Consider the following 57,671-nt stretch of genomic DNA (forward strand, 5'->3'; position numbering starts at 1 on the left):
GTATTTCTTCCTTGCCCAGGGATGTTTACATATATTTATCAGATCCTCATTTTAATAATAAAATTGAATATTGTGCCTTATAATACAAAAAAGTCTAGTTCCTCTAAGAACTAGACTTTTTTGTATTATAGAATATTAGCTGCTCCCCATAAGAATGTAACAATATCAGCGACTCTTCCTGCAGGGATAAATCCAACTAGAAATTCACCTAGGTCTAAAATCACACCGCCTAAATCCGCCCAAGAGAAATCTCCTCCAAATGAGTTGTATATAGCTCTAAATTTCCATAGCAAGCTATTATAGAGTGATGTAACGTCCCCAACAACATTAAATTTTCTGAATGCTAACTGAGCAATTGACCATGCTGCATCTGCTAAACTTGATGATCCTGTAAAAGCGTTATATAACATTTTATTTCCTCCTTGAATAGTTGATAGGTTTATATTAAATGATATTTTTACAAAAATAACCAAAACTATTTAAAACAAGGAGTTTATTTGTTGTTTAATAGGTATATTTTATTTAAATAGATTATCCTTCAATTTCATTTATTAAACTCTTTAACAGGGATGCTGGTAAATCATAACTTAGACGCCCATTAATAGTATTATGTAATTCAATGGTTAACTCATTAGGATCTTTTTTATTTTTTCTAATTCTTAGGACCATCCTCGGATCAATATAAACTTCTACAGCATCTTTCTTATGTTTAATAGTATGTTGTCCAAATTTCTTATCCATTTAAAAATCCTCCTAATAAAAATAAATAAGCCTAGTTCTTAATTTAGAACTAGGCTTGTTTGTACTAATAAATTATAAAATATTAGCCGCTCCCCATAAGAACGTAACAATATCAGCAACTCTTCCAGCAGGGATAAATCCAACTAGGAATTCACCTAAGTCGAGAATTACACCGCCCAAATCAGCCCAAGAGAAGTCTCCACCAAATGAGTTGTATATAGCTCTAAATTTCCATAGTAAGCTGTTGTAAAGTGAAGTAACATCCCCAACAATATTAAATTTTCTGAATGCTAATTGAGCAATAGACCATGCTGCATCTGCTAAACTCGAAGATCCTGTAAAAGCGTTATATAACATATAATTGCCTCCTTAAAATATTGATAGGTTAATAGTAGCTGAATAAATACCTTTAATAACCAAATATGTTTAAAACAAGGAGTTTATATGTTATTAACTGATAATATATTATTTAAGTTTCTTTGTAAATTAATAGATACAAGAATCAAAGCATTTTCATAAAAAAAGAACACAAGTCCAATCCTAATATAAGTTATGACACTGATGATATACTATTACAATAAAAAAAGAATTGAATTAAATACACCACATGTTAACAACAGAGCAAGTAAGAAGAATATTGCCACTTTAGTGGATGAAAAAAAGACCGCTGCTGCGATCTCTTCTTTCACGTCTTGGCCAAGTTACCTTTATTACATTCAATTTTCATATTTATTATCTATTGTTGGGAAATCGTAATCCTCTGGATGATTAAAAATATCCTCATATGTTAAAGACCCAACAACTTCAAATTTTTCATTATCTTGGTTATAATCAAAAATCACTAATTGCTCCCAACCACTACCATTACCAGTATCTATAACGCCTATTCTATTTGGTGCAATTTGAACAACTCTCCCACCTTGATTATCAATATCAACATTAGATGGTGGAATTGAAATTTGCTCATTATTATTCAATTTGAAAGCAATCACTATCAAACATACTAATATTCCGCTTAAAATAACTTTAAGAAAGATACCATTTTGCAATCCTAAACCTCCCTTTTTTAAATGAATTTTACCCGGGCATTAATCCTCATAACTTAAGTATTTCACTTTTCTTTTATTAAAGGAATGAATCATAACTGTAAGAGGATACGTTTAACCCCAGCCGACTTTGCAAGTATTACTATAATCTTTCCCTCTGTATTCTTAGCCTCCTATAATTTTCACGAACCCAATAGGCGCCTCTTATAGTAAACTATCTGAAAAACGCATTTGCATAGTTGGTAATCCAAACTTAATAAATATAATGAAGCTCAATCCTAAAGCAATAAATAAGAAAATGTTACCTATCCATCTCTTTAGTGTTACTCCGGAAAGCTTTAGTATGATTAGTACAATTAATACGATAAAAAGTGGTAAGAAAGAAAATAAAAGTGCGGCTAAAATAGATATTACCATTGAATTCATCATAGATGTTGTATCATTTACTACATTTTCAGGTACAGACAAACGAATCACCCCCTACTATTTCACCATTCATTTTACTATAAAATAGGTAAATATTCCTTCCTTATCCAATAATTAAAAGTATTCCTATAAAAAAACCAAAGAAAAACGTAATCTTTAGTCAAGATTGTTTTCCCTTGGAGTTTTCTCATCACTTTTAAATTATGTATCTATAATACATTACGTGCTATTTTATAAGTTTGTCTAACTCTTTTACCGTTTGCTCTTTTTGCTCAAATAGGCTTTGAAGTTGAATATTTTTTGCTTTTTCCATAGTGGATATGACACTGTTTAATCTATTCTTCTCTGTTTTTTCTTTTAACTCTAAATTGCTAATTTTGTTTTTAAGCACTGTTTTTGAAATCGATCCCCTTTTATACTGGGAATTCCATTTGTCCTTTTCTAAACTAGTTGTTAAACCTAGAATTTTTATTTCTATTTCCTTCCCTTTTATATCATTATCAAAATTTAACTGAATGGCTTGTTTTTTAAATTTAACAGCTTTATTGATTAAATTAATATTATTCATAATCTCATCTGTTCCAGCATTCATTTCTATTCTTTTAGATTCTTCTTTTTGCATGGAAGAGATATTATATTCCATCGATTTCCCTATAGATGCTACTTGTTTCGATTGAGAATCATTTAATTGTGCGATCTTCTTTTCAAAATTCTTCTCTATGTTAGTTTGTTCCGTATCTATATTACTCAATTTTTTATTATACGTTTGCTTTGCCTTTGTAGCATTCTTCTTTTTTTCCTCTTTATACACTTGTAACGCTTCATATCTTTGTTCTGTTATTTTAAATAGATGACTTTTCTTTGTGACTTCCTCTACTAGAATAAGGCTCTCTATTTCTGTCTTTACTGTTTGTTTTTCCTCTTGATAGTAATCCAACATGGAATTACTCAAGTATCTTAAAATCTCCTTTTCCTGCTTGGGTATACTTCCACTTGTATCTGCATTAGAAGCTGCTTCTATACGTGTGTTTTCCAAAGTAATTGGATTAACCAATCCTCCAATAGTCAGTATTCCTGTAATTGTTAATCCCATCATAAATTTCTTTTTTCTATCCATCTATTCATCACTCCTAAACTTTAATAGAGTAATTATATAGGGTTAAAAATAGTGTAATTGTTACTTATGACAGTATACTCCAAAAAAGTTCTTAGACATTTTTCGACACATAAAAACATTTGGTTGGTATTAACTTTCAAAAAACTTGTTGTAAATGAAGCTAGAACAGCGTATTATTTTCGTTAAGTTAATGTGATAAACCTATAGAGAGAAGGATATTTATGCTTAAATTAGGGCTAAGAATATTAGATCGGTTAGGTACAAAAGAAAACATTACCTTTGGTTTTGGTTCCGTTTATATTGCTTTAGGCTGCATTTATAAATTAGAAGAACAAATTCTATATGTACGTAAATTCGCTGAAATAGATCCGGATTATGTTATAACTTTAAGAAAGTATGTGGAGAGAGAATCTAGGAGAACAGGATATGGAGATTGCTAAGGGCTGGTTTAAAGCCATCAAAATTGTGGCTTCTGAGAGTGAGGACAATTAAAAGTCAAACCTTTAAAGACACAGGTTTTAATGGCTTATGGTTGGGACACTCTTGGAATTACCAGTAAACAAGAGTGCCCCAACCACTTGCATATGTGGAGATAGCAAGCAAATGGATTTAAACTTGCTACTCTTATAAGATCCCCAAACCTATAATATTTATGTATAGTTATATTGCATCTGAAGACATAACGTAAAAAGGCTTCAAATAACAAAAAGAAGAGGAAGAATATTCTTCCCCTTCCTTTTATTGAAGTTTCGCTAATAACTTTTGGGTAGAAGTGACGAGCTTCTACCCTCTTATTATACCATGAATGGGAACGGATTTATGAATCGTTAACTATTAGTAACTCGCTGAACTCGATGATTAAATTTTTCTTTCCAATAGCCTGAGGTCATATCCTCTATCGCTACCCCATTAGAACTTTGAGCACCAATGAATTTACCATCACCTATATAAATGCCAACATGGCCATCTTTTTATACGTATCAAAAAGTCTAGATCACCTGACTTCATATTCTTTTCTTCAATAGCTGTACCCATAGCTCGTAAAGTTAGATCTTAATTCTAGCTTTTTGGGGTGCAGCACTCACTGATGTTGTTAATAGATCATAATTAGTATTTAACTTATATATTCAGTAATTATTACTTTTTCTATTTATTGTCTGTAATAAGAAACTTACACTTTCATAAAATGTTTTCTATTTTCTATCTCGTTTATACACAACAAACCCTAAAGAAACGTTTAGTAAAAATCGTCTTTCCCTTAGGTTTTCATATTAACTTTTCAATTATTGAACTAATATAAAAATATTCCTATTAAACTATTTATATAATTTCGAAATAGATAATATTTTTAGTCATTATTTTCTTTCAGTGACATTTAGAAGTTATTAACTACTAAAGAAGCAGCACCAATAACCCCAGCATCATTACCCAATTCCGCTAATTTAATTTTAGTACTTTCTTTTATTTGTGGAAATGCGTATTTTTTGAAGTACCTAGTAACTCCATGAATTAGCATTTCTCCAGCCGCAGATACACCACCACCAATGACTATTGTATCAGGGTGTAACACATTGGCGATATTACTGCATGCTAGACCTAAATAGAAATAAAACTTTTCCACTACTATTTCAGCTAATGGATCCTCAAATCTTGCTTGATCAAAGATTACTTTCGCAGTAACTTCTTGGCCATCATCAATCATTACTTTTAAAATGGAATCCCCTGCATATTTTTCTGAAATATCCCTGGCTAGTTGAACTACACCTTTCGCACTTGCAACAGTCTCTAAACAACCAACGTTACCGCACGTACATTCGTAACCTGTGGGATCCACGTTAATATGACCTATTTCCCCAGCTGCTCCAAGACCATGAATTAAATTCCCCTCAGCAACTATTCCTCCTCCAACACCTGTGCCCAGGGTCACAAATACAACGTTATTACTTCCTTCCCCAGCACCTTTCCACTGTTCACCTAAGGCTGCAACATTGGCGTCATTATCCATAAAAAAAGGAACTCTTGTACCTTCTTCTATTTGCTCCTTTACATGCTGTAATTCATGCCAATTTAAATTATATGCCCCAATTACAGTACCTTTAATAACATCTACATTACCAGGAGAACCCATTCCTATTCCTAAAAAGTCATCAGAAGACAGCCCGTACAATTCAAGACGGTGATTAATAGATTTAATTATGTTTGGAATAATATATTTTCCATCGTTTTGTATATCAGTTTCAATACTCCATTTTTGTTGAACTTCCCCTTCTTCTGTTAAAATAGCAAATTTCACTGTTGTACCACCTAAATCAATACCAATTAACTTTTTCATATTTTCCTCCGGATTTTTTAAACTAAAAGTATACTTTAAAGTTCCCTCTTATCTAATAAGCAAATTAACATGATAAATCCCCCTTAAAAGACTAAAATATAAAGGGGATTGATTTTATCATGTTTTATATTTTTACTGCGGATTTGCTTTCAAACAAAACTGGTGCTTGCAGTTTCGCTGCTCGATAAAAATGATCAACTATATTCATCATGTACACTCCATCTTCTGCAGGAGCATATAGAATATCATCATTTATTATACAATTCACAAAATGCTCAAACTCATTTTTTGATTTAATATTAGAGTTTAATTGAGGAATGATATCAATACACGTATCTAAGTGTTCTGAGAAAAATTTTAATTCTCCATTTCTATAAATTGCTCCACCTTTAGTTCCTAGAATCTCTACAAACGTTTCTTCACTCTCAATATTGGAGGCCCAACTAAAATCAAAATGTAAAGTAGCCCCACTTTTGAGTCCAATCCATCCAACTGCAGTATCTTCAACGTTAAAGATACCTGCTAAGTTACCTTTATATCCATTACGGTTTCTTGTAGTCGAATTGGCAAAATTTTGATAGGTAGAGCCAGCAATATAAGATGGTTCGGGTAATCCAAGTAAAAATAGGGTCAAGTCAAGAAAATGTACACCTAAATCAATCATCACACCACCACCAGAAAAGTCTTTGTTGGTGAACCAAGTGCCTCTTCCAGGTATACCACTTCTTCGTCTCCAACCAGTTTTTGCATGATAAATCTCTCCGAAGAAACCTTCATCTATATATTGTTTAATTTTAACCGCTTCATTTGTGAATCTGTTATTAAGCCCAACCATGACCTTTTTACCTGAATCATTTTTAGCATCTACAATTCGTTGAGCCTCTGCTGCATTAATTGCTAATGGTTTTTCACAATGGACATTTACTCCTTGTTGTAAAGCGTATACAGCAATATCAGCATGCAGATGATTTGGTGTACAAATACTTACAATGTCCAGTTTTTCGCATTTTAACATCTCACGAAAATCACTATATACATTCTGAACATTGTATGCACTAGCAACTTTGGATGCATTTTCAATATTAATGTCACATACGGAGACAAATTCAATATTACTTAGTGACGTATAGTTACTTACATGCTTTTTCACAGCATTATTACCGGCACCAATCAATCCGTACCTTAACTTTTGGTTAGTCACCGCTATTCCCCCAATTCCTATTATTTATTTAAAAACAGCAAGCTTTTCATGTAATCTATGGTGTAATTAATACCATCTTCCCCTAACTCACCAGTCCATACAGGAGAATGTGGTTCTATGCTTAATCCACCTTCATATCCTTTAAATCTTAATAGTGAGATAAATGTTTTCCAATCCGTTTGGTCAAGTCCAGCTGGAGGATCGTCTACTCTTTCCCCACCAATAATTAACGAACCTTTGAGATGCACATGGTTAAAACGTTGTCCCCAATCCATTGTCTCTTGTAAATAATCCCCACCAAAATAACGACTATGGGAAGGATCAAATTTTATCCCTAGCTCTTTTATGTGGCCATGTATTAATTTCCAAGCAACCGGATTATGAACGAAGTTCACTTTACGACAATTATACGAAGAAATGGTTACTCCTTTAGGTTTTGCATACTCAATTAATTTCGAAAAGAAATCAATTGCTGCGGAACAATTATCAAAGTAAGAAAGTTCTTCCACATAATTACAACCGCTTACAAAATTAGTGCATTCTAACTCACTTGCTACATCGATTAATTGAAAACACCTCTGTAGTTCTTCATCAATCACTTTTCCTTTACTATCTATACGTAACGACTTCCATCTCCCAATGGATTGTACATGGATGTCATATTTATCAATAAGTTGCGATAACTCATTTCGATCCTTATAAAATGCCTCCACATCATTACCTTCGTTTATACATAATTCTAAAAAATTTAGACCTTTATCTTTAGCATACTTAAAACTTTTTTCTTGAGGAGTAGCTATTATTCCTAATTGCATCATCTCTGACCTCTCTTTCTAGTTGCTTAAATTAATATCAAGGTTCTTTGTTTATACTTATATTTTAAAAAATTACTCTAATTAGTTCATCTTAATATTTATTGGATTTAATGATAAAATTTATAATAATTCGCATTAAATTTATTGATAAATAAAAAAAGGACAAAAATAAGTATATTAATTTTATCCTTTTAATTCATTGGTACATTTCGGATTTAATGATACGGTCCTGGTATCTGAATAACACCATCCCATAAATTTCCATTTCTGTTCCTTGTTATATCAATGAACAGAAACTCTCAACATATACAAACCATAAAATCCGAGTATTTCCACAACCAGTATTTCTTTTCTGCAACCCTGTATAAATGTCAAAAAGAGAGCGAAATATACCGCTCTCAGCTCTTATTTATATAACGAAATTTCGCAAATAGCGTGTACTTAGACTAATTGAACGTTTTACATCATCGTAATCCTTTTCAAATGCCTTATCTTCAACTTCAATACAAGTAAATCCATTATAGCCAATATCAGTTAAAGCAGAAACATATTTACCCCAATCAACATCACCTAAGCCTGGAAGTTTAGGGCTCATATAATTCAAAGGCGTAGCCATTACCCCGTATTTTTGTAACTTTTCTGGAAATAACTTAATGTCTTTATAATGAACATGAAAGATTTTTTCCTTAAAGTCATAAAGCGGTTTAATATAGTCCATTTGCTGCCAAATAAAATGAGAGGGATCGTAATTAAGACCTATATAATCACTATCTAGGATGTCAAAAACTTGACGCCAAATTTCAGGAGTAGTCATAATATTTTGTCCTCCTGGCCACTCATCCTCCGTAAATAACATAGGACAATTTTCAATTCCAATACGAACCTTCTGTTTTTCTGCATATTGAATAATTGGCTTCCATACGGTTTCAACTTCTTTCAAGTTATCAGAAATCGACTTATGTTGCATGCGTCCAATAAATGTTGTAATCATATTTACATTAAGTAATTTAGAAGCATCGATAAGACTGTAGATATGGTCAATCGCTACTTGACGTTTTTCAAGATCTTCATCTAAGGGATTTGGGTAATATGCTAAAGAGGAAATCTCAACGTTTTTATTTTTACAATACGCAAGTATTTCGTTTGCTTTTTCCTCTGTCAAATTAACTGTATCTATATGAGAAACACCAGCATATCGTCTTACTGCTTTGCCTTGTGGCCAACAGGCTACTTCTACACAATCTAGCCCATTTTCTGCTATAATATCTATCATTTCCTCAAAATTACTCTGATCTAATATTGCACTAACAATTCCAAGTTTCATAATAATCCTTCCTTCTATAGTAAATTTATAAAGTAACAATATAATTCTAAGATTATACTAATGGCTTTCCATAACTTAATAATATATCCATCGACCAAAACATTCTTCGTAAGTTATGTTCAATATGTACTAGTTATTTGATATAAATGAAGCAGTTACTTTTATTAATTAAAAATAAGACAAAATATAATATATAAATATTGCTGTCTAATACACAACCTTTTTAAAATCAAAATAAAAAACCCTGCCGTATAGCAGAGTTCTTTTATTAGGTTCTATATTACCTTTAGATTTTTTAATGCTTGATATATCCCATCTTCATCGTTTGATTCAGTAACTATATCAGCTGCTGCTTTTACTAGTTCACTAGCATTCCCCATCGCTATACCGATGCCAGAAAACTTCAACATCTCTAAATCATTATTTCCATCTCCAAAAGTAATTATATCCTCTCTTGATATATTCAGCGTTCTTGCAAGCTGAACTATAGTAGCAGCTTTAGAACCCATTTTAGGAATAACATCTACACAATAATCATGCCATCGAACAAATCTAAACTCAGGAAAATCAACTTCAAATGTATTATCATATTCTTCACCATAGAAAGCCAAACCTTGATAAATTACATTCTCATCAGCATATTTGGAATTGTATTCTGGTAGCGAGCCACCAAGAGAAAGCATAGCTTCAGACATCTTTTCCACATTAATAGAAGAAGTTCTACTTATTCCATCTAAGCTTGTTAACGCTATATCTATTTTCTTCTCATTTAAACAACTAATTAGTTTCTGTAATGATTTTGTTTCAAGTGTATTCTCATAGACTTGCTGATGATTTAAAAAAGCTGCTGAACCATTACAGACTATATAATTTTCCAGCTCTAGCTCATTCAGAATATCTTGAATAAGAAAACGACTTCTACCAGTTGCAACCATTACTATATGACCATTATCTCTTAAACTATTGAGAGAAGTAATAGTACTATCCAGTATTTTTTTTTGACTATTCAATAGTGTTCCATCAATATCAAAGGCAAATAATTTTCTACTCACTTTTATATTCTCCTTGAAAAATATCGAAAAACCACTCAGATTACTGCATTATAGTGAACTATTCTAATAGTACATAGAGTTTCGATATAATTATATATTTATATTTTATTATAGAAATAAATTTCATTTAGAATGAATTGTAAAATTTACTTATCATACACGGAATCATCAAAGCTAAGCAGCAAAGCGGCTAAAAATGTTACAACTATTGTAATTCCTATACTACATAAGGCTAAAATAAAGTTAGTATTTGTACCATCTGGGTTCATGAAAATTGGCAAAGTAAAAAAAGAAGGCGGTGCAAAAGCAAATACTTTTACATTTGCAAACGCACAAAAGATACCGTTCGCAATACACCCAATGAATGTTGCATATAAAGGCCTCTTCATTCTTATAGTTATCCCGTATAGTGTCGGTTCCGTAATACCACTAAAGAAAGCAGTGAATGCACTATTAGCCGCTAATTGTCGAAGGCCTTTTTTCTTCGTCTTTATAAATACAGCTAAAGCTACTGCGAATTGTGAAAAGTTCATACCTAAGAATGCTACTAATAATAAATTATCGTATCCTAGATTTTCCATATTAGACAATATCAATATAGGGGTTAAAGCTACATGCATTCCTGTCATTACAAGCAATGGAGCTAAGGCACATACTATAAATATTGCTAACCAACTAGCATTGCTATATATTACCGATAAAACACTTCCTAATCCTTTTCCAAAAAGAAATCCTGCAGGTCCTGTAATACATAAAGCAATGGGCAACATAATGATAATAATAATAAATGGTTTGAATATATATTTAATAGCATCAGGTACGTATTTATCTGCAAATTTTTCTACATAAGATAAGACCCAAATGCTAAGAATAATCGGAATTAGACTTGAAGAATAGTCAACTAACGTTACAGGTATTTTAAAAATATCAACACTTTCTCCACTTTCAACCAACCCTAAAATATTGGGATGAAGCATTAATCCTCCAATGAATAATGAATAAATCGTATTACACTTAAACCTAATCGATGACGTATAAGCTAACATTATAGGTAGGAAATAGAAAACTACATTTGCTGCTGTACTCAGAATAGTGTATGTTCCACTGTTTTGGTCCATTCCAATTCTTGAAAGAACAACTAATATCGCTAAGATAAATCCACTTGCCATAATTAATGGTACAGTAGGACTCAGTATATCGGATAATACATTTAAAACTCTATTAATCTTAGATCCCTTAACATTATCTTTTATATTATCATCAGCACCTATTTTATAAGAAGTAAGTATATTTTGATAAACTTGATTTACTGTGTTACCAATAACAATTTGTAATCCGCCCATGGAATCCACCACACCTAGAACTCCATTGATATTCCTTAGTTGCTCTCTATCCGCTAATTCATCATTATGAAGAGTTACTCTTAATCTTGTTGCACAATGTCCCATCGATCGGATATTCCCTTCATCTCCTAACGCTGAGATAATAGAATGTTCCAACTTATTAAGTTTAGAATTATCCTCATTTAAATTTTCCGACTGGATTTTTTCTTCTATTTTATCCAGGCTAATTAAAACATTTTCTTTAGAAGCAAAATTATAACTAGTGTATTCAATCCCTTTATAAGAAGGACTATTAAGTATAACTATAGGTATTACTGAGTCAAAGTTATTTTGTTTAATTTCATCTAAATCAAACTTCATTATGAGATCCCCTGATCGGACAGAATCATTATCACTTACCAGAGGTTCAAAAAAAGCACCATTCAGTTTTACAGTGTCAATTCCAACATGAATTAGTAATTCACATCCATTTTTACTTTTTAATGTTATAGCATGTTTAGAAGGAAATACACTGACTACTGTTCCATCAAAGGGAGCATAAATTTCCCCAATATCTGGTTTAATCGCTATGCCTTTTCCCATCATTTCATCAGCAAATATTGGATCATTCACTTTTTTAAGTGGAACAACTTCACCCTTAGATATTCCAAAGATATGTTCGACTATTCTTTCTCCCATTGATTAAAACCCTTTCTTAATTTATTTATAAAAAAATAAATTACTTGCATATTTTAAAATTAATACAATTCATAAAATAAAAAGTAGCAACTAAGCGGCGAAGGCCGCCTAACTGCCACCTTATATCTAAAGAGTACTTACCATTACGCTGTAAGTTTAGTTTTGTTCTATAGGTTTTGCATTCTCTTCCGGTAACGGTACATTTTCCTTTTTAATATTTTTCGTTTTGAGATTAATGATGAAAATTGAAATCGCTGCCAAAATTCCTGGGATTGCAAATGAAAGGAACCAGACAGTTATTGATACATTAGCTGTTAAAAGCATACCACCAATGATTGGACCAAGCATACCACCAATTCTTCCAGTGGAGTTGGCAAATCCTAAACCTGTAGTTCTAATTTCTGTAGGATAATATTGCGAAACAAAAGTGTTCATTAATGAGTGAGCTGAAAAAGCAAAAATTCCAATTAAAGCAACAAATAAGTATAAAATAATTAAGTTAGCTTTAATACCCATTCCAAACAAACTAATTGCTCCCATAACATAGATTACTGGCATTAAAATTTTGAAACCAATTTTATCAGCCGTTATTGCCCAGAGGATTGTTCCGATCAAAGTACCTAAGTTCAAAATTATAGAGAATGTTAAACTTGAGCCAAGTGCATAGCCATTTTGATTCATAACTTGTGGTAACCAAACATTCACACCATTTATCGTTAATAAACCACAGATATAAATTAAGGTTATTAAGACTGTTCCTAGAGCAAATCTTTTTGTAAAAAGCTCCAAATATGATACCTTTTGAACTTTTTCCTCTTGAACTTTACTCGTTACAATTAATTGTGCTGTATTTTCTAAGTTCTCTTTATAGTTTTTATCAATTTTGTAAAGCAAACTCTTTAATTTTTCTTCTTGGTTGTTTTGTACTAAAAATTGCGGTGATTCAGGAATTATTTTTATAAAAATCGGGATTAAAAGTAATGGTAAAAAAGATAACCATAACACAGGTTCCCAACCAAATCTTGGCATGACATTCATTGCTACAAAAGATGCGAGAATACCTCCGACCTGATTTCCACAGATAGCAAATGCAACCATTTTCGCCTTACTTTTTTTAGGGGCATATTCTGTTATTAGAGAAATCACAATTGGCGTTGCTCCACCACTTCCTACACCAGCCATAAAACGGCAAATACCAAACATTAACCCACTATCAGTAAAAGTTGCGAGGACAATGAAAAAGTTAAAAATAACTATAGAAATAATCAATAATTTTTTCAATCCAAATTTATCAGCCAAAAAACTTAATAATATAGCTCCCAACATCATACCAAACATTGCTGAGCTTCCGATAAATCCAACCTGTGTTGAACTAATATTCCATTCCTTTATAACAACTGGAACAATTGCACCAAAAACTGAAAGTTCGTAACCTGAAAAAGTGATGATAAAAAAACAAATGAATAACAACAGTTTGTGAAAATTGGTTAACTTACTATTATTGAGAAAAGAACTAAGCACTATTTTATTCATCAAAGAACTCCTTTTCCAAATATATTTAACAAAATTTACTTATCCAGGCCTATTAATCTTTAATATAATCCTTCCTTGATAATGGTTTATCCTCCTTTAATTTATTTACTTCCTATATTTTATGGTTTTTTGTAAGCGTTACCTATGGATTTCTTACTCTCAAAAACGGTAAAATAATTCCTCTTCCCTACTTTTAAAAGAATTTATTAATTGAAATGACTAAATTTGTATATTAAATTTGGTTGTCTTACTCCTTTTTCCATTATTTACTTGCGATTTTATTACCTTTAACACTAAAATTAGTCAATTTGTAGTCTGGCATAAAACAGAAGGTAAATCTGTTAACACAACATAAAAAATTAATTAGTCGTATGTGAAAAAATTGAGATTGAAAAAAAATAACCTTAGCCCTGAAGATTGCAGGATTGCTAAGGTTTCTTTTAAATAGAATATTTTCTTCATCGGCTTACATTATCAATTACTTGGATAATGTAAATTTTATTACTTAGGGTTAATATTAAGATAGCGAAACTCGTTTGGTTTAAGTTGAACATTAATTTCTAGAACTTTACTTTCTACAGTAATAGAAGTACTAGAGATTCTCGGAGTACTTATACGCTTAAGATAATCTTGCTCACTCAAACTTAATTCTCCTTCTGAATTCAGCCTAGTCAACTCATCCTGTACACTCCCATATTCATTGTTTACTAAACTTGTTTTAATAATATACACACCATTCTCCACGTTGTTTATTCTAATCTTAATGTTTAGTGGCTCATTATCCTCAAATAAATGCGCTAAACTTCTAACATCGATATTACTTTCATCCATTAAGTAATAATTGAAATTAAGTTTCTTAAAATTATGACATAATATTTTGAAAGATCCTCTGCTGTTTCCCGTAATTACATAATTAGGTTCACTTTTATATATTTTTTTATCAAGTTGTTTGAGGAATGATAAAGCATAAAAACTTGGCTTAGGCACACCAGTTTTTGTTAATAAACCACATCCACCAAAAAGAAAACTTTGTGAATCATGTAAATCAGCATAAATGTCAGTCCCTAACCAATGTCCAAAGATATCAGCAGATCCTATAGTTGAAATTGCATTCTGAATAAGAAACGCACCTTTTGCACAGTGATCATTTATTGGATTCCTATTAGATAATGTTAAATTGTACTCTGAAACATGAATAGGTACTTTAGGAAAAGAACTTAATTGCATAGCATCTCTTAAAGTGTCCAGGTTATTTTGAATAAAGAACATATCAGTAGATTTTTTTTCATAATAGACATTTGACTCCCATTCCAATTGGTAAGGATAACATGTAAGTGACAGGAAGTCTGGATATTCTTTATATTTCTTCCACATTTCCAGTAGTTCAGTAAAATCTTTTTTACCATAATGCTGAATAGGGAATCCTCCACCCCCAAGTTTAACTTCAGGTAGAATTTTTCTAAAGGTACTAGCAATATTATCAAACCTATGAAAGTACTCTCTATGTACACTTTCCGTTTGAGGAGAATAATTATACTTCAAATCCGAAAAATCAATATCCTCATTTTTCCAATATTCGAAATACCACTGTTGAACTTCTTCAGTACCGTACCGCTTTATAAAATGCTTTAATAGTGCAGCAAAAAATGCATGCATCTCATTATCGGAGTTAAATTTGTGATTTCGTGGTACTTCAATTAAAGCTATTTGTGTATTCTTTAGGAGTCTAATTGGTTTAAATCCTAACTCAATATAAGGCTTTAATTGATTATCGACTAAAAAGTCCGTAATACTATCAAGTCGACTAAAATTTAATTTATCACTGGGAGCATGAATATCCAAAAATAACTCAGGGGCATAGATATCCCAAAACCTTACATACTCTGCACCTAGATGCGATTTCAAATATTTTATTTGTTTTTGAAAATCTGATTTGGTTAAATCTAATGCTGTTCCAGCATTAATTAATCTAGTGTAGTTGTTCTTCCACTCTCCCCCATTTATTTCATCTAAATCTAGTAAAATATTAGTATCTTTACTCTCACCTTCCTCAAGAAGTTGAATTGGATTCTCACTTAAATATTCTTCAAGTCGTTTCTTAACAGTGCTATTTTCGTCATTTATTTTATTATTTTCTTTTTGTTTTGTAGTGTTCTTACTTTTTTTGAATTGTGAAGGCGTCATATTGTATGCTTCTTTGAAAGCTTTATTATAAGCTGCAACACTTGCAAAACCATTATTTATTGCTATTTTCATAATTGGCAAATCAGTATAAAGTAAATCAACCATAGCATGGGATAAACGAATAGAAGTAATTAATTCAGTAAAATTAATATTAAACTTGTTTTTTATATATTTTGATAAATAAGCTGTAGATAAATAAAACTGATCAGCCAAATCTTGCAATGAAATACTATTTTGATAATTCGCCCTTACAAATTGGAGAATCTCCTGCATTCTATCATCAGAATTTTCATTTTCCTTTTCGTATCTTTTATCATCAGAAGTTAATAAAAAGTTTTTTGTAATAACATGGAGAAGTTGATAATGTAAACTTATTTTATATATGCTGTTTTTCTTTGGATCTATAACATGTTGATTTAAAATTTGATCTATTATACGTCTAAGTTGATCGTAAGATTCATTCTTTTCAAGAGTAGAATTACACCAAAATATCATCATATCTTTTGACAATAGTTCTCTCACTTTACTATAGGAAATAACAAATCTAGCTACAAACAAATCATCGCTTCCTGTATAATTATGTTTCCGGTTATAATTTACAATAATCAGGTCTCTTTGTGTTAGTGAATAGTTTTCTCCTTCAACATTAATGGACAATTCACCATTTAAAACATATAACAACTCAAAATTTTCATGGTAATGAAGCTTAGTCTCAGAGTTGGTTATGAATTCTAAGTACATCACAGAGTCCGAAGAGATGTAGTCTTTTTCCATCATTAAACACCCCATTTTTTCTATTACATATGTATATAAATAGTATATAGATATGTACAAATTTTTCCTATATAAATTAAGCCACCACTCGTTTAATAATAATTATATAAGCAATATGATATTTAGAAAAAGAAAAAAATTGATTGCAAATAAAGGTACATTTTTGTTATTGAAATCAAACAAAATTAATAAAATAAAAATAGCTAGCTGCAGTTAGTAATAAGGAATTTACTAACTACAGCTAGCACAGCAATCTTACTATTTTTTCAGTCCAAACACTCTTTGGAAATTACCGCCCATAATCATCTTCATTTCTTCGTGCTTATTCACTTCTTCTGCAGCCAGTTTTTGTTTCATGATTTCCATGCTAAATTCATAAAATGGATAGTCTGTACCCATAAATACTTTATCAGGGCATTGTTCAAGAACGTCAGTCACAGCCATAAAAGAAGTGATTGATGTATCTAAATATACGTTTGGTACACGTTTGGCAACATCAATAGCATACTCTCCAGCCATAACTTCACCCATATGTGCCATCTGAATAGTAACATTAGGAAATGTATTCCCTAATCTTTCAAACATAACCGGATGGACACGATAGTCTTCAGATGTACAGTGGATGACTGCATATAATTTGCGCTCATCTAGTATTTCAAATATAGGTCGTAATAATTCAATATTAGCCACACTAAAATTACTAAACCAAGGGTGCATTTTAACTCCATTAAACCCTAGTGTATCCAAGGCATACAACAATTGTTCCTTTGCATCTGGATCATTGGGGTTTATAAAAGCTATTGGAATAAATCGGTCAGCGTAAGGTTTAACTAACTCAGCTAATATTTTTTGTTTCTCTAAACCAGAACCTAACGTAAAGCAAACAACTTTATCAATTCCGTTCTCATCCATCTTTCTTAGTACTGTTTTAATATCGCTTCTTTCAAATCCTTCTTCGTCCGTTTTAATATGAACATGTGCATCAATAATCATTATTATCACCTTCACTTTAGTTATTTTTGATTGAGTTCTAAAAAATTAATTCGCTTAAATATTTTTCACAGTGTTTATTTTATTTAGGTCAGCCGACTTTCTTTTTATTGTAAAATTAATAATCACAAAAGAAATAGCCGCAACAAGGCCTGTTGCCCCGAAAGTCATGAACCAGATACTGATTGAAGCATTTGCTGACAATAAACTTCCCCCTACAATCGGTCCTAGTATACCACCAATTCTTCCCATACTATTCGGAAATCCAACAGCAGTAGATCTTATTTCATGTGGATAATGTTGTGACACAAATGCATTTACTAGACTGTGTGCCGCAAACAAGAAGAAACCAATAAGAACTACCAATAAATAAAGGATAACAATATTCGCTTTAATACCCAATAGCATCAGTGAAATCGCTCCAATGCTATATATAACCGGCAATAAGATAGCAAATCCCTTTTTGTCTGCTATAACTGACCAAGTAGCAGTTCCTGCTATCGTTCCTATATTAAGGAATACTCCAAATGCTAAACTAGAAGTTAATGGGTAACCACTACGGACCATAAGGTCAGGTAACCAGATAATAACACCATTTATAAATAATAATCCCATAATATAGATCAAACAAGATAAAATGGTAATTACATAGTAATCTTTATTGAATAATCTTAAATATGAAATTTTTTTGTTTTCCTCAATGTTCTTCTTGTTTTTCTCTAATATCTGGTCAACATTTATAACTTGATCATATTCTTTATTTATCCTTTGTAAAACAGCCTTTAACTGCTTTGTTCTATTGGTCTTTAATAAGAATTGAGCAGATTCAGGTACATATTTTATTACAAATACTAGGAATAAAATAGGAATTAACGCCATCCATAGTACTGGTCTCCAACCTAATTGAGGAATCACTATGATTGCGATTAAGGGTGCTATAATCGATCCAACCTGATTTCCACAAAGAGCAATTGCTACAGACTTACTTTTACTATTTTTGGGAGCATATTCTGTAAGTAGTGAAATAACGATAGGAATTACTCCACCAAATCCAACACCTGCTATAAATCTACAAATGGCAAATAGATTTATATTATCTACCATAGATTGTGCAAAAGTAAAAATACTGAATAATAAAACTGAACTAATTAGTAATTTCTTTGCACCAAATCTTTCACTAATGTAACTGAGAAAAAGTGCTCCGAACATTGTTCCAAACTCCGCTACACTACCTACAAATCCTAGCTTAGTTGGCTCTACATTCCACTCCTTTGTAATAAGCGGAAGTATCGATCCATAAATAGATGCACCATATCCTGTAAAAGCTATCAAAAATAGCCCTAAACCTATTAAATGTATATGGAACTTACTAAAACGACTATTGTCAATAAATTGATTTACGTTGTACTCTTGCATTTCCATCCAACCCTCCTTTTTTACTGGTATACCAATGGCAACTATTAATTAATGAAGAACAGGTATCTTTATGGATTTAGCATAAAAACTGAATATTATGATCATCAAGTGTCATTTTTCTGTTAGACTCTTTATTAAGAAAAATTATATTTTAACGCGTTGTTAAACGCTTACAATTCGTAGTTAAAAACTTACACTTTTAAATGTTGCTGCCGACGTCCAACATGCTTCCATAACAGATAAAACTTTGCGAACCTCTTCAGGTCTAACTAGCATTTCAGCCTCTCCATCCAATGCTTTAAAATAGTTATTAAAAAACTCAATATATTCGGTGTTCACTTTAGGGATTTCCTCTGTGACTATTAAACCTTTTTCAGGTATGCCAAATGACCGTGTTGGTCCATAAGAAGCTGCTGATTTATCTTGTTCCCCTGCGACATTTTCTAGCAATCGTGTAGTTCGTACTATTTTACCCTCAGGGTCAAACTTATTAGCATACATGCTTCCTTTATTCCCGCTCATATACCAATGTCTTTCAAACCAATTGGATTGATCAGATAAATAGTATGTTCCTAGTTCAATTACTGCAGTAATGTTATTTTCAAATCTCATTATGATGTTAAAGTAATCATCAACCTCTTTATTAATTACATTTCTTACGTCTGCAAAAACAGACTTAAGTGGACTATTTATCATAAACAGAATCTGGTCTATTAAGTGAACTCCCCAATCATAGAGCATGCCACCACCTTCAGACTTAAGAACATGCCAATCATGCATATTTCCGTTGAATCCATATAACGAACTTTTAATAGTATATACCTCACCAAGAAGTCCATCGTCATAACACTTTTTTATACTACGAAAATCTTTATCAAACCTTCTTTGTTGATGAACAGTGAACTGTACTCCTGCTTTTTCAACTTCTTCCATCATTTCATCAAACTCTTTTACTGATAGAGCAACTGGTTTTTCACAGATAATATTCAGTCCCGCTTGAGCTGATTTAATTACAAGCTCTTTATGCTGATTATTATTTGCTGAGATAATCACTCCATTAATATCCGAATGCTCCAAGAGTTGATCAATATGATTATAGATCTCTATATCAGGGTATAGTTTCCTTGCTTCATCAAGCCTTTCTTCATGAGTATCACATACTGCTACACAATCACAGTTCTCAAAATTTTTTAATGTCGCTACATGTCTACGACCAATAAAACCATAACCAATTACAGCATATTTATACTTCATAGCTAAAACCCTTTCTATTAGTTAATACAGGGCGATAAAAAAACCGCCCTATATTTAATTTCTTAATCAAATTTCACTGTAATATTTTCTTTTGAAGCCTTATAAATGGCATCTAAAATTTGTGTAACTCTAAATGCCTCTTCTGGTTTTACAACTGGTTCCGTGTCATTCAAAATGGAATCGATCCATTGTTTTGCTTCCACTACACCAGGGGGCTCATTAACACCTTCAAAGTAATCAACCAAAGCTTCACCTGATAAAGTTTCTTCACTCATTTTTCCATGACGAACTTTATTGAACCATAATTCTGCCGCTTGATAACTACCACCATATTTAATTTCTGCACCTTCTAAAGTTCCGCATAAAGTAGTTGCTGCTTCACGTGCGTCCATATAGTTTAATGCCCAAGAGGATCTTAAATTTACTAAGGCCCCGTTTTTAAATTTAATGAATCCCATAGCAGAATCTTCTACTTCGAAGGTATCAGTATCCCATGCTCCATAAGTATTGCCTTGTGCAGCTTCTGGTAGATTACCTAATTTATAGAATACTTGACCACCAACACTATCCACATCATAATTATTCATGCACCACAAAGTAATATCTAAAGCATGAGTTCCAATATCAATTAGAGGACCTCCACCTTGTTGTGCCTTATCTGCAAAGACTCCCCAAGTTGGTACAGCTTTACGACGAATAGCATTTGCTTCTCCGTAGTAAATGTCTCCTAACTCGCCTGCCTCACATGCCTTTTTAAGAACTTGAACATCATGACGAAAACGATTTTGATAAGCTACCGTGAATTTTTTTCCTGATTTTTTCCACGCCTCCATCATTTTTAGAGCATCTTCAGTAGTAGCAGCCATCGGCTTTTCACAGAGTACATGTTTATCAGCTGCGAAAGCTTCAACAGTGATTTCACAATGAGATACATTAGGTGTACATACATGAATAATATCAATTTCTTTATTCTTAAGCAGTTCGCGGTAATCTGAATAAATCTTTACATTTGATAGATTATGTCGCTCTGCCGTTTCTCGCGCTTTGTCTTCAATTATGTCACATAATGCTACTACTTCTGCTTTATCAGCTACTTTTGCTAACGAAGGTAAATGCTTATTATTACAAATTCCACCAGTACCAATAATTCCAATTTTCAATTTCGCCATTTTAATATCCCCTTTCTTACTCACCAATTAGTCTTTTTAGCATTTCTTGATGTTTTCTCACTTGTTCGATTTCACTAATCAAGTCCTCTTTACCACGGTCTTGGAAACGGCGTTGGCCTTCGTACTCCGAGTTTATATATCCTTCATATCCGTTTTCTTTCAAGAACTTGATAGGACCTTCATAGTCAATAGCAATATCTTGATATTGCCCCGGTTTTCCAGGAATCTCAGACATGTTATAAAATTTACCGTGTATGCTAATGATATAAGGCATTATAGACTTTAAGTCACTTGGTTTAGTGCGTGATAATAGTAATGCTTGCGCCATTACCTCAAAATCTATGTCTGTGTAATTAGGAACATTGTCCTTTATAAGCTTTTGCATCTTCTGGAAGGCTGGTAATAAATCTTTAGGTGCTTCGTTATGTTTCAAGTATCGATGAAATAATGACTCGACATTACCTGCGCTGTATAGAGATAAATCAATATCATTCAACTCGTTACTCTTCCCTAAATAATTATCCATACATAGCTCAACTACCAAATCGCAACTTTCTCTCTTCGCACCTTGTCTAACATACCAATCTAAAGTAACTTCCGAAGGGCGAAATGCAAAAATTCCCCAGTCAGGAACAAGTCCTAAATGTTTTGTTCCAGTTCTTTCACAATACTCGACAATTTCATTTACATATTGTCCATTGATTGGAATTGGAGCATGGATTTCTTTGCCTAATTTTATGTTGCATTCTTCAGCTACTGGTAAAGCTTCAATTAATATTTCTACTGGAGTTGTTGCTAAGGTTCTGACATTCTTAAATCCTAATTTCTTTGCTAGTCTAATATCATTTTTTAAACGCTCAGCAGACTCAGAGTACGTCATTACATGGTCTCGAAATTGTAAAACATCGTGAAAAACATCCATTGTAACTGGATTCGTTCCGTATTTTTCCATCCACTCAAACCACTTAGTAAAAAACTCTTCTGGTGGATTAGGATACTGACGAAGTGACATTTCATCTAAAATTTCAATACCATCAGCGCCATAAAGATTAGTACCTACTTCTTTAATCTGACCTTCTAAATCTAGTTCTTTAAAAAACTGAGTTTGTTGATAACTGTAGAAGGATACTCCACGTTTTATTTTTCCCATTTTAGTTGCTCCTTTCTATTCTTGCAGTTCTAATTCATATTTAATTACATTTCTTGTTTTATCTGAACCTGCTCCAGTACCTGGCTCAGGAGGATTTTTAACCCATTCCTCATCAGTTGGAAGATATCCATATGCAGCTAGTACTGATTGTTGAAATTCAATTACATGTTTACCTGGTTTAAGGCCGCCTTCTTTTGCAACATGGATAATTCCCTCATCATCGTAATCCCAGTGTTCCCAAACAGCATGTTTAGTCTCTTCAAATGATCTAGGCTCTTTTCCATTAATTTCAAAAGTTTGAACATCACGCTTGTACTCAACACCATCTACCTTAATGTAATAACCATTATGCAAGGATAAGAATACACCACGATAATTTGCATTTCTTGCTGCAAATTGAAATCCATTTATGTTTCCATTTTCATCTACATTATTTTTAAGACTATTACTTCTAATTAAAAAATTATCGAACATTATTTTATCCTCCTTTAAATATGAAAGATTTCGAGTAGGTGGTGACTCAACGAATCTTGGATTCCGTCCCTATTTACTCCCCTCCTTCAATGAATCTCCCTACTAACTTTAGTCTTATGCGTTTGAGCCAAATAAAAGGTATATACAATGCAGCTAAATATCCTTGCTTGCTACGGCAATAAATTAAAATTATTGTTTAAATAAACCTCAGGCATAAATAACGCTTGCATTTTTGTTATCTAAAGTAGTTGACGGTCAATACTATATTTTTATTTCTAAATTATTCTTAGAAGTAGGACAAGTCTCTCTAATCAGTAACTAGAGCTTATGTGTCTTAATTCCTTTAACCATATTCTAGTATTGTAAGCCCTTTATAACTACAGTTAATTTAAGCAAATAAACCGTAAAATACCACTTCTTATAGATTAAGAACTTTCTTCATAAAAAAATAGGACAATATTTGATATACAAATTTTGTCCTATTACTTTAAACCTTATCGTATTGATTACAAACCTACTGACATTTAGTAGACTTACTTGACTTTATTACCTGTATAATTTGAAAAAGAAAAGTTCTTTAAGAAATGTGTCTAGACAGACTCATCCATTTTTACAAAATGATAATGGCGTTTTAAAAGTGGCCATCTAAACTTTACAATCATTTCCAATTATTCTTTAAACCTAAATAAATACTTTATTATTTTTGATACTTTACCTTTTAAAAATTTTGTTGTATATCCTTACCATTGGGCCAACCAGTAGCACTGAAGCAAATGTTCCTTCTCGAATACTCAAAATTTCTCCTGTACTAAAAAATGCTATATTTACTGCAATTATTACAAGAGCCAAATCAAAAATTAGTTTAATATTTCCAAATTCTTTTTTTGACTTGATTGCCATTACTTTTACTAGCCCTTCTCCTGAATTATTAACGACATTTGCTTCTAATTGCATTACAATACTAAACGCAATAAGTATACAACCAAATATTAACATGATAATTTGTAATATATATATAGTTGTATGAAGGTTCAAAAGTAACTTCATACTTAAATCAATTGAAATACCTAAAAATGATCCCACAATAAGTTGAAAATATTGTTCTTTCGGAAACTTGCCCTGCAAAATAACTATTTGAATCAATATCAATAATAAGTTAAAAAATGCTGTATATACTCCAAAACTGAATTGAGTAACTAAACTGAGTACATAAGGAATACTTGAAATCGCAGTTGTACCTAAATCAGCTACAGTGACAAAGCTAATTCCAAACGCCATAACCACAATACTAATAAATAATAGGCAATATCTCTTTATAAGATTCCCCATTAGACCACTTCTTTCGTACACAATAGGAAATTGCTTATTATAATAAACACTATAACATTTATAAAATGCACAATATTTGTAAAAACCAAAATAGTACCATAAATTGCCTCTCATTATAAATCATAATTTACTCTTTTTTTAAAAATTTACATATTATAAAAGAATTCTGTCCTAGTACCTGGTTAACCAATTACCTTTTACCTAATTATATCCGTTACATATGTTAGATTGTTGTGCTAATATATAGCTAAATTGAGAAAAGGAGCACTAAAGTGAGCATTATTGAACCCCTAAAACTTGAACAAAGTTCGTTTAGATTTAATTTTAAAAATAAGACATATGCACAACAATGGGAAAAATCCCATGCACATCAAGGGTTAGAATTTCTATATATCCATCAGGGAAGAGGTCATATTAAAATTGAAAATCAAATTTATGAAATTAAACCTAAATCACTTGTACTTATTCAGCCTTATCAACCTCATAAATTAAATATCACCGCAAGTGAAAGAGAGCCATATATCCGGACTATGTTTGTTTTTGAACCTGCTTTTGTCGACCATTTTTTAAAACCTTTTCCTTCTCTTTATTCTTTTTTTAGATACTTGTATAAAGGTATACTTAAACAACCCTTAGTCTCAATGGAATATAATCATAATTTTCATACTCAATTACATGAATTTGATCAGAGGCTAAAATTAGTAAACAAACATAATCATCGAGAAGAATTAATCATTTTTCTAATTACAATATTACATAATTTAAAAGACATACTTCCCCAAGTATCTGAAGAATTCTTAGTTACAAAAAGAAATTCAAGACATGTTGAGAGCGTAATGGATTGGATTGATAGTAATTATAAAACAGACTTTTTACTAAATAAGATTGCGTCTACTTTACACTTATCGCCATATCATATCTCCCATTTATTTAAGGATGAGATGGGATGTACTATTACGGAATATTTAACTGTAAAACGGTTAAAAGAAGCATCTTTGTTATTATCGTCGACTGATTTATCTATAAAAACAATAGGAAGGAAAGTAGGATTCAAGAGTGGTTCTTATTTTTCACATTTATTCAAGAAAAACATCGGAATGACTCCTAAACAATATCGTCTATCCTCAAAGAACTTTTTTAATAAAGATAGCTAAAGATCATACACTCTTTCTAAAATGTTGGAATGTCAACACCAAACTGGACAACTTTTATAAGGCCTGTTTCTTGAATTCTACTGGCGTTAAGTAACCGAGTGTTCCATGAATTTGAATATGAGTTTTAGCTGTTCAAGAGAAGTAAAATGGGCTCCATTTGCGAATTCCGTTTTGAAGACTTTAAACATGGCTCCGGCTTCGGCGTTATCGTATGGACATCCCTTTGTACTCAAAGATATTAGGATTCCAAATGTTTCTATAGCCTCGGAAAGTAGTTTATTATCAAACTCTTTTCCTCGGTCTGTATGAAACATTTGAATGTTATGTAAGTTACCTTTAATGCTTGCCAATGCTTTATATACCAGGTCAGCTGTCTTATTTGGACCAACACTATGGCCGATAATTTCTCGGTTGAAAAGATTGACAAATAAACATACGTAATGCCATTTTTTCTCGACACGGACGTATGTTACATCACTTACAACTACAGTTAATGCTTCTTCTTGGTTAAACGGACGTTGTAACTCGTTTCGGGTAGGAGCTTCATTACTGGATTGTTTATATGGCTTGTATTGTGCCACCGTATAATTCGATACCAAGCCTAGTTGTTTCATAATCCGACCAATTCGACGACGAGAAACGATCCAGTTTTGCTTCTTTAACTCTACTTTGAGTTTGCGGGTACCATAATTACAACGACTTTCCTTAAAAATGCGTTGAATTTCATTGGAAAGCTCCACTTCTTCTCTTTCACGGGCTTCTTTTTCATGCAAATTGGCTTGATAGTATTAAATGTCATTCTCCATCATTAAGCGTTGATTTTCCCTTTACCCATTCAATAGAACTGTTTCTTTGAATCGACTACACTAAGTTGGATGAAATTATTCAATTATTTAGACCATATATTGATACAGAAATAAACTTGACATTCTTTATTAAACTTTTTTTAAAAAAATCACTTCTATCCTTGTTATTATTGCATTTATCAGCACATCTCTTAAGTATTATTATGCTTTCAGGTGAAATTAGATTTTTTCAAGAACAACTGCTCAACTAATTTCTTTTTAAAGTCCCTAACTACACTTTGGTTTTAAAACTAAGTTTAAACAAAAGATTTTCCACTTTCCTTCTACCGATTTATTTCCATCTAATCGCACATAATGGTTATTACATGCATTTGTATAAACAGCATTATAGTTTGTTAGAGTTAATATTTTACATTTTTAATAGCCCATGAGACAAATCCTCAAAATAAAGGTTTCATTATGGAGAGAAACTGAAGCCTTTTTAGATCCTTGTTTATCATGTATTATTTTCCCGTTTGTCTATTTTTGTCGAGAATATAGCCAAAAGTACTAGATCTATATAAAATTAATCCGGCTTTAGTATTATTAGGAGGAACTACAGAATCATGAGTAAATTTTCTATTAGCTTCATCACTTTACTCGCTGTAATATCTCTAACAGCATGCGGAGAAGAAACAACAAAAAATCTAACAAAAGGGCATTAATCCTTGTAGATTAATGCCACGAACAGGTTACTATAATATTGGCAAAACTATCAAATTCACTTGTCCCACAATTCAATTCACATTTTTCCTTGTGTAAGAACTTGCGCTACTGATAATTTAATACCGGGTAACGCTCAAATGCTCTCTATTTTCCAATGAATCATATAGTTTTCTAGACACTACGGCAAAATCACCTTGTAATAGCCCTTCACCTAACCATGCTGTTTCTGCTTTATGAAGCTCACCGGGGTTCCAATTAACTAGTTGGGAGGATGGAATAACAATATGTAATCGCGCATGATTACCAGAACCTGTACAATTTTCTTTATTTGCTGAACTTAGCCAATAATATCGATTTGCTTTCACTACTCACCCAACCTAGTATTTTATTGTTTATGGCTGTAGAAAGTATTGCAAATAAGCAGCATGGTGTAATCCAGCTGCTTATTTTATGAATAAATTGTATGCTGTAACTTGTTTACTTTCTTTTTTCAAAAAGGACCATTTCTCTTGCCTTCTCCATTAAACTTAATAAGTCTTTATATGAATTATTTAACTCAGACAATTCCCTTTTGAGCTTTTTATTTTCATTAAGTAAATCAGATATAGTTTTTTCTCATCATTTTTCTCTCCTTAGTCACGAATCCAATCCTTCCATGTAAAAATAGAAAACACCCAAAGCTTGTAGCTTTGGTCAATCACTAAAAGGTTACTTATGATATTTCTTTTACAATTAAATAAATACCTGCTAACTATGCACTCTCTTTTGTTAATTATGAAAAAAGTTTTATTACCATTAAACACAGATACTCTTACAACTATCTTAAATTCATTTAACTGTTCAATTTCACAATGATATCATTAATACATTTTTCAATTTCATCTAAAGAAACTAAATACCATTCTTTAGGTTTTTCAATTTTTCCATTTGCGGTTGGAACAGAGATTTGTATTTGCTTATCTTCAAATCTATGATGAATGACTGTTTCTAGTTTCCGACCACTAAAGTTTTGAACTTCCCAAGTTGCAATAATTTTTACTGGTGCATATAGGTAAGTTGCTTCATTTTCAGCATTAGCAATTCGTTTTTCAACATTTCCTGCAGCAAAACCAATCTTATAAAGATTTTGATACCTTGATATTTCAGGATTAGAACTAAGTGATTTTACTACATAAATATAGCCAGTAGTCTGATATTCAGCTGCTCTTTCTTCGACAGTAGTTTCTCCCATAACATCACTCATTACTTCGGTTACCATTCTACCATGACGAGTTTTATCAAAGAGATTCGATGCAAATGATCTCAGTAAAATCCCTTTGTTTTCAGTTCCATTTTCATAAATAAGATGAAGCTTTGCGTTACGATAACCATGTTTATCTGTATAATAATCACCTACAGTTAGAACATAAAGTAGAATTCCATTATCAATATAAAATTTACCTGGTAGAATGTTTTTTTCAGTATCAACGGGTATTATTTTTCGAGTGCCATTTGCAATTTCTTTTTGAACAAGTTTAAATAGAGGCTCATAATGTTCGAAATGACTAGCTCGTTTACGAACGCTGTATTTATCAGCTGCACTAATTGTTCTCTTATATCTTGACAAGTCAAGCAATGAATCAACTTTTTCTTTTTTCTCGAATAGTGTTTCATCATTAAGGATATCATCAAGAGACTTTGAACTTTTTATCGGGTCTTCTAAAACCGTATTTTGGCTATCAAACAAGTTAAGTTCATCAATCACAGCGAGCTTTTTTATCATTTCGGGCTTGTCACGATAACCCTTTAGTCTTGAAAATAATTTTCTTTCAGTCATATCACGTGATTTTTTGGGTTCTTTTCCATCATGATTTTTTATCCATTCGACAAGCTCTTGGAATTTTTCCAATTCTGGGTCAATTCGCTTAACTTGTTTCTTAGGAGTTTCAGCAATTAATTCATCAAAAATAGGGTCTGAAAAAATATCATCAAGATTAAGCTTGTCCATCTTGTCTTTCTCTCCTTAGTTGCTCTAAACGTAGTAAAGCATAAGCCAATCTTTGCTCGTACAGGTCTGAACTAGACTTATCTGGGATTTTACCATTTTCATTTTTAAACTGAACAATTTGAGGATACAGCATAACTAATTCATCTTCAGTAAATGTGAATTTTATACCATCCATATAATCTTGAATAAATCGTAAAGTAGGCGCATCAATTTCCTTTGAAATAACCTCATAAGCACGCTGGAAAGGATTCACTTCATCAATCAAATCAATGGCAATTTCATCAATATTTATAAACTTATTCGCCATTCTAAGAAATTGATTTCCGCCTGTTCCTTCTTCACGTTCTGCCGAATGTATAACAGCTTGAGCAACTAAGTACTGACGCACTTCTTCAGTCTCATCATTTGACAAATCAGGATAGGTATTCATTATCACACGAGGTATAAGTTGTTTATTAATCACTTTTGCATCGACGCCAGCAGCAATGGCTTGCTGAATTTGACTGTCTTGTAAAATACTCGCTTTCAAATCATTCAAATCATTTTGAATAATATTTTTTGAGCGCTCAGTACTTGGCTCTTTTAAACCCTTGATGAAAATATTTGTTCCTTTTGATTTCTGGCCATCATCATCTTTACGTTTAAAGTTGAAGTTTGGGGCTAATACAGATTCCATCAAAAGACTTGCGGTGATTGCCTTCATGACATTATTAACTGCAAACATGACCTCATCATCTTTAGCATCTGGTTGAGCAATTAAATTGGTAAATTGTGCGTGAGTTTTATTTGAACTATCACGAGTCACGCGTCCAATAATTTGCACTATTTCGGTTAATGAATTACGATACCCAATTGTTAAAGCATATTCTGCAAAAGGCCAGTCAAATCCCTCTTTTGCCATACCAAGTGCAATAATAATATCTAAGTCATCAAGTTCTGACATTTGTCGGATATATTCTTGTGCTTTCCCTCGTCCAAAATTCTCTCGGCCTTCCACACCATCCTCAGTCACTAAATCTGCTACTTTTAAAATACGCCCCGATGACTCAGTTACGAAATAGAGACCAGTTTTGGAATCGTATTGTACCTCCCCAAGTTCATCAAGAATACGATCGACTTCATCATATTTCTCTTTTGTTGATTCACCAGAATTTGGACTCGGTATATGAATGATTGTCTTTCTCGTGGTATCTAAAACTTCTGAAAGTGCATCAGTATATCGACCTCGATAGAAGCTATAGCCCATCGCAAAACTCTTTAGATATTTATAACCTTCAAGTTGTTCGTAATAAGTATAAGTTACCTTATCAAACTTTTGCTCGTCACTAGGTTCTAGAATTGGGACTGAATCACCTCGAAAGTAGGAGCCAGTCATCGCAACGATATGAGCAGAAGAATTTCCCATAATATTACGCATCGCATTACCAAGAACAGAATTATCATCTTGTGAGACATGATGAAACTCATCAATGGCAAGTAAAACATCGTCAAAGTCTGATTCATTCAATTTCTCAAAAGCAAAACGTAAAGTCGCGTGAGTGCAAACCATGATATTATCTTCTGGGTTTGTTGAACGAATAAAATTAACAAACTGTGACACTTTACTTTCACTTGTTCCACGGTCCGTAAGATTGTTTTTAGGATTAATAACCCAATCAGAGTAAAATCCGAATTTCGTCAGTTCGGTTGTGCGGAATGATTTACCAATTGAACGTTCTGGAACTGCAATAATTGTTTTTTTTATGCCTTGATTTCTGAGCTTATCCAAAGCTACAAACATTAAAGCGCGAGATTTGCCTGATGCAGGTGGAGCTTTAACTAATAGATATTGTGAGGCACGTTTCTCATAGACACGCGCCTGCATTTCACGCATTCCTAACACATTTGTATTTTGGCTTTGTCCAGTACCATTGTAATTAATTTCAAATATATTTGATGTCATTTTTTCTCCTTACTTACCTTTTCTTGATAAAGCTTCAACATTAAATTCAATCGTTCCTCATCTGATTTGAAAGGTTCTTGCTTATATGCGCGCTCCACAATACCATCAATTTTTTCGTGTGCTTCGCGTAATCTTGCGTTCATTGGTTTATTCGCTCCACCATAAAGCTCAGCAAGAGTACCTCCTTCCTCTTCCCGGACATCCAGCATCTCTAAAACAGCTTCTTCCAGGATATTTTTACGATTTGTTGAGAAATCGGGAATAGGGAATGTATTAAAAACCAAGCCTGCAGAATAGCGATAATCCATTTTCAATCTTCCACCAACTGCGCGAAACCAAGTCATATGCATTCGAGACTCTAATACGCCTAGGAGCCAGATTGGTGCATCGTAGATAAGATAGAGTTGATTTGAAAAAACAGTATCAGTATCGCTATAAGTTCCACATATGTAGTCTCTTTTTTCCGAATTGATAACAGGAATTACGATTGCAGGTAAATTTTTGTATCTAATTTGTGAAAATTTCCAATAGGTTGATACTGAAGATTTTGCAGTTGTACCTGCTTCTTGACGAAATTTCTTTACTAATTCAAATCTACGAGTTAATTCAGGTATTTTTTCTGCCTCTTCAAGCTGGTTGTCATTTATCCATACTACATATGAATAGTTATCATTTACTAAGTCCTTTGCATTTAGAAATTTTTTGAATAAAAATGCTGAATTTGGATAGTCAGCTATAATATTCTCATACTCAGATTTTGAAAAAATTAAATTATTTCCTTCATAACCAGCGCTTCCTAATTCCATCTGATAAGGTAAACTTGGATTTAATTCTCGTGATTTTGAGACTCTTATTCCTTCCCCAGTTCCTAAATAAGCATTTATTGAATCAACTTCCTTAAAGTCATCATCCGTGTATAGTTTTTTCATATTGCTATCAATATTTGAAATCCCTACAATTGAGACTATTACTCCAGCATTATTTTTAGCATTATTGTTCCATTTTATTGTAGGATAAGCAAAAGAAATTTCAAGATTGGTAAGAATATGTTCTTGCACCTTTATTGCTTGAATTCCTTGAAATAGCGAGTTTGTAGTTACAAAGGCATATTTTGCCGTTTTATTTTGGATTAATTTTGAAGCTTTAAAGAACCAACCAAAAATATAATCAACTATTCTAAAGTTATTCGGATAAATAGCAAACAATAAATCTTGAGTTTGAGACTCTGTTCTGTGATTCGTACCTTTCGCAGCAATATAAGGTGGATTACCCATTATATAGATTTCGTCATTAGATTCATGAATCACAACTTCATTCCAATCCACACGCAAGGCATTGGCATGTACGATATTACCTGACTCTTGTAATGGAAGAATCCGTGGCTGATAGTCAGCAAGAGCTGCAGTCATCTCGAGATTCATCTGGTGCTCGGCAATATATAGAGAGAGTCTTGCAACTTCGTGAGCAAAGTCATCAAGTTCTATTCCTGAAAATTGATTAAGTTTAATTTTGGATTGTTTAAGAAGACTGCCTTGATAAACATCTTTCTCATCCAGTGATTTTCGTACTTCTCTAATTTTAATAAGACAGTCAATTTCAAGTCGACGGATTTCCTTATAAGCAATAATTAAAAAATTACCTGATCCACAGGCCGGGTCTAAGAATTTGATTTTGCTCATGCGCTCAAGCAAGTTTTCAAATTGATTGATAATACTACGTTGTTGCTTGCGACGATGTTCCTCAGTAATCTCACGCTCAAGATAATCATCCGCTAGGTCTGATAAACGTTGATATTCAGTTCGGAGGTTATCCAAAAAAAGCGGCTTAATCACTTTCATGATATTTGACACGCTTGTGTAGTGCATGCCTGATACTTGACGTTCTTCTTTATTTGCAACAGTTTGAATCATGGCTCCCAAAATATCGGGATTGATTTCATTCCAGTTAAGCAATTCACCTGCTTCGATAAGTAGTTTTCGGGTTAAAGTGCTGAAATTTAATTCATGATGTGGTTCTTTGAAGAGTTTACCATTAACGTAAGGAAACTTTTTTAACCATTCAGGCACATCTTGTCTTTGGTTTTCAGGTACATCTAAAATTGAGAATAATTCTTTGATGATTGAATTTAGATTGCTTCCATTGGTTTTAGTTCTTGTTTTAAGGACATTAGTAAATGAGCCCTTAGTGATAATTTCTGTATCTTCACAAAAGTATAAGAAAAGTGAACGAATTAGAAAAAGGTTAAAGGGCTTGCCGTCAGCTTCCTTTTTTGCAAGCTCTGGATTAATTTTAACCAATTCATCATAAAGTTTTGTAAAACGTTCAGCAGCTTTAATATCTGCCGGGTTTTCTTTTAGGTAATCAACTTTCTCAATCCCATTCCATGCAAGAAAAAACTCTGAATAAGTTGGCAAATCTTCAAAGTGAATAGCAAGTGAATCATTTGTTTTTGTATCTTTTGCATAAAGCATTTCAAAATCAGTAGTGATAATATAGCGAGGCTTTTGATTTTGAGATACAATTTTTTGCTCGATTTTGTCAATAGCTAGTATTGGATTGTTTTGAACTTTACGATAAAGAACCTTATTTCGTATTAAAAAATCTCCTTCACTTGATTTTGCACGTGTGATACTTGTTTTGGGAATATCAAAAAGTCCTAAAAACTCTTCAATAAAAGTCTCTTCATTTAAATTTTTAATTATTGTTTTAACTCTATCTTCAATTTCTGTGATAGATAATAAATATTTTTTTGACATTTGAATTTCAGTCCTTTAATTAGCTAATAATGATACTATTATAGCAAAGATTATTAAATCTTCTAGTGTTACAGATAATGTAAGATTAGAATGAATAATTGCTTAAAAACGGTGCCATCTCTGGCTACACAGTACATTGGGGGATGCTGCGTATAATGTTAAATAATTCAAAAGCTTATTTTTTCAAAAAGTATTAGTAGCAATAATCCATTAACATTTTACCTGATATTTGTCAAAATGCAATTATCATATTTTCTTATGAAAATCCCAAATTGGATACTTATAATAGACAGGTGGTTCAAACACTTTATGCCTAATAGAATAATGTAAATGGAAACAACATAAAAATGACAAAGCCAATCCCATAATACAGGAAACGACTTTGTCTATATAATCAGCATATCTAAAGTTTTATTTTGGTAGTGATAATAATCCCTCAATTTTCTTTTAGCTCGATTAAGTGAGGCATCTACACTTTTTGTATTTCTCCCAACCTTTTTCGCTATCTCAACATAGGTTAAACCCTCAGAATACAATTCTAGCACTTTTAATTCTAGTTCACTTAATATTACTCTAACAGTTTCTTTAAATTCTAGTTTTTCCTCACCATATAGCAATTCAAACTCAGGTGATACAACTTTGTCGTTTGGAATAATGTCATACAAAAAAAAGTTTGTTTGTTGCATGTTTTGACTATTAATAGGTTTATCAATTGATACTGAAGTTAAGTGGGATAAATGTTTGTTTCTCGTAGCAGTTTTTAATGCAGTTATTATTTGCCTTCTTATACAAATGTTTGCGAAGGAACTAAATTTTGTATTTAATTCAAATTTATAGTCACGAATAGCCTTATAAAAGCCAATTAAAGCTTCTTGATACACATCTTCCTTTTCAGTTCCCTTAATATAGTAAGCTTTAGATATATAGCTTATCATTCCACAATAATTATCGAGAAGATGTTCAAAGGCATACGCATCATTCTTTTGAGCTAAATTAACTAACTTATTGTCATCCAAATTTTGATAGGATATAGTTAGATTTATCAAAATATTTCCCCACTATCTATAGATAATCTTATAGTAAATATTCTACACTTATTTTAAAATCCCTGCATCATTTATTGTTTAAATATCTAACAGGAAATGCTTATATGATTTCCCTTTTTTGCAACTAAAAATTAATAACTAGGAATCGTGCCTGTAAAACCCGTAATTAATCTACTTTATTAAAAATTCCGTAAAACCAATTTTTTACTATTGATTTGCTATTCCGGACTGCTAAAAAATACCCTCCTTATTGAGTTCATCAAATCTTTTTATATATCTTACTCTTTCCAATTAATTAATTGGTTTGAAATTTCTGGTTTAACTAGCCTAGACCAAATAACTCAGAAACGCTTATCTTTATTAAGTCTTTTAAAGTAGCAGAACGTCCAGCATGACGTGGATCTCCATGCTCGGTAAAAGTGCTAATAGCATTTTTAATATCAAAAACATATAAATTATCTTTGTGTAATATTGAAAGTAATTCAACAATACGTAGAACTTCTTTGTAATAAAGTAGGTTGGGAATGGTTTTAACTTCTGGTTTCCCCCAACCTAATACTATTAGCCCTTTATTTTTCATGGCTATCGCCAGCTTATCTTCATTTAATTTTTGAACTCTATCTAGGACATTCGCTTCCTTTAAAAATTTAATATTCATTAAAGCCGTGGAGGTATTAATGGCATAGACCGGTAATACATTACAAATACTAATATCTTTAATTTGATGTCGATCTATTTGATAGTCATAGAAAAAATTAATTATCTTATTTACGGTTCCATCTGATTTATCTTCGTTAGCACCAGAAGGGTTCATTAATATAATCCCAACTGACAATCCCTCTCTTCTGTTCAAAAATGGAATTGTTAAAGAATATCTGACATCAACATTTCCTAGATAAGATTCCTTATCAATATCAATTTCAGATTGATTAACTTTTGTTAAGTCGTACATTATTGCCATTTTACCCACTCCTGCTTAGTTTAAATGATTTTGTTCATAATCTCACCAATCTTTATACACAAATCATATCAGAAAAGAACTATTCATCGCTTGAATTGGGGATTATCCCCAAAAAAGTATAATACATTGTAATGGAGTTATCTTGGGTGGGATACCTTCTACTATCTTGTTTGATAATATGAGGACTGTCAATGATAGACTAATTAAGGGGTCATTAAATGGAATAAGAGATTCGCATAATCCGTCTCTTACTATGGATTTAATCCAAAGTCCCGTCGCCCATACCGAGACTAAACAATGGGAAAAGTGGAAAGATTATTCGCTATTCAGTACATTATTAATCATTTGTGTGGGAATAAAGTTTATTAGCGTGGAAGAATTGAACCATCTTTTAATGAGATGTAATGAGATGGCTGAATACCGTTGGTAATCGAAAGAGAAATGAAACAAACACTATTCTCTACAAGAAAAATGGACAGAGGAAAATCTCCATCTAAAAAATCTTTAGGAATGCATTGGGACGGAAGCTTTTCCTATAAGGGAGAAAGTTGGATTCTATCCTCTAATTATGCTGAAAAAGAAATATTGGTAAAAGAATTTCTGGAGGGTTTAATTAGGGTATTTTATCAGGGAGATGAAATTAGTAAGCTACAGCGTCGGAAAAAAATTTTTCCCTTCTCCGTAAAATAACAAGGAAACAGACTTTCATGGTTGGCGTCCCACAGCCTGTTTCCTTGGAAATAGATACACGTCCCTTGTCCGTCTATGATGAGTTCACTAGAGGTGAATCATCATGAAAAGAGAGATAAAGGGTAGAGCTAAAAATTAAACTTGCCCGTTATTGTGGAACGATAATCCGAACTGGCCTAACAAGCATCTAAAGATAATGTATCATATTCACATGTTTTATTCAGCCTTCTAGAGCTGGAAATAGCTGAAGAACAGGGAAGAATAAATAAAACCCTGCTGAAGTTTGCCAGGTTTCCTGACCGTAAAACGATAGATCAATTTGATTTAATAGCCCAAGTGGATATGGAAGAAAGAAGAATTAGAGAATCAATGAATCTTTCCTTCCTCGATAACAAAGAAAATTTAATCTTTTTAGGTCCTCCTAGTATCGGGAAGACATCTTGCAGTAGCTATTAGTATGGAAGCAATCTCAAAAAGGATGAAAACTCATTTTATTACAATGAGCGAGCTAGTATCCCAGTTAAGAAAATCAGAACAGCAGGAAAAGAAAATAGTTTCCTTTATTAAACTTAGGTTTTAATTATCGACAAAATTGGTTATCTAAACCTTGATACGCAAAGGTACACTATTTGTTCCAAGTAATATCAAGGAGATATGACCGTGGCTCTACATCTTTATATCCATATAGGCTTGGAGAATGGAGAGAAATGGTTGGAGTTCCGATAATGCTACAGCGATGTCAGAACACCTTTTGCATCACTCTCGTATCTTTAACTTGAAAGGTATAGTTACAGACTAAAAGAGAAGCACATGAGCACGCAAAAACAGAAGGACTAAAATGTCCTTTTGAGGAATTTTAAACCGGCGATTTTGAGGAATTTTTAATCGGCCTTGACACTTTTGTAATGTGTCTATAATCATAACCATCATTCAATTAAGGATATCGTAAAAAAGAAGCTTTCCTTTTTTAAAATAGGAAGCTTCTTACAACATCAATTTATTAGTTCGATTTTTATTGTTTGTTCGTTGTGAGTAATAGAATAAAGGTGAGATTTTGGCTCTACACCTGCATTGGCAAGCCTTAATATATATACTAAATTCCTTAGGTATACTAGTTATAAAGGGTGATGATTTATTTTATAATTAACACCTTTTAAAATGGGAGTTAAAATTGGAGGTGATAATACCTTAATATAGTGAATTAAATGTGATTGATTCACCAATAATTTCTACCATTTCTACTTTAGGCAAGTATCTCTTACTTTAACCAACACTACCTCTAGAACTTTCGTTTCCGCTTTGTTCCTTTTTTCTTGTATTATAAATCATTGGTTTTACATATTCTAGTTCTATCAGCAGAACAAAAAATCACTTATATATTGGATTGTTCAAAAAAAGTAGAGACGTTCGGCCAAATAGTTCTTTCATTGTTCCTTGCATCAAGCCTCCACCATGACTTCTATACGGCTTGAAATATGTATTCTTTAACGTAGTATCATACTTGCCGTATGCGCCTCCGAAGTCAGGTGTCGATTTGTTACCAAACTGCCAATTAGGAATTGCATCGACAGTTCTATTGGTAAAAACAATATTGATAAAGCCCATTAGCACATCTCTAGGCTTGGCAAATTTGCTCATGGAAAAGGCAGAATAAGCTTGATAGTCTTCATCTCCCCAATTGATTTCCTGTTCAAACATCATCAATATCAGTTCTTCTAGTACAAAACGTTCATCCACATTTGTTGTTAAACTTTGTGGAGAGCAGGCACCTGTCCAAACATTAACACAGTTTGGCAAGGATGAAAAAGCAAGTAAATCATTTAGTATTTGATAATGTGTTTTATTGGTAGAACTATCCACTTTGATTTTAAAGTCAAACAGACCTCTTTTGGTTTTACCATTTTCTACTTTATTTGTTGCCATTCGTCCGGTATAGTTTCTTTGATATACAATCCCAACCTGATGATTTGGAATAGAGTAAATAAACTGATTTTTTTGGAAGGCAGCAGTACAGTTATTAACAATTGCTTCCCTAAGACTTCAAATGTATTTCTAGGATAAAAGTGATTAATGTCTTGGACCAATCGGTCATAGTTTTGTTTGGTACATATAAAATAATTGATATACTTATTATGGGTGGTAAATAACAGATATTCTGATTGATTTGCAGTGGTATTCATGATGCTCTCCTCACTTTATGAATCTACTAAAATTTTACAACATAAAATTTAATTTGAACAATAATATTATCTTTTGGAAAATACTTAGACACTATTTCTAAGTAATAGTTCCTACATTATAAGCAAGTTAAAACTGAGCACTTCCACAAACGTGTTTTAATACCTTCCTTGTTCCAAGTCTCCTATGTAATGACTATTGCTAATAATGATTTTTTTTATAATAGACCAGTGCCATACAATTGTAAAGTGTATTAGGAGAAGGTAAACAATCCCTTATAAGCTTTTTATTATCTTAGAACAAGCTGGTATTGTGGTTAAAATAAAGCACCAGTGCCTCAACTTTCATAGTAGTCCAAGGCGAAGGAGAGAATAAAAAAAATATTTTAACACCCTTTTATTACCATCTAATCGCACATAATTCAAATTATGTGCGATTAGATAGTGTTTGTAGTATAATAGAATATATGTTCTTGGATTTAGTAGTCTTTAGAAGAGGAGTTGGATGTGTCCTGAAGCCGATAGATGAACATCAGTTTGAATTAGAGCAAGACATACTTACTTACTATGAAGAAGAACTGGACATTTTTCGAGTGTACCTGGAGGATTTGGGTTACTCTCCCTTTACAATCATTAACTATGTTTACGACACCAAGTTATTCTTAATGTATCTCTATGAGTATAAATCACAAATAGTTGGATTGGACACAATCAGTAAACAAGATATTGCGGGATTTTTACGTAAGCATCACCGAAACGCATCAAAGTCAAGCCGTAATCGACGACTGATGACTCTACGAACTCTATATAAATCATTAATGAAATCAGAAATTCTTGCTTATAACCCTGCTAAAGAAGTAGACATGGCAAAGCAGGAAAAAGGACGGATTCCCACTTATCTTAGTTCAGAAGAATTGGCGTTACTTTTTTCGGGTATGCCCGCAAGCGACTACTATATACGTAATAAATGTATGCTAATGTTGATGGGACTCGCTGGATTGCGTGTGGTAGAAGTACATAATCTTAACATCTCAGACATTATTAGAAATCAAGAAGATCCAGGCATTGAAGTAACTGGAAAAGGAAACAAAGCACGATACATTCCCCTTCCTGTTCTTTTATATGAAATGTTATTGGATTATGAACGAATATATCGCCCAATACCCAAACCTAATCATTCCAATGCTTTCTTCCTGTCCAAAAGAGGTGTTAGAATTTCTAGAAGGAGAATACAAGAAGTAACAGAGAATGCTTTTGATTTCTTAAAGCAGCAACCTGGATATCAGTACTTGGAGCAAAAGAAACTAACAGCTCATAAATTACGGCACACCTTTGGAACAGGTATGGTTCGTGATGGAACCGACTTAGTAACTATACAACAACTTATGGGACATACAAATTTGAATACTACGCAAATTTATACTCATGTTAGCAATGAACAGAAGCAAAAAGCCATGAGAAATAAGGATGTCTCAAGATTTTTCAGTGAGTAAAAACCCCTTAAACCCTTGATACTATTGCTTTTTCGGGGGTTTTTACTTAAAAAATGTATTCTCTCAGACGAAATTAAAATAGTTTACATGATGAATCACTCATTAAATTCTTCATAGTGCGTTTCTCAGACTCCCATTTAAACCACCATTTATTAATAAAACTATAAATTTTCATGTGAGTATAATAGTTTATTTAATATTTACTTCTGCAAGTAATATAATAGTAAGTTGTCTTAAAAATCCTAATTGCATTTAATATTATATTAGATTAAATAAATTGGAGGCGTAAAATTATTTTTTACTGGATCAAAAAATTATATATCTATAAAATCATTTCTAAGATTACTATATAGTTTCTTCTCATTAAATGAGAATTTAACGCAGACTTATATATTCGTGTATTAATTGTTTATAATGACCTGTAGGCTCCATCCCAGTAATGACAGATCCCATTTTGTATGACTCTTTTTGATTAATCCAATCAATAATGTCTTAAATCCTTCTTGGGTATTATCAAAAAAGCAAGTAGATCCAATCTCTTTTCCACGATAATCCTGTGCTCTAGCTACATGATGATGTTTGGCAATATCAATACCTATTACTAAGGTTTTAGGTGTGATTTGAGCTATTTTATGATTTTGGTTATAATTCATAGTGAGACCTCCGACTAGATATTTTGTCCCTTTTAGCTGGCCAGCTGAGGACACATTTATCTTATCAAGAGGTCTTTTTTCTTTCAAATCGCATTTTCACTTATTACAGGAGTGCTGCCATTTTTCTTACTTAAGCTAGTGTTCATTTATTACAAGAATGCTGCCCTGTTTGTGAAACAATAAAGGTTCTCTTCATTTAATACGATATGCCCCCATTTTATTAACTATAAATAAAAAACCTAGCACTTGGCAGCTAAGATTGTTCATAATTCACTTGTTAGGAAGATACTCCCTCCAAAGTTTCCAAGCATCCAAATAACCACTTAGATTGTGTGGATGTACATCTATACAGACACCAATACGCGTATATAACTGAAATACAACTTCATCTAAAATTTGTTCTTCTGTAAAAGAAGTAGTAGGGTTTATTATTGTTCATACTTTATCCGGTATATTTTTGCCATTGCTTGTACTCTGTCTGTTACATCTAGTTTTCGGAAAATATTTGTCAGATGGTTTTTGACAGTATGGGCGCTGATATACAGTAAATTAGCAACCTCCTGATTATTTAACCCTTCAAGAATCAAATAAAGTACATCCTTTTCTCTACTTGTTAATGGCAGTTTAGCAATAACGCTTTTTACGTCTTTCAAGTTTTCAATTTCTGACATACCAATTGTTGTCTCTATCTCTTCCATGGCTGTACGGCTTTGTGACTCTTGATTAATGATATATTCAAGAAATTGTTCGACTAATTGTTTGTCGAATTTGTTAAAGGAGTAAGTTGTCCCTTTAAGATGAGAAAAGGCTAATACTAATAGCTGAGCTTCTGCTGAAAGAAAGCCTCTTTTTGCTTCCCCGTTTAGTATACGATGATATTCACCGAGAAGTCTCAGGCGGTCAGTGCTCACTTTTTCATGAAGGAAGTCTAGGCTGTATGGAACCACTTTACATGTCTCTAGTAGTTCATGAATTGTAGATTCTTGCCATCCAAGGTTAGTCTGAAACCCTTTCAATAGGTCTATAGCTTTGCAAGTAAGATTGTACTCCTCTGGCCTTAGTTCCTTTAAGCTCTCAAAAAGTAAGTCAATTGGCTCTTGTGATATGTTTAAGTCAATAATCCTTTTCGAACCAAAGCTTACAGCTAATACTTCACTTAACAGATTAAGTTCTTCCTCCAGTCTATGATGTTCTATGAAATCCTCTTCCTTGATATGAAGGGTAAATAGGCCTATGACTTGCTTATTTAAGGTTATCGGCTTATGAATTAGCCCTGGTTGGGAAGATTGTGCTGCAATTAGTTGACCAGTTTGGAAGAGTAGTTCGGAACATCTACGATGCTCTAATTCTGCTGCATGAAAATCTTTTCCTCTTTTGTATACGTTACCACTATTTCTTGCTGTGAAAATTGTTAAGCACTCTTTGCTCCATTTATGGCACACGTTCATAACACTGAACAGTACATTGATGGGATCAGTCGTAATTACAATCATATCAATTAAATCTAAAAAAGCTTCATGTATAGCTTTTTGCTTGTCAGCAAGCTTTATTTGATGGATTAAATATTCTCTCTGAACTGCTGATTGAACGAATGCTTGTAAGTGTTCTGTCAATTCCTTACTAATAGATTTATTTGTTAGTAAGCCACCAAATACTATACCTAGTACTTGGCCAGACTGATAAATTGGAAAACCAAAAACATGCTGAGGATATAAATCAAACTGATGAAAAAAACCTGCTTTCGGTGGATTTTTAGTAATTTCACAATAAAACACCTTCTCAGTTGCAGCAGCATGTCCTAATAAACCCTCCCCAATAAAGAAGCTTTTCCCCTCCATTTGTTTTGCCTTACCGTTAACACTTTCGATTTTATAAACTGCATTTTCCTCTTTTTTTGCAAATCCAATAAAGTCCACAAAGCCCTCTTTTACTGCATAATCTAATATTTCTTTTAAAGTAGATTTGTCAGTATGGGCAAGATGTTTCTTATAGAGTGTTAACAATTGATCCTTCGAAGCCACCTCCTGTCGTAGACTTTTGACAAACATTAAGGCATAATGTAAATCATTTACCTTTGATATGGCACTATCTCTTTCTGTTTCGTTAAGCACTTGTACTCCCTTTTTTAAAGCTGTAGACACATAATTATTTCCACATACACCTTCCACAAAAGGCCCAGCAATAATGGTATACGACTCTTCACTATATTGGAAAAGTGGTGAAATGATATACTTATAACAAGCAATATTTTCATCTGTTGGTGTCACTACCACTGATTTTTTTATTTGGAGAGCAATATTTAGCACGTCGAGAAGATTTGTTGATTGTTCTTTAAAGAGTAGTGATATATCTGTATCTCGTACGGCATAACTTCCCTTACTATTAACAAGATGGATTGGCAAGCGTATAGAGCTGGCATATGTCTCAATTAGTGCTGTTATTGAGTCATTGTTTAATTTATTTACATTCAATTTAATCATCCCAAATCATATTGTTTTATACCTTTGTAAAGCCATAATTGTGAATTACTTGTTAATGTTCATCTTTACAAACGAAATATCATCTTGTTTGCTTGTGTCAGCATCAGTAAGAAATATCTCTAGCAGGCTTTTTGAATTTAATTCTATGTTAGTAAGTGCGGTTTCCTTTAAATGATTAACAGCATCAGACATACCTGCTCCTATACTTTCTAAAAGTCCATCTGTAAATAAAAGTAACTTTGTTGAGTTTTCTAAGGGAATCCTCTCAGTTTCTGGCTGTATTTCTTCGAGTATTCCTAATGGGACACAATTTGAATTAAGAAGCTCAGCATTCCCATTCTGAATTAATAGCCCTGGAGGATGGCCAGCATTAATATATGTTAAGTACATTGCCTCTGTATCAACAACAGCATATAAAGCCGTAAAAAACTGCAAGGGGTTCATATGGTCATTAAATAATTTATGCATGTGAGTATTTAGTGTCTCCATGACAAGAACTGGCTCTTTTACTCTAACAATTAATCCTTCTAACAATGCGCGGATACTCATAGAAACAAGTGCAGCGGATACACCATGCCCCATCACATCCATAATTAACACACCATATTGATGTTTATTAATTTTATACCAGACATACATATCTCCACCGATATTATGCGCGGGAATATATTGTCCATCTATTTGAACCTCATCAGTTATAAGTGGCTTACAAAGCACACTTTTCTGCAAAATCGCAGCTATTTCAAGATCCTTATTAATCTCTTCTTCCATTTTTCTCTTTTCCGTTATATCCTTTGCTATAACACATGCACCATCTATTTTCCCTTGTATAATTAAGGGAACGCTTTTATATTCAACATATACTGGGTTTTCCTGCTTATCTTTTATAATATCTGTACTATCAACCATTTTTCCTTTGAGAACATCCTCGAAATTTTCTAATGATTTGGAAGTTTCTTGATGGAAAAGTAAATCCTTAAAATGTGAACCAATCAACTCTTCTCCTAGTACGTCTGTTACTCTCTCGTTAACATCAGTTATAATACCCTCGTTATTAACGACAATTGCTAGATACAAATTGTTATTAAATAAGGTAAAATGCCTTAATGTTACTTGTTCCAAGTCGAATAAAAGCTCTCTTTTTCGTATGGTTTCTTTCCTTTCTTTCCAATATAGCCATATGATAAGTAAACCTATTGGTAGATGCAAAAAGACTCTTAATGTTTGATGTTCTTCAAACAATCTATAATCTATAAGGAAGATAATCAGCTCCAAGATTACATATAAAGCTAAAAGGAAAACTATCCACTTACTTCCTGAATATTTATTGATTTGCTTCATTGCACTTCCCTTTCCTTCGAAGCATTTAAATTCCCTTAGAAAATTTTAAGACAACTGAATGAATAACTATAATGTGAACTTTTGTTCAAAATAGCCTTCAGCTAATTCCAATGAAGAAAATAGCTCCATAAAAGTGTTGAATTTAACTATTTCAAAAATCTCATTCATTGGTGGATTAATACCTGCTACAACTAGTTCTTTCCCATTCTTACTAGCCTTCATAGCTCCATCTGCAATTACGCCGAGTCCTGAACTGTTCAAATAGGAAACACGACTTAAATCGAGGATAAAAAATGAGGTGGATTCAGTAAGGAACTTACCCATCATTAGTCTGAAGTGTTCGCTGTTCTTTATTGTAATATCTTCGTTCATTTCAAGTATGTCGATATGAGCTTTTTTTATAACCTTCATTTGTGTCACACTTTCTTAATATTTTTAGTAAACTTGTTCTAACCAAAAGAGGAGGGTTAGCTTTTTTCCACCTTCTGAATAGACAAGTTTGTCAGCAAGCTTTTGCATAATAGCAATTCCTCTGCCACGTATACTAGACTTGTGTCCTACAAAAAATACATCGGGATTTCCAATCAGACTTAGTTTGGCTTCATAATCAAAACCTTTTCCGTTATGCAGCACCTCAACATAAAGTTCTCTATCTACTCTCTTTATGGTAAGAGTAATGCTCCCGTCTTTCACTGTTTGGATTCCATGTTCTAATGCATTATTCACTGCCTCCAATAATGCGTATAAAATTTTCACTTGATTTCCATATACATGTATTTTGAGATAATCTTCAATAGTTGGAAGCTTTTTTTCAAATTCGTCATACCGTGATATTGTATAGGCTAATGTCATGTTTCCACCTCAACGATAATCCACCTGCTCATTACTTGTTAGGATATGCATATGAGGTAGACTTAACACATCATTTCTACATTTTTGAAATTTAATTTAACTGCATAGTATATTGGAAAAGGCATGAGACCGATACTGTCGATTCCATGCCATACATACAAAGTTATTATCTATAAGTTATTAGATTTATTCAACCTCCTTTATAATTCCACTAGTTAGATAGCCTCTTTATAAACTAACCCAATTGCTATTGTTTGAAATAAGGGTCTAACTGGCATATTCCGTTTTTTTATTGCTCTAATCATGTCAACTAATTGTCTGATTTCATCCTTAGATTGAACCTCTATGATTAAATCACTTAAATAGTCGCTTTCTATTATAGTGTAGCCCTTTCCTGTAGGAATCTTAAATGGTTTCTCTTTTATTAAGTTATTTTTTATATAGTTTTTATCCATATCATATAAAGTAACTAGCACTGGTTTATTGTCTACTTTCATTTCAATCATGGTTAACCCTCCGCGTTGATTCCAGATGAATTAGTATTGCATTACAGCGTTTATAATACATTTTTTCGGAGGGAAGATATATAGGAAACTATTCCACAGGAAAAGCCTCCTATAGTAGGACTTAAATATAATTAGGAAAAAAAAGACTTATAAAAGTCCATTTAAAATAAAGTACGAATTCCTGTATGTCCTATCTTAATGTTTTGGTAAAACTTAGCATAGTCACCTCAGAAAAAGAGACTCCTTTTTTAATGGAATGGTCAAGTTTATATTTTCCACTTAATCTCCTATGTTTTTAATTTTACTTCCTCCTTAATATCTGATTTCTTAAATACGTAGTTTTTATGACAATAATGAGCGTTAACTGCAAAGGTAAGCGTTAATCCTTCTTATATTGAAATTATGATATATTAAAAAAAACGTCTAATCCCATATATTCCAAGGGTTTAGACATTTTGTTAAGGATATTTAGCGTTTATGTAAATATAGCGCACACTTGGTCAATGATTCTATATCTATATCCTAATACTAACATAATAATGAATTTGGTGATTAACAATTGCCTTTTTAAGTTACCCTTAAACTATCTATTCATGCCTCTATTTGTACAATGTACTTGCTTTGGTAATGAGACATTACAGGATACAATCGAGGCGATTCCCCAAACTCTTAGGGTGATTAGATGATAATATTTAATCCCCTCTTATTGCGTTAAAGCCCCCGTTAGTTTAAGTAAAAACATTCACAATTCAACAAAATTTAGTTAAACATCGTAGGGACAAATAAGACGCTTCTTATTCAAGAAAAGCGCCCATTTGTGATAAATGTTAATAGATATTATTTTGTTTTCTTGACTTAATAATAATAAAAGATGGTCTACGCTTTTCATTTATTAATTCCGGCATTTTCACTATTCCTGTCAAAGTTGATTCAGGTTCTATCATCATATCCAACGAAAACCCGTGTTCAATCAAAGTATTTACTAAGGTAGAAATGGTTCTGTGATAAATAACCACACTATATTCACCAAACCAGTCATGTTTTCTGATTCCTACTTCTTGATAATTATCTATTGCCCAGTGTAATGTATGACCATCTTCATTCTTAATCCAGTGATCGGTTCCCTTTCGAGCTGTTGCTATCGGATGTAGGGTTGAAAAGATAAATTCCCCACTGTTATTTAACAGACCATTAATTTTTTGAATCAATGATGGGTAATCTTCAACGTAATGTATAGAGAGAGAACTAATGATAAGATCGAATTTTTGATTGGTCAATCCCAAATCCTCCATAGGTAAACACATGAATTCAATGTTATTAGCTTGGTATATTTTTTTAGCTCGTTCAATCATATTCTTTGAGATGTCTACACCTATTACATTCTTCGCCCCGTTTTCTATACAGTATTTCGAAAAATGACCATCACCGCAACCCAAGTCTAAGACTGCTTTTCCTTTCAAACACGGAATTAATGATTTGATCGCTGGCTGCTCTATAAAGTCGTTAGCAGTGATTTCACTTTCACGCAAGGTTTTATAGATTTTGAAAAAATTTGGATTGTCGTACATATTTTGTTTCATTTATCTTCCTCCTTGGTTAATGAAACCATAGTTGTGTTTTACAGCAATATGGGACGTTTATGGAGCAAGTTAGAAAATTCCCACCAACCTGCCAGTTTTCTTCCATAAGCTATTTTTACATATTACAGGAATGCTGCTCCTGACGTTCTACATAAGAGGAAATCCCCCTTAGACGGCACGGTTATTTTAAATTATTAAAGTTAGCTAAACTTTCTCCAATCGGTGTAACTATCCCATCCATACTTATAGAATTTTTCTTTTTACGATATTCCTCTAAGTCTTGTTCACTTTTGTTGTTAGTCCATTTTTGAAGAGTATCTCGTTCACCATCATATGAGTAGAACGGTACACTAAATCCACATGATGTTTTTACTGTTTCAATCTTTGCATGAATTATTTGTCGAGCACCAGGAAGTATGTCAAAATGTTTCGCCATATCAGTCCATTCTGGTGTGCCAGGTAATATCACATTACCGCTACCATAAAGCCTTAAAATCATAGGAGGTCCGTCAAAAGCTAAGAACATAAACGTAATTCTGCCGTTTTCTTTTAAATGTGCACTTGTTTCATTTCCACTGCCAGTTAAATCTAAATAAGCTACCTCATTGAGGAAAAGATTCTTAATACATCATAACCTTTTAGTGAAATGTTAACATGACCGTCCGCTGTTAGAGGTGCTGATCCAACGAAAAAAATTCGTTGTTTCCTTATAAATTCTTCGTGTTTTGGAAGTATTGATGAATAAACAGTTCCCATAATAAATTCCTCCTCATCTGCCAAATGTGAAAATTAAAGCCTACCATCTCAAGCTCATATATAATGGTTATATTTATATTTATTATTGGAGTATTGTACTTTATGAATGTGTAGATGTTTTACGGAGTTTTTCAGCTTCCTTAAAGTTAAAGCAATAATCCTTCTTGGCCTAGTGCCCCCGATTATTTATGTTATTCCTTTACCCGCCAAATTTCTGATAGTAGTGCACAATAGTTACAAACTGTGCGCAATAACCTATGCCCTTAACCATATTCGGTTTATAATACTAAAAAAGGAGTTGTTCTTTAGTTGAATGTGAATAATACGTGTACATCCATTTCGAAAGATATGATTATTACTAATTTAACAGGATATATCTCCATTGCAGATGTAAGTATGTGGTTTGATTCTTTTGAGCAAAAATGTAATGTGTTTATTAACCAAGGCAAAAAATTTAAATTATTAGTAAATAGAAAAGGATATACACCCGAACACTTCGCAGTTCAAAAATTGTGGAAAGACAAGTTTTTCTCTAATGTCATATTAGAAAATACCATTGCAATTGCATTTTTATTAGATGAAGGGGATATTTTAGACCACCTCAACCAATCTAATAATAAAAAAAACATAAGATTTTCAAGCGACTATGATCACTTGATTGAATGGATTACTAATTATTAATTAATTAATAATAAGAGCTTGGAGTTACCTTTTTTAGGATCACCAACTAGTTGTACTGCAGGTAGTACTGGAGCTTGTCCTTCTGAATTAGAGATTCGAGTATAATCATTCAACTTAATATCAGGAGCTCCTCCCCAGTCCTTTTGCATAGTAATTAACTGAGTAAGTAATTTAAGCGAAGCACTTTTTTTATACAAATTAGTTACCTTAAGAATATCCTCAGCTTTTCCTGCTCTTGCAATTACGATAGCAAAATCATCTCTTATTTCTCTGTTTCGATCAAAAAATCCATGAACTCTAATAATCCATCCTTTACTATTTCCTCACTAACAATTTACACTCTTGTATGTGAATAAATAGGATGAGTAGCATTCACAATATTAAATTTAGAAGTGAGTTCCCCAATATTATTACCTTCTAAAGAAGTAACAGTTGATGGGGCTAAACCGGATGCTATTTGGTAACTCATTTCTCTAGCTTCTGTAGTTTCAATAGTTAACTTATACTTAAAAGACTCTCCTTTATCTACAGCCATACCTGTAACTATAGAAACTTCTCCTAATTCTCTACGATTCCAACATCCCGACAAAAAAATAATCAGAAATAGACATGACAATCCCTTTAACAACTTCATACCTATAACTCCTTAGAGTACGTAATATTATTTAGAAATTGGAATATAATATCCTATTAAACAGAAAAAAAGATACCAATGGTATATTTTTCCTCTTTCCTACTCTTTAAAGTGATAAGGAACTGTAGAAATAATAACGTTTCTTTTATAAAGTAGAAAAGTTCTTATTAATAAACTAGACTGGTTATGAAGAATATTATGCCAACCTTTTCTTAAGACAAACTGTGGGATTACTACTGTGACCCAGTAATCCGACTCTCCCGCCTTATGTTCCACCGTATCAATAAACTTAGTTATTGGTTGGATAATACTCCGATATTGGGAATGTAAGGTAACATGATGACATCCGGTTGCCATTCATTCCACTTCTCTTCGAATCTCTTCTCATCCTCACGGCTAAACGCAACATAAACAGCAATTAATTTATCAGGGTTTAAAGATTTTGCATATGCAAGTGAATTGTTCACAACTCGAGTAATGCCTGCAACCCTGCAACAGGTACTACTATAACATTACCTGATATTTCTTCCACTTCAGTCATATCACTTATTCGCAGTTGTTCTCCTACAGAATCATTATGTTGCTTAATCTTATAAAATAAGAACACGAAATTGGAACAAACGCTGATACTGGCCATACTTGTGAAAATTTTGTCAGGAAAAACATCATTGTCACTATTAGACAAATAATTGCTCCTAAGGTAATTATTATAAGTTTTCCTTGCAAACCTTCCGGCTTTTCTCGTAACCATTTTAGTACCATTCCTGTTTGAGATAAGGTAAAAAGTATGAATACACCAACAGCGTATAAAGGAATCAGAGATTCTGTTTTCCCTTCAAAAACAATAATTAAGATAATGGAAAAGAACGCTAAATCGCCCCCTACTTATAGAAAACATGTTTGAGGCTGGTTGGGACAATGATCTCGTATAACAAGCGAAGCTATGACACTATAAGAAGGATTAGGGGTTACCGGCAAATATGCAAATATAGGAGGAGATTTAGTATGAATCCAGTCGTAGGTCTGGATGTTTCAAAAGGAGAAAGTGAAGTTCAAGGGTTCTTAAAAAAAGGAAGACCTTATTGGTGAAAATTTTAATAATAAGCATGATTTAGAAGGATTAGGGAAGTTACTAGATTTTCTTAATGAAATCAAGGAGTTAACCGGTCAACAACCTCCGGTTGTATTAGAATCTACAGGACATTATCATAAACGAGTTGTTCAGTATTTAGATGAGCATCACTGTTTATTAAAAAAAGCTCTAGCTTACGTAAAGTAAAAACAGTTGCAGTGGATGCCTATCGTCTATATGAACTTTTCTATAAAGAGGAATTAGAGCCTTATAAAAAACGAGGAATAAGAACCTTAAATCAACGTAATCTCACAAGGCAGCACTCAAATATAACCGATATGTATGTACAAACAAAGTTACAATTCCAAGCGATTCTAGATTAAGTATTCCCTGAATATAGGGGAGTCTTTGGTGACTTATATTCTCTAGTTTCATTAATTATTCTTCAAGAGTATCCTTCATCAGAAGATATCTTAATAACTAGTAAAGATGTTTTATCCACTAGATTAAAAGAATTGTATAAGAATGGATCTAAGAACTGGATTGATGAAAAAGTCCAAATCTTAAAGATAAAGGTGGGGTTTACTGTTTAGATGTTAACATTGCCAAAGCAGTATCTACACCACAGGAAATGCCAGGAGTACTTCCTTGGGCCACAGATCCAGACTCGGCACAGCGTTTGTGGCAGCTTAACTGTTTAAATAAGTGATTAGTGAGCCTTTATTATTGTTTTACTAAAGTCTTTTTTTAGCTATAAATTTAGTAGGGACGCCATTCACATGAATTCCCTACTAATTTTTTAATAAGCCACTCAATTAAAGTATTTTTCACTTCATTGTTGTTCTGCTGCAACTTGACATAAAAAGTGTCTCCGTTTTTGAATGTTGTTTTTCTTTATACTTTTTCGGAAATATCTCTTCCAACCACAATAAAGTGTTCTGGTGCTCCATTCTTCCCTAGTACCGGAGTACCAACACCTTCAAATAATATAGAATATCCACTGGCTGTCAAAAAATGAGCTTCCATCTTTGCTGTTTTTTTAGCTTCTATTATTTCTTTAAATCCATTAATTACACTTTGTTTGTCTTTAGGATCTATTAAATCAAATGAGCACCCACCTAGCAATTTTTCCAAAGGGTAACCTGTTAGATTTGAATGCAGCTATTGAAGCAGCCAGAGCAGGTGAACAAGGAAACGGTTTCGCAGTAGTAGCAGATGAAGTTCGGAAACTAGCAGAACAGTCAAGTAATGCTACAAAAGAAATTACTGAAATAATAAAAGGTATTCAGGATAGCACAGCTCTTAGTGTAATTGCGGTAGCCGAAGGGGTAAATGCAACTTATCGTACTGGCGAAGCATTTACTCAAATCATAGATATGGTTTCTCGAGCACATGATAAAACTTTGGAAATTGCTACAGCGAGTGCACAGCAATCTGCACAATCTTCTGATGTAATGAAAGCAATTGAAAGTATTGCATCTGCAAGTGAGCAACAATCTGCTCAGTCATCTGAAGTTATGAAAGCAGTTGAAAGTATTGCAGGTACAAGTGAAGAAGCTGCAGCAGCAAGTGAACAAACTGCGGCGACATCACAAGCTTTGGCAAACTTAGCTGAAGAGTTAAACAATACCGTTTCTAAATTCAAAACTCACAAATAAAAGCAATTGTTTTAATAGTAGACCTTCTTTATATACCTTCTTTATATATTACTAAATAATTAATTATAATTTCTACTACTTTCTTGAAGCACCATACTTATTCCATGTACATTGGAATAAGTATGGTGCTTCATAAGGATTGTTACGAATACCTTCTTTCTTTAGTTGGAATCAACACATTGCATCGTAGCAATGTGTTTTTTTATTCTTTCATATCCTTGTTTAGATAGAAATGCAACAGCACTTCAAAGTTATTACTAAGGTTAGCATTAAAGTATCTTAGCTTCTTCTCTTGTTAACTTTATATAGTAAAAATCATATTCTGTAAAAGCCCCTTCATTATGGTCAGGAGTTGCTTTCGTCTTTAATACCATTTTAGGCCAATTGGGATTCCGTTTTTATACCTGGAATAGGACTTTGAACTTCTGTAATGAGTATTTCTAACTCTTCAAAATCACGCTTGAATTCCCAACGCAATAAAAAAGGACCAGTATGCCACTCGATACCTCCAGTGATTTTATGAAAAGCCCCCTCTTTCCAACTTAATTTACATAATGGATGTATTGACGCTAAATATGAAACAAAGTCACCGAGAGCATCTAAATGAAAAGTAGGATGAAATTCAAGCTTTTCCCCGTTAATCTCTAAAACACAGATTGCATTACCACTTTTAATATTTACAATGAAAATTTCAAATTAGATAACCTTCACAATATATCTCAGTCCAGAATATATAACACTTTAACATAATAATTTTGACCTTTTTGCGTTAACCCACCCTGCTGTGACATAAGAAAGTTTCTCTCCATTTATTGGAATGCTGCCCATTTAGTACCACAAGACATCCCCAGTAACATTAAGTTATGACACTCATAGTACAAATAAAATGCCAATTATATAATTGGCATTAAGAATTTTCTTCCGTGTAATGTTTGTATAATCTTAATTCTTCTTCACTAAGATTTTTCCTCTGTTCAGGATCTCTATTTTTTTCAATAAAAGCACTTAACTTTTGTTTTCTTAATGCAGCATATTCATGAAAGTGTTCTTCACAATACCAATTCATTTCTGTCCTCTTCCAATTCTTTAAGGGGCGGCTACCTCTTAACTGACAATTAGTTCCTTCGCATTTTTTATTAAGAAAATGTTTATCTATCACTTAACCCCCTCACCATAACTAGAAGTTCCTTCATTTTAGCATAGTGCCCCGTTTCTTCCATTTCATTTATTAAAGGAATGCTACCCTGTTAGTAACATAAAAAAGTGCCTCACATTTATTTGTAATACTCCCTCACCCTACACTTATCTATAAATTATACAGGTTTCACGCAGTAAATAAGCGTTAACTCCTAAAACAAGCGTTAATCCTTCTTAGATTGAAATTGAATATAACAAAAAAGCGTCTGGAGCGTCTACACTTATCTGGACAGAAAAATTAAGGTCACGTACACTTGATCTAAAACAGATGAGGAGAACCCACTATGACAAAACGAGAACGCCGTACTTTCACGCCTGAGTTTAAAAAGCAAATGGTGCAGCTATACCAGAATGGAAAAACGAAACGAGCCATTATTGATGAATATGATCTGACTCCGTCATCTCTTGACCGGTGGATCAACCAGGATGAAACCTCCGGTTCCTTTAAAGAAAAAGACAATCGTTCTTCTGAGCAACAGGAACTTTTAGAACTCCGCAAGCAACTAAAACAGCTAAGAATGGAGAACGACATTTTAAAGCAAGCCGCGCTGATAATGGGACGAAAGTAAATGTCATTAAGCAAAATAAAGACAAATACTCGGTATCAGCAATGTGCAGCGTCCTACAAATCTCACGTAGTACGTATTATTTATTATGAGGCCAAAGAACGTCAGTCAGAAGACGACGTAACAGGCACTGTTATAGAAATTTTTAAACAAAATCGCAACACCTATGGCACGCGTAAGATTAAAGTCGAGCTTTACAAGCGTGGATTTACAGTTTCTAGAAGACGAATTGGCCGTATCATGGAGGAGCAAGGGCTAGTTTCCTCCTATACAGTAGCACAGTTCAAGCCACAGAAAACTCCCTGTAATGAGTCGGCTCAGGCAAACGAATTGAAACGTAAGTTTCAGCAGACAGAAGTAAAAAAAGTAGTGGTCAGTGATTTAACATACGTTAAAGTCAAAAATAAATGGCATTACGTATGTATCTTTGTCGATCTTTTTAATCGAGAAATCATTGGTTTCAGTACAGGAACCAACAAAGATGCGAGCCTTGTCGCACGAGCTTTTTCTTCTATTCAAGGTGATCTGCGGGATATCCAGCTGTTCCACACCGACCGTGGTAGCGAGTTTAAAAACCAGCTCATCGACCAAACGTTAGCGGCCTTCCAGATTGGTCGCTCTTTAAGCATGAAAGGCTGTCCATATGATAACGCTGTAGCGGAAGCTACATTTAAAATCATTAAAACAGAGTTTATTAGCCAAATGAAATTTGATAGTTTAGAATATTTAACGCTAGAATTCAGTGACTATGTTAACTGGTATAACAAGCTTCGAATCCATGGAACACTAGGTTATGTAAGCCCCATTGACTACAAACAATCGTCCCTTAAAAAAGCTGTTTGATTTAATGTTGACAATCCACGTCTAACCCCTTATATACCAAGGAATTAGACGCATTTTCAATTGAAATTATTAAGCGTTAATAAAAAATTTAACGCAGACTTATAATTTTAAACCCTTTCCTAACAAATTCTCTCTGGCCTTAATAGCAAATTTATTGTTTTGTTTTTGCGGGGATGCAGTAGTAATAACTGTTGCCTTTTTACGCACTACTTCATAAGCAATAAGCTGGAAAAATTGTTGCTTTATTTCACTTGTGTAAAACCCATTTGACGTTAATAAAATCTTTAACAATCTTTCCCACCTTATTCCTTATTGAATTTTTTTCTATACGGGGGAACCAAAATTCTAATTTACTCAAATAATTCAACCACCTTTAAAGCTACTTCTTTAGGTCTTATATCAATAGATAACATCTTTTCAATATCAAACCATAGGTACAAAAAGAGAAACAATTGAGGTATTAGGGCTAGAAGTGAAGCTCAATAAATGCATTGCAAAATATGAATTTAGGTTTACAGTATTTTTATCATTGTGAAATTATTAATGGCATATTTGGTACAGGTGCCGGTGAAGAATTTAATGATAATAAAATTGATAGAGGAACATATCAACTTTTGCGGTAAAACAGTTCATTGATCAGAGTAAAATCATTTTTGAAAAATTAGTTACGGACAAATTTATCCAACACTAAATTTAATTGCCCAAGACGAATTAGCAAATTTCGTACTTCATCTGTCCATGGAAAACCTTATAGTAATAATCTACTTCTTCCTACTATTCACTAATTCTTATTTTAATGTAAACTATAATTATAGTTGCTTTATCTGATTTTTTGTTTTCGCATCCATTGAGTAGCTACCCATTTTTCTCCTTTGATAACAGGAGCTCCACCGTGTAAAGTTAACTCATTTATCTTCATTATTATAAAAATACTCAAAATATACAGCGCTTCCTTTTTTAGGGGATATGGACAGATTTAATTTTGGGAAATAGGTTTCTCCACCTTCTTCCACATCATTCAAATAAATAACGAGTGTGCTAATTCTATTGTTTTTAGCAGCTTTACTAGCAGAATTGAAAAAATCAAAATGTGCTTTATATTCTTGACCAGGTGTATATTTAAGAATTTGGATACCTTCAGCATGTTCAATAGGAATACACATTATAGCGGAAATTCTTTTTTCTAATTTTTCAAGAATATCGTTTTCGTTTCCTTGGAAAAACATACTACTACTTGTTCTAATATCATTCACTTCTCCTTCTCCAGAAGAACTAATCTTAGAGCGTTTTAAATTATCTTTAGAAAATTCAATTAATTTATTGCATTCTTGATCGCTTAAAACATTATCTAAAACAACTATTAGGGGTTCATCAAATTTAGTAACAATATTTATTTTTCTGTCATCTACAATAATGTGATCTCCACTTTGATAAAAAATAGATTCTTCATTGATACTTGTTTTCATTTGTTTCACTCCTTATAATTTATTTCAAAAAATCTTACCGTAGCTAAACAACGTCTCGTTTATAAAGTACCATAAAAAACAAATTATTCCTATCTTAATCAATAACCACCATCTTTACGAAATTAATCAAATAAAAAAGATATGATATAGGTTTGCGGATACAATTATTCGGTTCGTTACCCCCTAAATAAGCGTTAATCCTTCTTAGAATGAAATTGAAATTAACAAAAATTGCGTCTAACCCCTTATATACCAAGTTATTAGACGCATTTTCAACTGAAATTATTATCGTTAATAATAACAAGAAATTATTCAAGCGAAAAAGGAGTCGAAATATTTCGACTCCTTTTTCGCTTAATTTTTAAACATTTATTATTGTAAAGCCTTAAGAAACCACCATCAATAGTATAGGAAGATGAAGTAATGTAAGAAGATCCATCAGATAATACAAATGCTATGACACTAGCTACTTCTTCAGGTTCCCCATATCGTTTCTTTGTAACAGCATCATTTTCACCTGGATTAACAGTGTTAACTCCTACATTATGAATTGCTGCTTCAAGATTTGCTATCTTATTAATACTCATTACAGCACTTAGATCAATTATATAAAACCATACTTGGTGCTCCAGTAACAATAATAACTTTATTGTTAAAATTCAATTTTAAATCTCCTTATTTATCATTCGAAATTATTGCGTTATTTCATAATCCTAATTCTTTGGTAAAGTATAAATTTATTGATTATTTCTATATACCATTCACATCAATCAGTTTACAAATCATATAATGAACTATCTCTCATTTTTTAATAAATGTATTGGTCCTAATAAACCAACTGGTTCTAAAACCATATACTGTGATAAATAATCCTGTTGTTGTCTCCCTAAATTATTGGTTACTTCAATTATAAGGTTATTCTCACCCTTTACTAATTCTTTAGATAAACTGAATACGTATGGAGGAGCAATACTTGAACCAATATACTGATCATTTACCCAAACTTCTGCCACTTCATAAACTCTTCCCAAATTCAATGCAAAATCTTCTGGACAATTTTCATCTAACTGGAAGTTAATTTCATATCGAATGGTGCCAGCAAAGGTTTCGTACTCTTTTAATTTTGCAATATCCTGTAATTCTGGTAAGTCAACAACAGAATCAAATTCAGGATAGTTTTTAGAAGAAGTAAAAGAGACTTTCCAATTACCTGAAATAGTTTTATTCGTACTGTATTCAAGTGCAGGTGGAACTAGTTCTTCACTTTCTATTAGAATAATAGATTGATATGCTTCTAAAGCTATTGAGACTACTCTTTTTC

Annotated in this window: 47 protein-coding genes and 9 pseudogenes (1 of these 56 running past the window's edge); 9 read left to right on the forward strand and 47 right to left on the reverse strand. The window is 32.7% G+C overall.

Going from position 1 to position 57,671, the window contains the following annotated elements:
• Window positions 1-125 precede the first annotated feature (125 nt).
• The 6 genes from L8T27_RS26215 to L8T27_RS26240 all read right to left on the reverse strand — a co-directional run bounded on the left by L8T27_RS26215 (window position 126) and on the right by L8T27_RS26240 (window position 3,330).
• On the reverse strand, window positions 126-410 hold the full coding sequence (locus L8T27_RS26215) for a hypothetical protein (RefSeq protein ID WP_237944217.1): 285 nt from the start codon (window positions 408-410) through the stop codon (window positions 126-128).
• A gap of 121 nt (window positions 411-531) precedes the next feature.
• The gene (locus L8T27_RS26220; RefSeq protein ID WP_237944218.1) at window positions 532-741 is read right to left on the reverse strand and encodes a hypothetical protein; all 210 of its coding nucleotides are present in this window, start codon (window positions 739-741) and stop codon (window positions 532-534) included.
• A 72-nt stretch (window positions 742-813) separates the two neighbouring features.
• Window positions 814-1,098 (reverse strand): hypothetical protein, encoded by a 285-nt coding sequence (locus tag L8T27_RS26225; protein WP_237944219.1) that lies wholly within the window; start codon window positions 1,096-1,098, stop codon window positions 814-816.
• Window positions 1,099-1,457: 359 nt separating this feature from the next.
• Window positions 1,458-1,790 (reverse strand): hypothetical protein, encoded by a 333-nt coding sequence (locus L8T27_RS26230; protein WP_237944220.1) that lies wholly within the window; start codon window positions 1,788-1,790, stop codon window positions 1,458-1,460.
• 201 nt (window positions 1,791-1,991) lie between these two features.
• Window positions 1,992-2,255 carry a hypothetical protein gene (locus L8T27_RS26235; protein WP_237944221.1) on the reverse strand — a complete coding sequence of 88 codons (264 nt, stop codon included), beginning with the start codon at window positions 2,253-2,255 and terminating at the stop codon, window positions 1,992-1,994.
• A gap of 184 nt (window positions 2,256-2,439) precedes the next feature.
• On the reverse strand, window positions 2,440-3,330 hold the full coding sequence (locus tag L8T27_RS26240; protein ID WP_237944222.1) for a hypothetical protein: 891 nt from the start codon (window positions 3,328-3,330) through the stop codon (window positions 2,440-2,442).
• A gap of 221 nt (window positions 3,331-3,551) precedes the next feature.
• Here L8T27_RS26240 and L8T27_RS26245 point away from each other — a divergent pair, with 221 nt between their 5' ends.
• Window positions 3,552-3,770 carry a hypothetical protein gene (locus tag L8T27_RS26245; RefSeq protein ID WP_237944223.1) on the forward strand — a complete coding sequence of 73 codons (219 nt, stop codon included), beginning with the start codon at window positions 3,552-3,554 and terminating at the stop codon, window positions 3,768-3,770.
• A 387-nt stretch (window positions 3,771-4,157) separates the two neighbouring features.
• Here L8T27_RS26245 and L8T27_RS26250 read toward each other — a convergent pair.
• From L8T27_RS26250 to L8T27_RS26325, 16 genes and pseudogenes are all read right to left on the reverse strand, one after another.
• A pseudogene (locus L8T27_RS26250) lies at window positions 4,158-4,377 on the reverse strand (C40 family peptidase); the annotation flags it as partial.
• Window positions 4,378-4,705: 328 nt separating this feature from the next.
• The gene (locus L8T27_RS26255) at window positions 4,706-5,662 is read right to left on the reverse strand and encodes an ROK family glucokinase (RefSeq protein ID WP_237944224.1); all 957 of its coding nucleotides are present in this window, start codon (window positions 5,660-5,662) and stop codon (window positions 4,706-4,708) included.
• A gap of 124 nt (window positions 5,663-5,786) precedes the next feature.
• On the reverse strand, window positions 5,787-6,863 hold the full coding sequence (locus L8T27_RS26260; protein WP_237944225.1) for a Gfo/Idh/MocA family protein: 1,077 nt from the start codon (window positions 6,861-6,863) through the stop codon (window positions 5,787-5,789).
• Window positions 6,864-6,883: 20 nt separating this feature from the next.
• Window positions 6,884-7,681, reverse strand: a complete 798-nt coding sequence (locus tag L8T27_RS26265) for a sugar phosphate isomerase/epimerase family protein (protein WP_237944226.1) — start codon at window positions 7,679-7,681, stop codon at window positions 6,884-6,886.
• Between the two features lie 406 nt (window positions 7,682-8,087).
• Window positions 8,088-9,002, reverse strand: a complete 915-nt coding sequence (locus tag L8T27_RS26270) for a sugar phosphate isomerase/epimerase family protein (protein ID WP_237944227.1) — start codon at window positions 9,000-9,002, stop codon at window positions 8,088-8,090.
• Between the two features lie 275 nt (window positions 9,003-9,277).
• The gene (locus tag L8T27_RS26275) at window positions 9,278-10,054 is read right to left on the reverse strand and encodes a Cof-type HAD-IIB family hydrolase (protein ID WP_237944228.1); all 777 of its coding nucleotides are present in this window, start codon (window positions 10,052-10,054) and stop codon (window positions 9,278-9,280) included.
• Between the two features lie 146 nt (window positions 10,055-10,200).
• A complete protein-coding gene (locus L8T27_RS26280; protein ID WP_237944229.1) occupies window positions 10,201-12,075 on the reverse strand; it encodes a PTS sugar transporter subunit IIABC in 1,875 nt (624 codons plus the stop codon).
• A gap of 156 nt (window positions 12,076-12,231) precedes the next feature.
• On the reverse strand, window positions 12,232-13,608 hold the full coding sequence (locus tag L8T27_RS26285) for an MFS transporter (RefSeq protein ID WP_237944230.1): 1,377 nt from the start codon (window positions 13,606-13,608) through the stop codon (window positions 12,232-12,234).
• A 501-nt stretch (window positions 13,609-14,109) separates the two neighbouring features.
• Entirely contained in the window at window positions 14,110-16,569 is a 2,460-nt protein-coding gene (locus L8T27_RS26290; protein ID WP_237944231.1) for a GH39 family glycosyl hydrolase, read from the reverse strand.
• 255 nt (window positions 16,570-16,824) lie between these two features.
• The gene (locus L8T27_RS26295; RefSeq protein ID WP_237944232.1) at window positions 16,825-17,559 is read right to left on the reverse strand and encodes an amidohydrolase family protein; all 735 of its coding nucleotides are present in this window, start codon (window positions 17,557-17,559) and stop codon (window positions 16,825-16,827) included.
• Window positions 17,560-17,613: 54 nt separating this feature from the next.
• Window positions 17,614-18,978, reverse strand: coding sequence for an MFS transporter (locus tag L8T27_RS26300; protein ID WP_237944233.1), 1,365 nt, complete (start codon window positions 18,976-18,978; stop codon window positions 17,614-17,616).
• A 177-nt stretch (window positions 18,979-19,155) separates the two neighbouring features.
• Window positions 19,156-20,226 (reverse strand): Gfo/Idh/MocA family protein, encoded by a 1,071-nt coding sequence (locus L8T27_RS26305; RefSeq protein ID WP_237944234.1) that lies wholly within the window; start codon window positions 20,224-20,226, stop codon window positions 19,156-19,158.
• A gap of 62 nt (window positions 20,227-20,288) precedes the next feature.
• Entirely contained in the window at window positions 20,289-21,395 is a 1,107-nt protein-coding gene (locus L8T27_RS26310) for a Gfo/Idh/MocA family protein (RefSeq protein WP_237944235.1), read from the reverse strand.
• A 16-nt stretch (window positions 21,396-21,411) separates the two neighbouring features.
• Entirely contained in the window at window positions 21,412-22,545 is a 1,134-nt protein-coding gene (locus L8T27_RS26315; protein ID WP_237944236.1) for a sugar phosphate isomerase/epimerase family protein, read from the reverse strand.
• A 15-nt stretch (window positions 22,546-22,560) separates the two neighbouring features.
• Window positions 22,561-23,019: a C-glycoside deglycosidase beta subunit domain-containing protein gene (locus tag L8T27_RS26320; RefSeq protein ID WP_237944237.1), complete on the reverse strand. Its 459-nt coding sequence runs from the start codon at window positions 23,017-23,019 to the stop codon at window positions 22,561-22,563.
• Window positions 23,020-23,730: 711 nt separating this feature from the next.
• Window positions 23,731-24,348, reverse strand: a complete 618-nt coding sequence (locus tag L8T27_RS26325) for a YczE/YyaS/YitT family protein (protein ID WP_248574512.1) — start codon at window positions 24,346-24,348, stop codon at window positions 23,731-23,733.
• Window positions 24,349-24,620: 272 nt separating this feature from the next.
• On the opposite strand from L8T27_RS26325, the gene L8T27_RS26330 reads away from it, so the two are divergent.
• Window positions 24,621-25,502 carry a helix-turn-helix transcriptional regulator gene (locus L8T27_RS26330; RefSeq protein WP_237944239.1) on the forward strand — a complete coding sequence of 294 codons (882 nt, stop codon included), beginning with the start codon at window positions 24,621-24,623 and terminating at the stop codon, window positions 25,500-25,502.
• Window positions 25,503-25,556: 54 nt separating this feature from the next.
• Here the strand turns inward: L8T27_RS26330 and L8T27_RS26335 are convergent.
• From L8T27_RS26335 to L8T27_RS26365, 7 genes and pseudogenes are all read right to left on the reverse strand, one after another.
• Window positions 25,557-26,272 (reverse strand): annotated as a pseudogene (locus tag L8T27_RS26335) (IS3 family transposase); the annotation flags it as partial.
• Between the two features lie 857 nt (window positions 26,273-27,129).
• A complete protein-coding gene (locus L8T27_RS26340; RefSeq protein ID WP_237944240.1) occupies window positions 27,130-27,378 on the reverse strand; it encodes a hypothetical protein in 249 nt (82 codons plus the stop codon).
• Between the two features lie 467 nt (window positions 27,379-27,845).
• Complete coding sequence (locus L8T27_RS26345) at window positions 27,846-29,000, reverse strand: GIY-YIG nuclease family protein (protein WP_237944241.1); 1,155 nt, start codon at window positions 28,998-29,000, stop codon at window positions 27,846-27,848.
• On the reverse strand, window positions 28,987-30,942 hold the full coding sequence (locus L8T27_RS26350; RefSeq protein WP_237944242.1) for a DEAD/DEAH box helicase: 1,956 nt from the start codon (window positions 30,940-30,942) through the stop codon (window positions 28,987-28,989). The genes L8T27_RS26345 and L8T27_RS26350 overlap by 14 nt, the downstream gene beginning before the upstream one ends.
• Window positions 30,939-33,698, reverse strand: coding sequence for a DNA methyltransferase (locus tag L8T27_RS26355; RefSeq protein WP_237944243.1), 2,760 nt, complete (start codon window positions 33,696-33,698; stop codon window positions 30,939-30,941). The genes L8T27_RS26350 and L8T27_RS26355 overlap by 4 nt, the downstream gene beginning before the upstream one ends.
• A 386-nt stretch (window positions 33,699-34,084) precedes the next feature.
• On the reverse strand, window positions 34,085-34,744 hold the full coding sequence (locus tag L8T27_RS26360) for a sigma-70 family RNA polymerase sigma factor (protein ID WP_237944244.1): 660 nt from the start codon (window positions 34,742-34,744) through the stop codon (window positions 34,085-34,087).
• Window positions 34,745-35,066: 322 nt separating this feature from the next.
• Entirely contained in the window at window positions 35,067-35,705 is a 639-nt protein-coding gene (locus L8T27_RS26365) for a DUF1643 domain-containing protein (protein WP_237944245.1), read from the reverse strand.
• 423 nt (window positions 35,706-36,128) lie between these two features.
• Here L8T27_RS26365 and L8T27_RS26370 point away from each other — a divergent pair, with 423 nt between their 5' ends.
• Window positions 36,129-36,395 (forward strand): hypothetical protein, encoded by a 267-nt coding sequence (locus L8T27_RS26370; RefSeq protein WP_248574513.1) that lies wholly within the window; start codon window positions 36,129-36,131, stop codon window positions 36,393-36,395.
• A gap of 240 nt (window positions 36,396-36,635) precedes the next feature.
• The gene (locus L8T27_RS29010; protein ID WP_481858880.1) at window positions 36,636-36,851 is read left to right on the forward strand and encodes an ATP-binding protein; all 216 of its coding nucleotides are present in this window, start codon (window positions 36,636-36,638) and stop codon (window positions 36,849-36,851) included.
• A gap of 912 nt (window positions 36,852-37,763) precedes the next feature.
• Here L8T27_RS29010 and L8T27_RS26380 read toward each other — a convergent pair.
• Entirely contained in the window at window positions 37,764-38,318 is a 555-nt protein-coding gene (locus tag L8T27_RS26380; RefSeq protein WP_237944247.1) for a hypothetical protein, read from the reverse strand.
• Between the two features lie 727 nt (window positions 38,319-39,045).
• Between L8T27_RS26380 and L8T27_RS26385 the strand changes: the two genes are divergently transcribed.
• Window positions 39,046-40,065 (forward strand): tyrosine-type recombinase/integrase, encoded by a 1,020-nt coding sequence (locus L8T27_RS26385; RefSeq protein WP_237944248.1) that lies wholly within the window; start codon window positions 39,046-39,048, stop codon window positions 40,063-40,065.
• A gap of 411 nt (window positions 40,066-40,476) precedes the next feature.
• On the opposite strand, the pseudogene L8T27_RS26390 reads toward L8T27_RS26385, so the two are convergent.
• From L8T27_RS26390 to L8T27_RS26425, 8 genes and pseudogenes are all read right to left on the reverse strand, one after another.
• Window positions 40,477-40,718: pseudogene (locus tag L8T27_RS26390) on the reverse strand (IS110 family transposase); the annotation flags it as partial.
• Window positions 40,719-41,146: 428 nt separating this feature from the next.
• Entirely contained in the window at window positions 41,147-43,189 is a 2,043-nt protein-coding gene (locus L8T27_RS26395; RefSeq protein WP_237944249.1) for a LuxR C-terminal-related transcriptional regulator, read from the reverse strand.
• Window positions 43,190-43,243: 54 nt separating this feature from the next.
• Window positions 43,244-44,539, reverse strand: coding sequence for a PP2C family protein-serine/threonine phosphatase (locus L8T27_RS26400; RefSeq protein WP_237944250.1), 1,296 nt, complete (start codon window positions 44,537-44,539; stop codon window positions 43,244-43,246).
• Window positions 44,540-44,605: 66 nt separating this feature from the next.
• Window positions 44,606-44,950 (reverse strand): STAS domain-containing protein, encoded by a 345-nt coding sequence (locus tag L8T27_RS26405; protein ID WP_237944416.1) that lies wholly within the window; start codon window positions 44,948-44,950, stop codon window positions 44,606-44,608.
• 24 nt (window positions 44,951-44,974) lie between these two features.
• Window positions 44,975-45,391, reverse strand: coding sequence for an ATP-binding protein (locus L8T27_RS26410; protein ID WP_237944251.1), 417 nt, complete (start codon window positions 45,389-45,391; stop codon window positions 44,975-44,977).
• A gap of 215 nt (window positions 45,392-45,606) precedes the next feature.
• Window positions 45,607-45,897 carry a hypothetical protein gene (locus tag L8T27_RS26415; RefSeq protein ID WP_237944252.1) on the reverse strand — a complete coding sequence of 97 codons (291 nt, stop codon included), beginning with the start codon at window positions 45,895-45,897 and terminating at the stop codon, window positions 45,607-45,609.
• A gap of 827 nt (window positions 45,898-46,724) precedes the next feature.
• Window positions 46,725-47,477 (reverse strand): class I SAM-dependent methyltransferase, encoded by a 753-nt coding sequence (locus L8T27_RS26420; protein WP_237944253.1) that lies wholly within the window; start codon window positions 47,475-47,477, stop codon window positions 46,725-46,727.
• Between the two features lie 181 nt (window positions 47,478-47,658).
• Window positions 47,659-48,233: pseudogene (locus L8T27_RS26425) on the reverse strand (pyridoxamine 5'-phosphate oxidase family protein).
• A 309-nt stretch (window positions 48,234-48,542) separates the two neighbouring features.
• Here L8T27_RS26425 and L8T27_RS26430 point away from each other — a divergent pair.
• The gene (locus L8T27_RS26430; RefSeq protein ID WP_245400153.1) at window positions 48,543-48,914 is read left to right on the forward strand and encodes an STAS/SEC14 domain-containing protein; all 372 of its coding nucleotides are present in this window, start codon (window positions 48,543-48,545) and stop codon (window positions 48,912-48,914) included.
• On the opposite strand, the gene L8T27_RS29015 is transcribed toward L8T27_RS26430, so the two are convergent.
• The 3 genes and pseudogenes from L8T27_RS29015 to L8T27_RS26440 all read right to left on the reverse strand — a co-directional run.
• Window positions 48,911-49,219: a Ger(x)C family spore germination protein gene (locus tag L8T27_RS29015; RefSeq protein ID WP_481858881.1), complete on the reverse strand. Its 309-nt coding sequence runs from the start codon at window positions 49,217-49,219 to the stop codon at window positions 48,911-48,913. The genes L8T27_RS26430 and L8T27_RS29015 overlap by 4 nt on opposite strands.
• Before the next feature lie 29 nt (window positions 49,220-49,248).
• Complete coding sequence (locus tag L8T27_RS26435; protein ID WP_237944255.1) at window positions 49,249-49,548, reverse strand: Ger(x)C family spore germination protein; 300 nt, start codon at window positions 49,546-49,548, stop codon at window positions 49,249-49,251.
• Between the two features lie 99 nt (window positions 49,549-49,647).
• Window positions 49,648-50,421: pseudogene (locus tag L8T27_RS26440) on the reverse strand (amino acid permease); the annotation flags it as partial.
• Between the two features lie 132 nt (window positions 50,422-50,553).
• On the opposite strand from L8T27_RS26440, the pseudogene L8T27_RS26445 reads away from it, so the two are divergent.
• Window positions 50,554-51,189: pseudogene (locus tag L8T27_RS26445) on the forward strand (IS110 family transposase); the annotation flags it as partial.
• Between the two features lie 325 nt (window positions 51,190-51,514).
• On the opposite strand, the gene L8T27_RS26450 reads toward L8T27_RS26445, so the two are convergent.
• Entirely contained in the window at window positions 51,515-51,754 is a 240-nt protein-coding gene (locus L8T27_RS26450) for a PAS domain S-box protein (RefSeq protein ID WP_237944256.1), read from the reverse strand.
• On the opposite strand from L8T27_RS26450, the pseudogene L8T27_RS26455 reads away from it, so the two are divergent.
• Window positions 51,754-52,278 (forward strand): annotated as a pseudogene (locus L8T27_RS26455) (methyl-accepting chemotaxis protein); the annotation flags it as partial. The gene L8T27_RS26450 and the pseudogene L8T27_RS26455 sit on opposite strands and share 1 nt — an antisense overlap.
• Before the next feature lie 907 nt (window positions 52,279-53,185).
• On the opposite strand, the gene L8T27_RS26460 reads toward L8T27_RS26455, so the two are convergent.
• A complete protein-coding gene (locus L8T27_RS26460; RefSeq protein ID WP_237944257.1) occupies window positions 53,186-53,437 on the reverse strand; it encodes a hypothetical protein in 252 nt (83 codons plus the stop codon).
• 322 nt (window positions 53,438-53,759) lie between these two features.
• Here L8T27_RS26460 and L8T27_RS26465 point away from each other — a divergent pair.
• Window positions 53,760-54,884: pseudogene (locus L8T27_RS26465) on the forward strand (IS3 family transposase).
• Window positions 54,885-54,983: 99 nt separating this feature from the next.
• Here the strand turns inward: L8T27_RS26465 and L8T27_RS26470 are convergent.
• The 4 genes and pseudogenes from L8T27_RS26470 to L8T27_RS26485 all read right to left on the reverse strand — a co-directional run.
• On the reverse strand, window positions 54,984-55,175 hold the full coding sequence (locus L8T27_RS26470; RefSeq protein WP_237944258.1) for a hypothetical protein: 192 nt from the start codon (window positions 55,173-55,175) through the stop codon (window positions 54,984-54,986).
• 529 nt (window positions 55,176-55,704) lie between these two features.
• Window positions 55,705-56,350, reverse strand: a pseudogene (locus L8T27_RS26475) (2OG-Fe(II) oxygenase).
• A gap of 308 nt (window positions 56,351-56,658) precedes the next feature.
• Entirely contained in the window at window positions 56,659-56,937 is a 279-nt protein-coding gene (locus L8T27_RS26480; RefSeq protein WP_237944259.1) for an SDR family oxidoreductase, read from the reverse strand.
• 207 nt (window positions 56,938-57,144) lie between these two features.
• On the reverse strand, window positions 57,145-57,671 hold the final stretch of the coding sequence (locus L8T27_RS26485; RefSeq protein WP_237944260.1) for a glycosylhydrolase-like jelly roll fold domain-containing protein. 2,077 nt of this gene lie beyond the right edge of the window; the window shows 527 of its 2,604 coding nt (coding positions 2,078-2,604); the start codon falls outside the window, past its right edge — the gene reads right to left on this strand; it ends in the stop codon at window positions 57,145-57,147.

It is taken from the genome of Niallia sp. Man26 (assembly GCF_022049065.2).
Classification (GTDB): Bacteria; Bacillota; Bacilli; order Bacillales; family Cytobacillaceae; genus Niallia.

Bases quoted from the DNA above. Each gene is read 5' to 3' on its own strand.
- L8T27_RS26410 (WP_237944251.1), bottom strand. From the start codon at position 45,391: ATGACATTAGCCTATACAATATCACGGTATGACGAATTTGAAAAAAAG.
- L8T27_RS26245 (WP_237944223.1), top strand. From the start codon at position 3,552: ATGCTTAAATTAGGGCTAAGAATATTAGATCGGTTAGGTACAAAAGAA.
- L8T27_RS26325 (WP_248574512.1), bottom strand. From the start codon at position 24,348: ATGGGGAATCTTATAAAGAGATATTGCCTATTATTTATTAGTATTGTG.
- L8T27_RS26405 (WP_237944416.1), bottom strand. From the start codon at position 44,950: ATGAAGGTTATAAAAAAAGCTCATATCGACATACTTGAAATGAACGAA.
- L8T27_RS26420 (WP_237944253.1), bottom strand. From the start codon at position 47,477: ATGAAACAAAATATGTACGACAATCCAAATTTTTTCAAAATCTATAAA.
- L8T27_RS26305 (WP_237944234.1), bottom strand. From the start codon at position 20,226: ATGAAGTATAAATATGCTGTAATTGGTTATGGTTTTATTGGTCGTAGA.
- L8T27_RS26415 (WP_237944252.1), bottom strand. From the start codon at position 45,897: ATGATTGAAATGAAAGTAGACAATAAACCAGTGCTAGTTACTTTATAT.
- L8T27_RS26280 (WP_237944229.1), bottom strand. From the start codon at position 12,075: ATGGGAGAAAGAATAGTCGAACATATCTTTGGAATATCTAAGGGTGAA.
- L8T27_RS26380 (WP_237944247.1), bottom strand. From the start codon at position 38,318: ATGGCAACAAATAAAGTAGAAAATGGTAAAACCAAAAGAGGTCTGTTT.
- L8T27_RS26270 (WP_237944227.1), bottom strand. From the start codon at position 9,002: ATGAAACTTGGAATTGTTAGTGCAATATTAGATCAGAGTAATTTTGAG.
- L8T27_RS26290 (WP_237944231.1), bottom strand. From the start codon at position 16,569: ATGATGGAAAAAGACTACATCTCTTCGGACTCTGTGATGTACTTAGAA.
- L8T27_RS26300 (WP_237944233.1), bottom strand. From the start codon at position 18,978: ATGGAAATGCAAGAGTACAACGTAAATCAATTTATTGACAATAGTCGT.
- L8T27_RS26400 (WP_237944250.1), bottom strand. From the start codon at position 44,539: ATGAAGCAAATCAATAAATATTCAGGAAGTAAGTGGATAGTTTTCCTT.
- L8T27_RS26265 (WP_237944226.1), bottom strand. From the start codon at position 7,681: ATGATGCAATTAGGAATAATAGCTACTCCTCAAGAAAAAAGTTTTAAG.
- L8T27_RS26220 (WP_237944218.1), bottom strand. From the start codon at position 741: ATGGATAAGAAATTTGGACAACATACTATTAAACATAAGAAAGATGCT.
- L8T27_RS26215 (WP_237944217.1), bottom strand. From the start codon at position 410: ATGTTATATAACGCTTTTACAGGATCATCAAGTTTAGCAGATGCAGCA.
- L8T27_RS26315 (WP_237944236.1), bottom strand. From the start codon at position 22,545: ATGGGAAAAATAAAACGTGGAGTATCCTTCTACAGTTATCAACAAACT.
- L8T27_RS26365 (WP_237944245.1), bottom strand. From the start codon at position 35,705: ATGGCAATAATGTACGACTTAACAAAAGTTAATCAATCTGAAATTGAT.
- L8T27_RS26350 (WP_237944242.1), bottom strand. From the start codon at position 30,942: ATGACATCAAATATATTTGAAATTAATTACAATGGTACTGGACAAAGC.
- L8T27_RS26345 (WP_237944241.1), bottom strand. From the start codon at position 29,000: ATGGACAAGCTTAATCTTGATGATATTTTTTCAGACCCTATTTTTGAT.
- L8T27_RS26310 (WP_237944235.1), bottom strand. From the start codon at position 21,395: ATGGCGAAATTGAAAATTGGAATTATTGGTACTGGTGGAATTTGTAAT.
- L8T27_RS26480 (WP_237944259.1), bottom strand. From the start codon at position 56,937: ATGAGTATTAATAAGATAGCAAATCTTGAAGCAGCAATTCATAATGTA.
- L8T27_RS26225 (WP_237944219.1), bottom strand. From the start codon at position 1,098: ATGTTATATAACGCTTTTACAGGATCTTCGAGTTTAGCAGATGCAGCA.
- L8T27_RS26285 (WP_237944230.1), bottom strand. From the start codon at position 13,608: ATGAATAAAATAGTGCTTAGTTCTTTTCTCAATAATAGTAAGTTAACC.
- L8T27_RS26255 (WP_237944224.1), bottom strand. From the start codon at position 5,662: ATGAAAAAGTTAATTGGTATTGATTTAGGTGGTACAACAGTGAAATTT.
- L8T27_RS26355 (WP_237944243.1), bottom strand. From the start codon at position 33,698: ATGTCAAAAAAATATTTATTATCTATCACAGAAATTGAAGATAGAGTT.
- L8T27_RS26295 (WP_237944232.1), bottom strand. From the start codon at position 17,559: ATGATTATTGATGCACATGTTCATATTAAAACGGACGAAGAAGGATTT.
- L8T27_RS26320 (WP_237944237.1), bottom strand. From the start codon at position 23,019: ATGTTCGATAATTTTTTAATTAGAAGTAATAGTCTTAAAAATAATGTA.
- L8T27_RS26240 (WP_237944222.1), bottom strand. From the start codon at position 3,330: ATGGATAGAAAAAAGAAATTTATGATGGGATTAACAATTACAGGAATA.
- L8T27_RS26435 (WP_237944255.1), bottom strand. From the start codon at position 49,548: ATGAAGTTGTTAAAGGGATTGTCATGTCTATTTCTGATTATTTTTTTG.